This window comes from Reinekea marinisedimentorum (genome assembly GCF_004341165.1).
In the GTDB taxonomy this organism is placed as follows: Bacteria; Pseudomonadota; Gammaproteobacteria; order Pseudomonadales; family Natronospirillaceae; genus Reinekea; species Reinekea marinisedimentorum.
Map to the genome: position 1 here is coordinate 1 of NZ_SLZR01000013.1, position 57671 is coordinate 57671.

The 57671-nt window shown below is 51.6% G+C and carries 51 protein-coding genes (1 of these 51 running past the window's edge); 11 read left to right on the forward strand and 40 right to left on the reverse strand.

Annotated elements, in window-relative coordinates:
• Positions 1–160 precede the first annotated feature (160 nt).
• Positions 161–730, reverse strand: a complete 570-nt coding sequence (locus BCF53_RS13915; protein ID WP_132702394.1) for a phosphoribosyltransferase — start codon at positions 728–730, stop codon at positions 161–163.
• Between the two features lie 66 nt (positions 731–796).
• Here BCF53_RS13915 and BCF53_RS13920 point away from each other — a divergent pair, with 66 nt between their 5' ends.
• Entirely contained in the window at positions 797–1357 is a 561-nt protein-coding gene (locus BCF53_RS13920; RefSeq protein WP_132702396.1) for a phosphoribosyltransferase, read from the forward strand.
• A gap of 16 nt (positions 1358–1373) precedes the next feature.
• Here the strand turns inward: BCF53_RS13920 and uraH are convergent, their stop codons facing one another.
• The 11 genes from uraH to hpxO form a co-directional block, all read right to left on the reverse strand.
• The gene (gene uraH, locus BCF53_RS13925; protein WP_132702398.1) at positions 1374–1709 is read right to left on the reverse strand and encodes a hydroxyisourate hydrolase; all 336 of its coding nucleotides are present in this window, start codon (positions 1707–1709) and stop codon (positions 1374–1376) included.
• A gap of 10 nt (positions 1710–1719) precedes the next feature.
• Positions 1720–2223, reverse strand: a complete 504-nt coding sequence (gene uraD, locus BCF53_RS13930) for a 2-oxo-4-hydroxy-4-carboxy-5-ureidoimidazoline decarboxylase (RefSeq protein ID WP_132702400.1) — start codon at positions 2221–2223, stop codon at positions 1720–1722.
• Positions 2224–2393: 170 nt separating this feature from the next.
• Entirely contained in the window at positions 2394–3290 is an 897-nt protein-coding gene (gene xdhC / locus BCF53_RS13935) for a xanthine dehydrogenase accessory protein XdhC (RefSeq protein ID WP_132702402.1), read from the reverse strand.
• A complete protein-coding gene (gene xdhB / locus BCF53_RS13940; RefSeq protein ID WP_132702404.1) occupies positions 3280–5649 on the reverse strand; it encodes a xanthine dehydrogenase molybdopterin binding subunit in 2370 nt (789 codons plus the stop codon). The genes xdhC and xdhB overlap by 11 nt, the downstream gene beginning before the upstream one ends.
• The gene (gene xdhA, locus BCF53_RS13945; RefSeq protein WP_132702406.1) at positions 5636–7084 is read right to left on the reverse strand and encodes a xanthine dehydrogenase small subunit; all 1449 of its coding nucleotides are present in this window, start codon (positions 7082–7084) and stop codon (positions 5636–5638) included. The genes xdhB and xdhA overlap by 14 nt, the downstream gene beginning before the upstream one ends.
• Positions 7085–7241: 157 nt before the next feature.
• Complete coding sequence (locus tag BCF53_RS13950) at positions 7242–8489, reverse strand: allantoate amidohydrolase (protein ID WP_243645838.1); 1248 nt, start codon at positions 8487–8489, stop codon at positions 7242–7244.
• A gap of 4 nt (positions 8490–8493) precedes the next feature.
• Entirely contained in the window at positions 8494–9738 is a 1245-nt protein-coding gene (locus BCF53_RS13955; RefSeq protein WP_132702410.1) for a pyridoxal-phosphate-dependent aminotransferase family protein, read from the reverse strand.
• Between the two features lie 6 nt (positions 9739–9744).
• The gene (locus BCF53_RS13960) at positions 9745–10569 is read right to left on the reverse strand and encodes a sulfite exporter TauE/SafE family protein (protein ID WP_132702412.1); all 825 of its coding nucleotides are present in this window, start codon (positions 10567–10569) and stop codon (positions 9745–9747) included.
• Positions 10570–10759: 190 nt separating this feature from the next.
• Positions 10760–12337 carry a gamma-glutamyltransferase family protein gene (locus BCF53_RS13965; protein WP_132702414.1) on the reverse strand — a complete coding sequence of 526 codons (1578 nt, stop codon included), beginning with the start codon at positions 12335–12337 and terminating at the stop codon, positions 10760–10762.
• Positions 12318–13544 (reverse strand): amidase family protein, encoded by a 1227-nt coding sequence (locus tag BCF53_RS13970; protein ID WP_132702416.1) that lies wholly within the window; start codon positions 13542–13544, stop codon positions 12318–12320. The genes BCF53_RS13965 and BCF53_RS13970 overlap by 20 nt, the downstream gene beginning before the upstream one ends.
• A 77-nt stretch (positions 13545–13621) precedes the next feature.
• Positions 13622–14779 (reverse strand): FAD-dependent urate hydroxylase HpxO, encoded by a 1158-nt coding sequence (hpxO, locus tag BCF53_RS13975; protein ID WP_132702418.1) that lies wholly within the window; start codon positions 14777–14779, stop codon positions 13622–13624.
• A 387-nt stretch (positions 14780–15166) separates the two neighbouring features.
• Between hpxO and BCF53_RS13980 the strand changes: the two genes are divergently transcribed.
• Together BCF53_RS13980 and BCF53_RS13985 are read left to right on the forward strand one after the other, a co-directional pair.
• Positions 15167–15481, forward strand: coding sequence for a hypothetical protein (locus tag BCF53_RS13980; protein WP_132702420.1), 315 nt, complete (start codon positions 15167–15169; stop codon positions 15479–15481).
• A 33-nt stretch (positions 15482–15514) separates the two neighbouring features.
• Complete coding sequence (locus tag BCF53_RS13985; protein ID WP_132702422.1) at positions 15515–15697, forward strand: DUF1289 domain-containing protein; 183 nt, start codon at positions 15515–15517, stop codon at positions 15695–15697.
• A gap of 128 nt (positions 15698–15825) precedes the next feature.
• On the opposite strand, the gene BCF53_RS13990 is transcribed toward BCF53_RS13985, so the two are convergent.
• Complete coding sequence (locus BCF53_RS13990; protein ID WP_243645839.1) at positions 15826–17916, reverse strand: cellulase family glycosylhydrolase; 2091 nt, start codon at positions 17914–17916, stop codon at positions 15826–15828.
• Between the two features lie 822 nt (positions 17917–18738).
• Between BCF53_RS13990 and BCF53_RS13995 the strand changes: the two genes are divergently transcribed.
• Positions 18739–19830, forward strand: coding sequence for a hypothetical protein (locus BCF53_RS13995; protein ID WP_132702424.1), 1092 nt, complete (start codon positions 18739–18741; stop codon positions 19828–19830).
• Between the two features lie 16 nt (positions 19831–19846).
• Here BCF53_RS13995 and BCF53_RS14000 read toward each other — a convergent pair whose 3' ends face one another.
• The gene (locus BCF53_RS14000) at positions 19847–20740 is read right to left on the reverse strand and encodes a LysR family transcriptional regulator (protein ID WP_132702426.1); all 894 of its coding nucleotides are present in this window, start codon (positions 20738–20740) and stop codon (positions 19847–19849) included.
• Positions 20741–20853: 113 nt separating this feature from the next.
• On the opposite strand from BCF53_RS14000, the gene BCF53_RS14005 reads away from it, so the two are divergent.
• Entirely contained in the window at positions 20854–21792 is a 939-nt protein-coding gene (locus BCF53_RS14005) for an MBL fold metallo-hydrolase (protein ID WP_132702428.1), read from the forward strand.
• A gap of 17 nt (positions 21793–21809) precedes the next feature.
• Here BCF53_RS14005 and BCF53_RS14010 read toward each other — a convergent pair whose 3' ends face one another.
• Positions 21810–23729 carry a sensor domain-containing diguanylate cyclase gene (locus BCF53_RS14010; protein ID WP_132702430.1) on the reverse strand — a complete coding sequence of 640 codons (1920 nt, stop codon included), beginning with the start codon at positions 23727–23729 and terminating at the stop codon, positions 21810–21812.
• Between the two features lie 284 nt (positions 23730–24013).
• On the opposite strand from BCF53_RS14010, the gene BCF53_RS19580 reads away from it, so the two are divergent.
• The gene (locus BCF53_RS19580; protein ID WP_279389139.1) at positions 24014–24148 is read left to right on the forward strand and encodes a hypothetical protein; all 135 of its coding nucleotides are present in this window, start codon (positions 24014–24016) and stop codon (positions 24146–24148) included.
• A 108-nt stretch (positions 24149–24256) separates the two neighbouring features.
• On the opposite strand, the gene ssnA is transcribed toward BCF53_RS19580, so the two are convergent.
• The 9 genes from ssnA to BCF53_RS14055 all read right to left on the reverse strand — a co-directional run bounded on the left by ssnA (position 24257) and on the right by BCF53_RS14055 (position 37045).
• A complete protein-coding gene (gene ssnA, locus BCF53_RS14015) occupies positions 24257–25582 on the reverse strand; it encodes a putative aminohydrolase SsnA (RefSeq protein ID WP_132702432.1) in 1326 nt (441 codons plus the stop codon).
• Between the two features lie 268 nt (positions 25583–25850).
• On the reverse strand, positions 25851–28967 hold the full coding sequence (ygfK, locus tag BCF53_RS14020) for a putative selenate reductase subunit YgfK (protein WP_132702434.1): 3117 nt from the start codon (positions 28965–28967) through the stop codon (positions 25851–25853).
• A gap of 231 nt (positions 28968–29198) precedes the next feature.
• Positions 29199–29405 carry a bacterioferritin-associated ferredoxin gene (locus tag BCF53_RS14025; protein ID WP_132702436.1) on the reverse strand — a complete coding sequence of 69 codons (207 nt, stop codon included), beginning with the start codon at positions 29403–29405 and terminating at the stop codon, positions 29199–29201.
• A gap of 120 nt (positions 29406–29525) precedes the next feature.
• The gene (gene fecE, locus BCF53_RS14030; protein ID WP_132702438.1) at positions 29526–30293 is read right to left on the reverse strand and encodes a Fe(3+) dicitrate ABC transporter ATP-binding protein FecE; all 768 of its coding nucleotides are present in this window, start codon (positions 30291–30293) and stop codon (positions 29526–29528) included.
• A gap of 19 nt (positions 30294–30312) precedes the next feature.
• A complete protein-coding gene (locus BCF53_RS14035) occupies positions 30313–31272 on the reverse strand; it encodes an iron chelate uptake ABC transporter family permease subunit (RefSeq protein ID WP_132702440.1) in 960 nt (319 codons plus the stop codon).
• A complete protein-coding gene (locus BCF53_RS14040; protein WP_243645840.1) occupies positions 31272–32273 on the reverse strand; it encodes an iron chelate uptake ABC transporter family permease subunit in 1002 nt (333 codons plus the stop codon). Before BCF53_RS14040 ends, BCF53_RS14035 begins: the two co-directional genes overlap by 1 nt.
• Complete coding sequence (locus BCF53_RS14045) at positions 32260–33159, reverse strand: Fe(3+) dicitrate ABC transporter substrate-binding protein (RefSeq protein WP_132702442.1); 900 nt, start codon at positions 33157–33159, stop codon at positions 32260–32262. The genes BCF53_RS14040 and BCF53_RS14045 overlap by 14 nt, the downstream gene beginning before the upstream one ends.
• A 128-nt stretch (positions 33160–33287) precedes the next feature.
• Positions 33288–34307, reverse strand: a complete 1020-nt coding sequence (locus tag BCF53_RS14050) for a polysaccharide lyase family 7 protein (RefSeq protein ID WP_132702444.1) — start codon at positions 34305–34307, stop codon at positions 33288–33290.
• A 323-nt stretch (positions 34308–34630) separates the two neighbouring features.
• On the reverse strand, positions 34631–37045 hold the full coding sequence (locus tag BCF53_RS14055) for a hypothetical protein (RefSeq protein WP_132702446.1): 2415 nt from the start codon (positions 37043–37045) through the stop codon (positions 34631–34633).
• A gap of 761 nt (positions 37046–37806) precedes the next feature.
• On the opposite strand from BCF53_RS14055, the gene BCF53_RS14060 reads away from it, so the two are divergent.
• On the forward strand, positions 37807–40023 hold the full coding sequence (locus BCF53_RS14060; protein WP_132702448.1) for an RICIN domain-containing protein: 2217 nt from the start codon (positions 37807–37809) through the stop codon (positions 40021–40023).
• A gap of 219 nt (positions 40024–40242) precedes the next feature.
• Here the strand turns inward: BCF53_RS14060 and BCF53_RS14065 are convergent, their stop codons facing one another.
• Positions 40243–41232: a YeiH family protein gene (locus BCF53_RS14065; RefSeq protein WP_132702450.1), complete on the reverse strand. Its 990-nt coding sequence runs from the start codon at positions 41230–41232 to the stop codon at positions 40243–40245.
• A gap of 96 nt (positions 41233–41328) precedes the next feature.
• Between BCF53_RS14065 and BCF53_RS14070 the strand changes: the two genes are divergently transcribed.
• The gene (locus BCF53_RS14070; protein WP_132702452.1) at positions 41329–42204 is read left to right on the forward strand and encodes a LysR family transcriptional regulator; all 876 of its coding nucleotides are present in this window, start codon (positions 41329–41331) and stop codon (positions 42202–42204) included.
• Between the two features lie 5 nt (positions 42205–42209).
• Here the strand turns inward: BCF53_RS14070 and BCF53_RS14075 are convergent, their stop codons facing one another.
• Positions 42210–44372, reverse strand: a complete 2163-nt coding sequence (locus tag BCF53_RS14075) for an Ig domain-containing protein (protein ID WP_132702454.1) — start codon at positions 44370–44372, stop codon at positions 42210–42212.
• Between the two features lie 312 nt (positions 44373–44684).
• On the opposite strand from BCF53_RS14075, the gene BCF53_RS14080 reads away from it, so the two are divergent.
• Positions 44685–45338, forward strand: a complete 654-nt coding sequence (locus BCF53_RS14080; protein WP_132702456.1) for an HAD family hydrolase — start codon at positions 44685–44687, stop codon at positions 45336–45338.
• Positions 45339–45496: 158 nt separating this feature from the next.
• On the opposite strand, the gene BCF53_RS14085 is transcribed toward BCF53_RS14080, so the two are convergent.
• Positions 45497–45871: a MazG nucleotide pyrophosphohydrolase domain-containing protein gene (locus BCF53_RS14085; RefSeq protein ID WP_132702458.1), complete on the reverse strand. Its 375-nt coding sequence runs from the start codon at positions 45869–45871 to the stop codon at positions 45497–45499.
• A gap of 157 nt (positions 45872–46028) precedes the next feature.
• Positions 46029–46775, reverse strand: coding sequence for a sulfite exporter TauE/SafE family protein (locus BCF53_RS14090; RefSeq protein ID WP_132702460.1), 747 nt, complete (start codon positions 46773–46775; stop codon positions 46029–46031).
• A 211-nt stretch (positions 46776–46986) separates the two neighbouring features.
• On the opposite strand from BCF53_RS14090, the gene BCF53_RS14095 reads away from it, so the two are divergent.
• Together BCF53_RS14095 and BCF53_RS14100 are read left to right on the forward strand one after the other, a co-directional pair.
• The gene (locus BCF53_RS14095) at positions 46987–47373 is read left to right on the forward strand and encodes a MerR family transcriptional regulator (protein ID WP_132702462.1); all 387 of its coding nucleotides are present in this window, start codon (positions 46987–46989) and stop codon (positions 47371–47373) included.
• Between the two features lie 30 nt (positions 47374–47403).
• The gene (locus BCF53_RS14100) at positions 47404–48456 is read left to right on the forward strand and encodes an aldo/keto reductase (protein ID WP_207902741.1); all 1053 of its coding nucleotides are present in this window, start codon (positions 47404–47406) and stop codon (positions 48454–48456) included.
• 615 nt (positions 48457–49071) lie between these two features.
• On the opposite strand, the gene BCF53_RS14105 is transcribed toward BCF53_RS14100, so the two are convergent.
• The 12 genes in view from BCF53_RS14105 to urtB are tightly spaced (at most 13 nt apart) and all read right to left on the reverse strand, a layout consistent with a single transcriptional unit that may run on beyond the window.
• Positions 49072–49614 (reverse strand): HupE/UreJ family protein, encoded by a 543-nt coding sequence (locus BCF53_RS14105; protein WP_132702464.1) that lies wholly within the window; start codon positions 49612–49614, stop codon positions 49072–49074.
• On the reverse strand, positions 49611–50267 hold the full coding sequence (ureG, locus tag BCF53_RS14110) for an urease accessory protein UreG (RefSeq protein ID WP_132702466.1): 657 nt from the start codon (positions 50265–50267) through the stop codon (positions 49611–49613). Before ureG ends, BCF53_RS14105 begins: the two co-directional genes overlap by 4 nt.
• Positions 50268–50269: 2 nt before the next feature.
• Positions 50270–50932 carry an urease accessory protein UreF gene (locus BCF53_RS14115; RefSeq protein ID WP_132702468.1) on the reverse strand — a complete coding sequence of 221 codons (663 nt, stop codon included), beginning with the start codon at positions 50930–50932 and terminating at the stop codon, positions 50270–50272.
• Positions 50932–51420 carry an urease accessory protein UreE gene (gene ureE / locus BCF53_RS14120; RefSeq protein WP_132702470.1) on the reverse strand — a complete coding sequence of 163 codons (489 nt, stop codon included), beginning with the start codon at positions 51418–51420 and terminating at the stop codon, positions 50932–50934. Before ureE ends, BCF53_RS14115 begins: the two co-directional genes overlap by 1 nt.
• A 13-nt stretch (positions 51421–51433) precedes the next feature.
• Positions 51434–53140 carry an urease subunit alpha gene (ureC, locus tag BCF53_RS14125; protein WP_132702472.1) on the reverse strand — a complete coding sequence of 569 codons (1707 nt, stop codon included), beginning with the start codon at positions 53138–53140 and terminating at the stop codon, positions 51434–51436.
• 3 nt (positions 53141–53143) lie between these two features.
• Positions 53144–53464, reverse strand: coding sequence for an urease subunit beta (locus BCF53_RS14130; protein WP_132702474.1), 321 nt, complete (start codon positions 53462–53464; stop codon positions 53144–53146).
• Between the two features lie 9 nt (positions 53465–53473).
• A complete protein-coding gene (gene ureA / locus BCF53_RS14135) occupies positions 53474–53776 on the reverse strand; it encodes an urease subunit gamma (protein WP_132702476.1) in 303 nt (100 codons plus the stop codon).
• 11 nt (positions 53777–53787) lie between these two features.
• Complete coding sequence (locus tag BCF53_RS14140) at positions 53788–54651, reverse strand: urease accessory protein UreD (RefSeq protein WP_132702478.1); 864 nt, start codon at positions 54649–54651, stop codon at positions 53788–53790.
• A 4-nt stretch (positions 54652–54655) separates the two neighbouring features.
• A complete protein-coding gene (gene urtE, locus BCF53_RS14145) occupies positions 54656–55351 on the reverse strand; it encodes an urea ABC transporter ATP-binding subunit UrtE (RefSeq protein ID WP_132702480.1) in 696 nt (231 codons plus the stop codon).
• The gene (urtD, locus tag BCF53_RS14150) at positions 55348–56187 is read right to left on the reverse strand and encodes an urea ABC transporter ATP-binding protein UrtD (RefSeq protein WP_132702482.1); all 840 of its coding nucleotides are present in this window, start codon (positions 56185–56187) and stop codon (positions 55348–55350) included. The genes urtE and urtD overlap by 4 nt, the downstream gene beginning before the upstream one ends.
• Positions 56184–57308, reverse strand: coding sequence for an urea ABC transporter permease subunit UrtC (gene urtC / locus BCF53_RS14155; protein ID WP_132702565.1), 1125 nt, complete (start codon positions 57306–57308; stop codon positions 56184–56186). The genes urtD and urtC overlap by 4 nt, the downstream gene beginning before the upstream one ends.
• A 2-nt stretch (positions 57309–57310) precedes the next feature.
• On the reverse strand, positions 57311–57671 hold the end of the coding sequence (gene urtB, locus BCF53_RS14160) for an urea ABC transporter permease subunit UrtB (protein WP_243645841.1). It continues 1301 nt past the right edge of the window; the window shows 361 of its 1662 coding nt (coding positions 1302–1662); its start codon lies off the right edge, out of view; its stop codon occupies positions 57311–57313.

Below are 57671 nucleotides of genomic sequence, written 5' to 3' on the forward strand. Positions count from 1 at the left end.
GGAAGGCAGCGCTCAACCGGTTCATGATTGAATTTGAAGAGCGCTTGGAAGATTATTTATAAACCTTGCAGTTACACAGAATTAATTACAGGGTCAGTACCGGTTGGCAGCGCGTAGCAAAAAGTCTCGCATCTAGAATCTCGCATCTCGCATCTCGCATCTAACCCCCCTCCAACAACCCCGCCACATAGGGCTTATTCAGCTCAATCTCTTCAATACTCAAACCCTTTAACTCGTACGGAAACACCAGCCAGTCTTTGGTTGTGTGCAAAACATAGTCGGGTTTAATGTCGGTTTTCTGATAGCCTTCACGCGCGTACAGCGTGGCAACCTTGATGTTCTCGGGCATGTTTTTCTTCAGGTGTTTTTTCAGCCGCTTCAGGGTGGCATCAATAGAGTAGCCAGAGCTGAATACATCATCGACAATCAACAGCGAATCATCCGAATTCAGGTTTTCAATCAGGTATTGGGTGCCATGCACACGGATAGATTCCGGGTCATTAACCATAGATTCATAACTGGGTAAACCCCGGTAAGAGGTGCGCACAGAAATGTGATCAGTTTTTACGCCCAGGGTCTGAAAACACTCCTGCACATAAATTCCTACCGCACTGCCGCCACGCCAAATACCCACAATAAAGGTAGGCCGGAAACCCGATTTATAAATGTTTGTTGCCAGTCGGAATGAATCACTTATTAATTGATCTTCATCTAAAAAAATTTTCTTCATACTTCACTCTGAACAATCAATTGGTATTGGGTATAATGGCATTCTCTTTACAAGGTAGCCACGGTTATGGAAAAAACTTATTTAAGCGGCGAACAACTGTTAACAGATTCTTTTAAGCTTGCACAAAAAGTTTTACTCAGCGGTTTTAAACCCAGCTTTATTATCGCCATCTGGCGTGGCGGTGCGCCCATTGGTATTGCCGTTCAGGAATACCTGAGCTACCACGGCATTGAAACCGATAATATTGCCATTCGCACCTCTTCCTATGCTGCAGGAATAGATCAGCAATCGCGCGAGGTAAAGGTGCTCGACCTCAACTACCTGGTTAAAAACGTACAGGATAGCGACAGCCTGCTGATTGTTGATGATGTGTTCGATACCGGCCGCTCTATCGATGCAGTGCTTAAGCAGCTGAAAGAGAAAACCCGCAACAACATGCCAAAAGATATTCGCATTGCGGTGCCCTTTTACAAACCCACACGCCGCGAAGTGGATTTTGAGCCGGACTACTACGTCCATGAAACCAGCGCCTGGCTGAAATACCCTCATTCTTTAGAGGGCTTAACCGCCGAAGAGATGAAGCAGAACCGGCCCGAGCTGTTTGAAATTATTAAAGACTATCTGTGAATAACCTCTCAGCCGATCAACTGCCCCGATAAGTTGAATAACCAAACGGCGACAGCAGCACCGGCACATGATGGTGTTTGCTGTCCTGCTTTTTAAACTGAATATCTATTTCCGGAAAAAACGCATCTTCACCCTGATACCCGGCGACATTAAAATTCAGCTTATAAACGCCGTCACTAAGCAACTCATCACTGACCGACCACTTGGCAACCCGCCCGTCTGAGTCGGTTTCCTGCTCATCGAGTAACGACCAGGATGCCTCATCTTTTTTATAGAGTTTAATTCGAACATTTTTCGCCGGAACACCGTTCGCGACATCTAAAACATGAGTGGTTATAACACTTTTACTCATTTACCTGCCTTTACTCCAAAAGTTTTTTTAAGCGAATCTCGGTAATTTTCATTTGCTCGGCTGCAGCAATTGTAATTTCCTGTTCGTACTCGTTGTTAATTCGCTGCTCTATCAGCTCCAGCATTTCCCCGGCAGATTTACCTGTTGCACAAACAATAAATATAAATCCGAACTTCTCATTGTAGGCATCGTTTAACTCTTTCATTCGTTCAATGATGCAATCACTGGCCAGTGTCATTCCAGCCTGTTCTTTCCCGGCCGTTAACTGAGTTGATGCGTACTTTTTCTTCAGCGTTGTCACATCTCCGATGCGCGGGTGTGCCTCAAATGCTGAAAGATAGTCCAAGTCATTCAAAGCCTGCCAAATACGGTTTGCAGCACTAATCAGAATCTCTTCGCTCTTAAACGGTGCAACGCTGACCATACCGTTCACCCAGTTTTTTGCCGCACAACAGTCTTTCAGCACATTCGCCAGTTCATCTGCCGTCAGCGCATTTAGTTGTTCTATTGTCATTTAAGCCCCTGCTTGAGTATTTGTTTCTTTTTGCGCGGTATCCATTGAGTTTTTACAACAAACCCCGGCACTACCACTCATTCACCTTCAGGCTTACAAACGCAAAATCTAACTGTCTACTAGCAGTAATTGTGCCCTTAAGAGCTATAAAACTATGTTTCATTTGTTCATCAATTTTCTGTTTCGGAAGGCGCATGCTCAGCAACGTCTGGTAAGGCGATTTCGTTTTGCAATTGCTTCCACGAAAGCCCTGCCCGCTTCTGCTTTGTTGCGCCCTGCTGATAGATAGAGATCACCTGCCCGGCGATAGAAACCGCCACTTCCATCGGCAACTTACCCCCCACCTCAGCAAGCCCCACTGGCGAGGTCATCTGGTCTACCTGGGCTTGGCTGTAGCCTTTATGCTCCAGGCGCATACGGAATCGTTTCGCTTTGGTGTCTGAGCCGATCACACCCAGGTACGCTGCGTCACCCCGGGCGATAATCTTTTCTGTCAGCGTAAAATCAAGCTGATGATTATGTGTCAGCACGATAAACAGGCTGTTTTCGGGTGCATCTTTGACCGCATCTTCCGGGTACGGCTCGGCAATACAGTCAACATTAGAAGCAACCTGCTCTGGAAATAAATCGACGCGGCTGTCTACCCACTGAATTCTCAGCGGCAGCTGGCTGAGTATCTGCACCAAAGCATGGCCAACATGCCCGGCACCGTGCACCTGAATAGTCGGCTGCTGCACCACCATCATTTCAAACAGAACAGCAACAGAGCCACCACAGCACTGCCCCAGCTTTGCCGCCAACGGGAAGTTTTCTACCTGCTGCACGGCTTTGCTTTCGGTTAACAGCTGGCGAGCCTTTTCAATCACCTTAAATTCCAGATGACCACCACCAATGGTGTCGTAAATATCGCTGGCGGTAATCACCATCTTGGTGCCATTAGCGCGCGGTGTAGAGCCGGCGGTGCCTAAAATAGTCACCAGTACATAATTTTCTGATGCCTGAGTCAGCTGATGTACCGCTTCACTCCAGCTTTGCGGATGGAAGCCCGCCGTATCTTTATTCAGCATCGGTCGTCTCCATGGCTTGATCTGCTTTTGCCTTTTCATTGAGCCAGACACGCGTCGCGTTCACGGCATTAAGGATCGTTTCCGGGAGCGCAGGCGGGCTCATCGGTGGTGAGTAACGGTAATCACTGATACTGGCGACAGCATCGCGCAGGGCGCACCAAACGCTGTTGGCGAGCATAAAGGGTGGCTCACCCACGGCCTTGGAACGGAACACGCTGTATTCCGGGTTTTCAGAATCGTACAGCTTCACATCGAAGTGTTTCGGGGTATCGCCAATGGCGGGTATCTTGTAAGTGGCCGGGCCAACGCTCATCAGCTCACCGTTGTCACGCCAGTGCAATTGTTCGGTTGTCAGCCAGCCCATGCCCTGCACAAACGCGCCTTCTATCTGGCCGATATCCAGCGCCGGGTTTAATGACTTACCGACATCGTGCAGCACATCCACCGCAGTTACGCAGTTTTCACCGGTCAGTGTATCGACCTCGACCTCGGTCAGTGCAACCCCATGCGAGAAGTAAAAGAACGGCCGCCCCTTGCCTTCGTTGCGGTCAAAATAAATTTTCGGTGTGGAATAAAAACCGGTTGACGATAAACCAATACGTGCGAAATAGGCCTTTTTCGCCAGCTCCGCAAAGCCCAGAGAGCCACCGGCATACACCACTTCATCGTTTTCAAAATGGATGGAATCTTTGGCAACGGCATATTCTTCGGCAATAAAATCGATCAGCCGGTCTTTAATGGTGGTAGCTGCATTCAGCGCCGCCATCCCGTTCAGATCGGCACCGGAAGAGGCCGCCGTGGCCGAGGTATTCGGCACCTTGTCGGTACGGGTAGCCGAAACACCCACGCGATCGATATTCACACCAAACACCTGCGCGACAATCTGGCGCACCTTGGTATTCAGCCCCTGGCCCATTTCGGTACCACCGTGGTTCAGATGAATACTGCCATCGTAATAGACATGCACCAGCGCACCAGCCTGATTCAAATGCTGAGCGGTAAACGAAATACCAAACTTCACTGGTGTAACGGCCAAGCCCTTTTTCACCACCGGCGAGGTTTTATTAAATTCAATGATGGCCTGACGGCGCTTGTGGTATTCGGCTTCAGCACACAGTTGATCGATCATCGGGCCGACAACAAACTGCTCAACCTTTTGGTGATAAGGTGTTAAATCGCGCCCCGGCTGATACAGGTTAGCCTTGCGCACATCGAGCGGGTCTTTGCCTAAATAACGCGCCACATCATCCATGATCGCTTCAGCGGTAATCATGCCCTGTGGGCCACCAAAGCCGCGGAAGGCAGTATGGCTGACGGTATCTACCTTCACCCGTTGGCCGGTCACGCGAACGTTTTCATAGAAGTAGCAGTTATCGGAGTGGAACATGGCGCGGTCGACGATAGAGTCGGATAAATCCGGCGAGTAGCCGCAGTTACCGTTCACTTCAATATCGGCAGCCAGAATGCGGCCTTGATCATCAAAGCCTACCTCGTAGCGGTTAAAAAACGGGTGGCGCTTGCCGGTGAGTTTGAAATCTTCAGCCCGTGCCAGGCGCAGCTTAACCGCGCGCCCGGTTTTCCGGCAGGCCATTGCGGCCAGAATCGCCCACGGTGCGGCCTGGGTTTCTTTACCACCAAAAGCACCACCCATGCGGCGCATCTCAATGGTGACGGCATTCATTGGCAAGCCCAGTACTTCGGCAATCAGGTGCTGAACTTCACTGGGGTGCTGGGTCGAACACTTAACAAAGATGCCGCCTTCTTCAGCCGGCATGGCCATGGCGATTTGCCCTTCCAGATAAAAGTGCTCCTGCCCGCCCACGGAAAGCTCTCCCTGTAAACGGTGTGGTGCAGCCGCAAAGCCGGTATCAATATCGCCACGCTCAAAGCTGTACGGCGGACGCACCCAATCCTGATTTTTCAGGCCGGTCTTAACATCCACCTGCGCGGCGGTTTCTTCAACCTCGACCACCACAGCCCGAGCCGCAATGCGCGCCTGCTCGTAGCTTTCGGCTACCACCACCGCGACCGGCTGAGCGTGATAAGAAATTTCATTTTCAGCCAGTAACACATCTCCGGGGTGTACCGGGCCAATGTCTTTTTTACCGACAATATCGGCAGCAGTGAGCATGCACACATAACCACTGATCGCATCTAAGGCACTGGCATCAATAGACAGCAGCTTGCCTTTGGCGACCGGTGATAACACCGGGTAAGCGTGCAGAGCGCCTTGCGGCAGAACGGCATCGTCAACATACGGGGCTTTGCCCTGCACCTGTGCAATGGCGCTTTCATGTTTTACCGGTTGCCCAACTACGTTTTTAGCCGCCGGGTTAAGCTTTATTTCAAAGTGCCGCATGGGAAACCCTCGTTGCTATACCGGATGATTGTTCAAGCCAGAAACGCTGCATCAGGTTCTGACAAACCTGCAGGCGATAGTGCTGCGAAGCTCGGACATCGCTCATCGGTTTGAAATCGGCCGTTAAGGCAGCGGCAGCCTGCTGAATGTTGTGTTCGCTGAAGTCTTTGCCTTCCATCACCTGCGCCATAGATTCAGCAGCAACCGGTGTCGCAGCCATGCCGCCAAAACCGGATTTCACGTTGACCATACGGTTTTCCACCAGCTGGAACGAAAGCACCAGCAGCACCGATGAAATATCGTCTTCCATACGTTTGGAAATTTTATAACAGGCCAGTTTTTGATCCGCCTGACGCGCCGGAATAAACACCGCCGAAATCACCTCATCTTCATGCAGCTGAGTGCGGCGATAGCCCAGGAAAAACTCATTGATGGGGATAACCCGTGAGCCGCGCTCGCAAATAACCTCGACCACAGCGTCCAATGCCAACAGCAACGGCGCCGGGTCACCAATCGGTGAGGCATTGGCCAGGCTGCCACCGAGCGTACCGGCATTGCGGATCTGGCTGGAGCCAAGGCGGTTAAACAGCTCGGAAGCTTCCGGGTAATGTTTAAGCAGCGCTGGCATAAATTGCTCGTAGGTGGCCATTGCCCCAATTTTCAGACCGTGCTCATCTTCGGTAATTGTCTTTAATTCCTGCACATCGACCAGCGAAATCACCTCTTCTGCCAGCTTCAGTTGTTGGGTAAATTCCAGTGACAGGTCAGTACCACCGGCCACCAGCTTGGCTTGTGAGTAGCTGCTCTTCAGTTCAACCAGTTCCCTCAGGCTCTGTGGCAGGTAAAACACCCGGTCGCCATCGCTCAGGCCAGGGTTGCTACACAGCGTGCAGTTAAAGAATTTGTCGGCAGCCTGCATGAACGGCGCTGTCGTGCGCGGGTAACTGTACATGCGCTCACAAGCTTCAATAATGGGTTTATAGCCGGTGCAGCGACACAGGTTGCCACCCAATGCGTGGATGACTTTGTCTTTACCGGGAAAGGCTGGCTCGTTCATATACAACGAGAACATGCTCATGATAAAACCGGGGGTACAGAAGCCACACTGCGAACCGTGGCATTCCACCATAGCCCGTTGTACCGGGTGCAGCTCTTCAAGCTTGGCATTGGCCGCAGCGGTTAAGCCTTCAACGGTGACCAGATGTTTGCCGTGCAGGCTGCCTACCAGCATCAGGCAGGCGTTGAGGTGTTTATAGTGAACCTTACCGTTTTCTTTTTGGCCCACCACGACGGTGCAGGCACCGCAATCGCCAGAAGCACAACCCTCTTTGGTGCCTGTAAGCCCTGTTTTGGTGCGCAGCCAATCCAGAACACTGAGTGTTGGTGCCACATCGTCCAGCTCGACCGGCTGTTCGTTTAGTAAAAATTCTATCACTGTCTGCCTCTTAGCTACCGTGTTACCTGAGTTTGCGCCCCAGGCAGTTTAGCCCCGCGGGGCAAAACCGCACATCCACGGTTATTTGCTCTTATGTTTAGTGCAGGTATATTGCAGCGAGCATGCCAAAAGTTGACTGATCAGTCAGAAAGAGGAGTCAGACGCCCTGATAGCGACGGCTGAAGTCCATCAGCGACTGATGCAATACCGAAAAGGCCGCCGCGACATCCGTTGAATAGACGCATTCTTCCGGATTATGGCTGATGCCATTAGGGCTACGTACAAACAACATGCCAATGGGCGTTATGGCTGCCATCGCCATGGCATCGTGGCCCGCCCCGGAAGGTAAGTGCGGTGTTTGAATATCCAGCTGCTGAGCAGCGTCTTCGAAGATGCTCTGAAATTCACTGGAACAGGGCTCGGCGCTGGCCTTGTGATACCAGTCAAAACGGATGCTGACGCCACGGGCCTCGGCAATCTGCTGAGCGCTCTGTTCAATGGCACTGATCAGTTCATCACGATTGGCATCGGCTCCGGCTCGCACGTCGAGCAACATGTCGCATTGCCCGGCAATAACATTAGCCGCACCTTGCGGCACCTGAATACTGCCCACCGTAGCCACCTCACCGGCCTGCGTTTTTTGCGCCAGCGACTCTATCGCCAACGTCAGCTCTGCTGCCGCAACCGCAGCATCGTTACGCAAATGCATTGGCGTGGTTCCGGCATGCCCGGCCTTACCCTGCACACTGATGCGCGCTCTGCGGGCACCGGCAATGCTGGTCACAATGCCCACCGAGCAGTTCTGGCTGGCCAGTACCGGCCCCTGCTCAATGTGCACCTCCCAGTAACCAAGCAACGCATCCGGCTTTAACGCCGCCTTGCGGGCAAGGCCGGGGTTCAGCTCAAAATGCTGCATCGCTTCCAGCAGGGTTGTGCCCTCGGCGTCGGTCAGGTTCAGCCAATCTCGGTTAAAGTGACCGGCCACTGCCTGCGAACCAATTAAGGTTGTGCCAAAGCGGGTACCTTCTTCATCGGCAAAGCCAACGATATCGAGATGGAACGGCAGCTTCACCCCCTGCTTGCGCAGGGCTTTGGCAGCTTCGATCGCCATCAGCACACCGAGAATGCCATCGTACTTTCCGGCATTGGGTACGGTATCCAAATGCGAGCCCAGCACCAGATGCTCTGCATCCGGCTGCTCAGATATCAAGCGGCCCCAAATGTTGCCCACCTCATCGTGCCAGCACACCAGACCGGCTTCGCACATCCACTGCGCGACCAGCTTATTGGCGGCTTTGTGTTCCGGGGTTAAATATTGCCGCAGTACAGAATCCGGCCATTCACTGATTTTGGCCAGCTCTTCGCACTGCATCAGCAGTTTCTGCGCTATTTTGTGAGCGTTCATGCGTTCATCCATGGGCGTAAAACTCCAGTGCGGCCGCGGCGGCTTCACCTTTCGGGCCTTTGTAACCGTTAGCGGCCAAACAGGCATCCAAACAGGAAAGCGTTTGCAGCACCGCCGATTTACGGGCGTTATAGCCCATGGTGCCAATGCGCCAGATTTTACCGTGCAAGGGCCCAAAGGAGGTGCCGATTTCAATGCCGAAATCTTCCAACATCTGGCCGCGTACCTTATCGCCCTCCACCTCGTCGGGAATATAAACACCCAGCACGTTATTCATCTTGTATTCAAGATTACCGAACACCTTCAGACCAAGCGCTTGCACACCTTGCACCATCGCACTGCCGTGCAATGCATGACGGGCAATACTGGCATCGACACCTTCCTCAATAACGATGCGCGCACATTCGGATGCACCATAAAGCATGGTGGTGGCTTCGGTATGGTGGTTTAACCGCTCTTCACCCCAGTAATCGAGAATCATCGGAATATCAAAATAATTGGAGCGAATGAACGGCTCGCTGCCATCTTTATGACCCTCAGTGCGAATGCCGGCTTCCACCTTTTTGCGTTTGCGCACCCAGTTCACGTAGCGCTCGCTTAAGGTCACCGGCGCAGAGCCGGATGGCCCACCCAAACACTTCTGCAAGCCAACGGAGACGGCATCCAGTTGCCATTCATCGGTTTTGAATTCATTACCGACAATAGAAGCCGTGGCATCGGAATAAAACAGCACATCGTGGCGACGACAGATGTCACCCAAATGCTCCAGCGGCTGGCACATGGTGGTGGACGTATCGCCCTGCACAATGGCGAGCATTTTCGGCTGAACCTTTTTAATGGCCTCTTCAATTTGCTCCGGCGTAAAAACCTCGCCCCAAGGTGCTTCAATGGTATGCACCTCGGCCCCGGCACGCTGGGCAATTTCAGCCAACAAGTGGCCAAAGCGGCCAAAGATAGGCACCAGCACTGCATCACCCGGGCGAATGGCAGAAACCAGCACCGCCTCGATACCGGCACGGGAGGTGCCATCGATAAGAAAAGTCCACTGGTTATCGGTTTTAAACACCTTGCGGTAACGCGCCATGGTTTCGTTCATGTAACCGGTCATGGCCGGATCGTACTGGCCGATCAATTGCGCAGACATAGCGCGCAGCACTCTCGGGTCGGCGTTGATCGGCCCCGGGCCCATCAACAAACGTGGCGGTGGGTTCAGTGCCTGAGCCTGTGTTTGATTGTTTAACTGAGTCATTTGTGATTACCCCATGGCAACCTGAAGCAACATGCGCGAGCCGGTAATAAACAGCACGATGGCAAACACACGCTTCAGTTGTTTCTGTTCTAATTTACTGGCGATCTTGGCACCGAGCGGCGCGAACCAGACAGTTAACGGCACAATGCAGATGAAGGCCGGAATATTCACTAAGCGCCAGGTGCCGACCGGCGCATCAACCGGTGTCTGACCAACGGCCAGCAGCGTCAGCACGCCGGGTAAGGCAATCAGCAAGCCAAAGGCAGCGGCCGTACCCACGGCCTTATGAGCATTGAAATTAAAACTGAGCAGCAACGGCACACCGATGGTACCGCCGCCAATACCGACCATAACAGAAAGGCCACCCACGGAAGTCGCCATCAGTGTTTGCCCCGCCTTACCGGGCAATGCCGGAAACAGCGGCGGCGCTGATGAGCGGAACAAAATATTAAGGCTGACGATCAGGGCAATAATGCCGAACATCCAGGTGAGTATGTTGCCGGAAATGTTAGTGGCAATGACACTGCCGACAACGGCGCTGAGCAGAATAATACCGCTCCAGAACTTCAGCAATTCAACATCGACATTGCCTTTTTTATAGTGCGAGCGCACCGATGAAATCGCCGTCGGCACAATTGTCGCCAGGCTTGTTGCCGTGGCAATGGCCATGGCCGAGGCAGCACTGACACCAAAGCCCTGCAATAAAAAATACAGCACCGGCACAATCACAATACCGCCACCCACACCGAGCAAGCCCGCCAGCGTACCGGCAAACATTCCGGTAAAGATAAGTGCCAGGCCAATCGGCCATGCTTCAATCAGTTCAGACATACAGTTTCTCTTACTTCGTTTAAGGTTATAAATCTAAGGTCGACCACGATACTCAAGAAGGTATGAGGCCCATTTTTAAGGACATCTGAGGCATGGATGCCGAAGCTGAGCGCCCAGGGAAGGGTTAACAGCGCTCCTTAAAAATGGGCCTCATACCTTCGGGTCAGCCGCTATACAGCTATACACTAAATCACTCGACAGAAGAGGCCACAAACGCCCCACCATCCGACCTTGGGTCCGTTGCTGCGTCCAGCTCCCGCTGATCATCCCAAATGGCACCGGCATGGCCCATCATTTCGTTACACGCCGGCACAACCTGCCACTTGTGGCCGCGCCTTGTTAGCTCATCGCCAATCCGTTCGGCCAAATCCGCCTCTACTTTTAAATCGTTGCTGTTATCACCCCAGGTACGGCCTAACAACCAGCGCCCTTCGGCAACAGCCGCCTTCAGTGATTTGCGCTGCCAGACAAACCGGCTGAACACCGCCGCCTGGGTTTGCGGCTGGCCTTCGCCACCCATGGTGCCATAGCTGAGGCGATTGCCGTTATTAAACAGAGCCATCGCCGGGTTGAGCGTATGACGCGGCTTTTTACCCGGAGCCAGCGCGTTGATATCACCCTCTTCCAATGAGAAGCTGATGCCACGGTTATTCCAGGTAAAGCCTAAGCCATTCAGCACTTCCGCCGAACCAAACTCCCAGTAAACACTTTGAATAAAACTCACCAGCTGGCCGTTTTTATCACGCGCACCCATCCAAACGGTGTCGCCATGCTCACTGACAAACGGCCACGGCTTGGCCTGCTGTATATCAATTTGCTTAGCCTTTTCACTCAGAGACGGCTCACTCAGTGCCGCATGGTAACCGGCAGGCACACTGCTTGGGCAAGCCAGAATATGGCTGCGCTCCGCGAAGGCCTGCTTGGTAGCTTCTACAATCAGGTGCGCCCAATCGGCCTCGGTTTCTGCGTGCTGCTTCAGCTGCTCTACCTGTGCCAGGATCTGCAACGAATGTACACCCTGCGTGGGTGCGGGCAAATTAAAACAGCGCAATCCGTTCAGTTTTACGCTCAGCGGCTCAACCACGTTTGCCTCTGTGGCGTTATGGTCAGCAGCCGTTATCGGGCTGTTAACCTGGGTCAGCGCTGCGGCGATTTTTTCCCCGATAACGCCCTGATAGAAATCATCCAGCCCCTTTTCAGCCAACGTTTTCAGGGTATTGGCCAGTTGCGGGTTTTTAAAAACCTCACCGGCCACAATCGGCTTGCCTTGCGGTGCATAAAGCGCCTTAAAGCTTTCCGGTACAACGGGCTCTGCCAGCACCTTGGCAACGGCAGCCTGTAAGCTTGCGGTCACTTCAATGCCATCTTCTGCAAAGGCGATGGCCGCAGCCAGCAGCCGGGATAGCGGTAATTGAGCATGACTGTCGTTAGCCAGGGCTTTCGCCCAACCGGCCACGGTGGCCGCACCGGTCAGGCACGCCTTACCCCCACGAGTGGGAAACTCCGCCAGGCCAGCGTATGCCGAGGTATCGTTCGGCGCACTGCCACAGGCATCAATCGCCAGGGGTTGTTCATCGCCTACATTATGAATAAGCCAGAAGCCATCGCCACCGATGGAATTCATATGGGGGTACACGACCGAGATCACAGCCGCCGCCGTGACCATGGCTTCGGTGGCCGTGCCACCCTGCTTTAGGATATCCATACCGGCTTCAGCGGCAGCGGCATGGGGTGCAGTAAAGGCAATTTTATTGGTTATTGTTTGCATGAGCCTTGTTCCATTGTTCGGTGACAGATTCAACTAACTGTAACAAGCCTGAATCATTACCGGGTAGTTGCAGTAAAGAAAAGCCGTAAGGCCGGGAAATACGATCGTCTCCCATAAAGGGCGTGAGCGGTAAATGCACCTGCGCCGAACCACTGAGCCCGGCTATCGAGGTCAGCTTCAATAAATGCGGCCGCAGTGCGGTGGTATCTTCTTTCAGCTTGGGGGCTGTTGTCGGTGATGTTGGTAAAAACAGGGTTTTATTGCCCGCCAATTGCGCTCGCAAGTTGGCATTGAACCGTTCACGAACAGCCTCGGCCTGTGCAACTTCACTATCGGTGATGGCAAAGGCCATATCCATGCGCGCCTGCACCTGTGCAGAAAACTTTGGTTTAACCTGTTCTATCCAGTCGCGGTGATACTCAACAATCGCCCTGCCCTGCAGCACACGAAAAACATCATGCAGTTCGGCAAAATCGGTTTGCAGTTGCAGATCGACCTGCTCAATCTTTTTAAAGCTCTTACCCGCACTTTGCAGTGCCGCTTGCAGCAGACTCTGCAACTCCGGTTGTACCAGTGAAAACAGGAACGGGTCGTACACCAGCGTATCGGATTCCGCCCGGCCCGACTGTTTTAACAGGACTTCGCCCGTTTGCCTCAGCTGATGCACGTTCGGTGTCAGCCAACCCACGGTATCAAAACGCGGCGCCAGGCCAATTAGGCCTTCGGTAGAAACAACCCCATGCGACGGGCGCAGGCCAAACAGCCCACAATAACAGCCCGGCACGCGAATGGAGCCACCGGTATCGGTGCCCAAACCAATGTCAGCAAGCCCTGCTGCTACAGCGGCTGCCGAGCCCATGCTGGAACCACCGCAACTGTGGCCGGGCAGCTTCGGGTTTTCGCAACTGCCGAAGTGCTCGTTATTACCTTCCAGTGAATAGGCCAGCTCATCGGTCAGCGTAAAACCGACAAACTCCGCGCCGGCATTTAACAGAGCTTCCAGGCTTTCGGCTGTAGCAACAGAAGGCTGATGGGTGCGCAGCCAATCGGGGTTTCCGGCGCTGTTGGTAAAGCCCTTGAGCGCAAATAAATCTTTTACCGCCAGCCGCATTCCAGCCAGCGAACCAGCAAGCGGCGCAGGCCACTTAATGCCACCGTGGGTACAAAAGCCCGCAGCGCTGCGCATAGATTTGGTCACTGTATTCATTCATTACTGCCTGTGTGATTCAGGTCGAGCCTGCCAGTAGCGGCACGGCCTTTGATGGCGCACCGCTCACCTACAAATTAATCCAGCGGGTGGCCTTCAATATTGGAAAGTATGCCCTTCATGATTTTGCTGCCGTCTTCGTTGCGCAGTTCTTTGTACCAATCGAGCGTCACCTGTTCGTCTTTCATGTGGGTAACATCGCAGCGGCTGCGCGCGCGCAACACCAGCTCGTTCGCCCGTGGCGCACGTTTGTTCTGGTAACGCACCAGCGCATCTTCCACACCCAGCGTGTTGGTTTGCAAAGCAATCGCCAGATAGACCGCGTCTTCCATGGCCATGCAACCACCCTGACCGATATCCGGCGTGGTGCCATGACCGGCGTCACCCAACAGCGCGACCCGGCCGCGCGTCCAATTATAGAATGGCTCAACATCGCAGATTTCCACACGATTGGTGCGTTCCGGCTCGATCAGATCAATCAAATCCTGAACCGGTTGCGCCCAGCCAGAGAAATACTCTTTCAGGTTCGCTTTGTATTCATCACGGTTATTTGGCAGGCCCTGTGGCAGAGGCACATCGAAGAAAAAGTAAAAACGGTTATCGCCCACCGGCATCATTGAAACACGCTTGCCTTCGCCAACGAATGTGGTCCATTGCGTTGCCGGAGCGATGCTTTCATCCACCTCGACCAACCCATTCCAGTTCACATAACCGGCGTAGCGGCGCTCAACCTGATCACCCAGCACATAAGGCCGTACAACAGAATGCGAACCATCAGCCGCGATCAGCAGATCACCGGTTTCAACGGAGCCATCAGCAAAGGTGGCCGTCACCACGCCCTCGGCTTCAGATACAGAGGCTAGTTCAGCACCGAGGGTTACATCCTCTTTGCCGAACTCTTCCATCAGCATGGCCTGTAATTCGGTACGCGAAACCGGGTAGGCACGCTGCCCGGCTTTCTCGTACAGCGGTGCCAGGCTGAATTGCGTCATCGAATCGCAGGTAAAGCCATCCAGGTAAGCCAGGCTATCCATCTGCCCGCCCAGCTTAGCCACCTGCTCGGTGAGGCCCAGATAGTTCAGACATTTCACCCCGTTGGACCAAATAGAAAGTGCCGCGCCAACCGGCTTTATTTCTCGCACCTTCTCAAACACCTTCACCTCGTAGCCAATACGCTTTAACGCGATACCGGCACAAAGGCCACCCATTCCTGCTCCAATAACGATAACTTTCATAGCAATCCTATTTAGCAGCTATGCTGCTCAAATCTTTTTAATTCAGGTTACCAAAGCACACTGCATATAAGAGGCCAAATAACAGAGGCGGCCACGGCTTAAGGCCTTAGAAGGGATAAACCCACATTACCTGACCAGCCGGACAACTAATAAAATCAAGGGTTTTACGGCCTGCTCCTAAATAAGTCGTAAAAGAACGCTATAGCGCCAATCGGTGGCACGTCTGCGTCGTAATGGGGCCTGACTGCACCATAAAGTTATCCAACTTTGGTATCAGACTCACTAGATTGGGGCATTCCTTGCGCGCCTAGCAGCCAAACCGCATTGACGGATGACTCGTTGGTGATCACCATGGCAACTTTAACGGATGAGCGGTAAGGAATACTCTTGGCTGAACTAAACACCCTGCAAGAAAGAATCAATCAAACTCGAAAGCAACGTGGCTTTGTGACCGATCCATTGAAAATTCAAATACTGCTCACCGAAGAGGTGGGTGAAATTTCTGCCGAGCTAAAGCGTCTCTGGTCAAAAAACTACGAGGCATTCTCCAAAGAAAGAATCGCCAATGAGATCGCCGATACCTTTGTACTGCTGACGGCCTTAGCCAACGAATTTGAAATAGACCTTGAAAGCGCTGTCGAGGCTAAATTCTTTCAGGCAGACAGTAAAAGAAAATGGGCAACGGCAAAAGCCGACAGCTAAGCTCTGGCCACCAAAAACAGTCATTGGATAAGCATGTTTATAAACAATTCAACCGCCATTTCCCCCTGTATCAGCCAGTGCAAGCTGGATGAACAAAACATCTGCAAGGGCTGCTTCAGAACCCGGGATGAAATCTCTTCCTGGATGCAAAAAACGGAAGACGAAAAAATAGCCATTACCCTTCGCTGTAAAAAGAAGATGGCGCAGCAGAGCTAAATAGAGCTGATTTATACATAACAACATCGCTAAAAACTAAAAAGCCCCGGTCTGAAACCGGGGCGTTAAGTGCGCGGTTCTGGCTTCAACAACCAGAACCGGCTTAGGTACTCAGCAACAAGGCTGAATTAGTTCCAAAGTTGTTTCAACAGGTCGAGCTTGGTGTCGTTGAAATCTTCCCAGGTACCCCAGCCACCTTCGTTGGTGTCGCGTTCCCAGGCATGATTGTACAAACCACCGGTATCTGCTGATTCAGGGTTCAGCGACCAGTAACAACCTTCAATATCCTGATCAACCATGTAGTCAACCAGGGCGTTCTGCCACTGCTCGTCTACGTTGTCGTCAGTCAGGTGGCTCCACAGATCCTGATAGTAAGTTTCAGCGCTTGCTGGCCAATCCAGCAGACCACCAAACTCACCAATCAGAACTGCATAGCCCTGGTCACGCAGGTAACCGAAGTGCTCTTCCCATGCTGCTTCCAGAGTTTCGGAATCGATCACAATGTTACAATCGGCTGCACCGGCGTCATCACCTTCCAGGCCTTCACAATCTGCATTAGCCTGATCCAGGAATATGTTTTTAACATATACAGATGGGCCGTAAGTGTGTGGTGAAAGGATCAGACGATCCTGTGGAATATCCAGCGGGTCGCTGGCAAAGCCGTACAGGTTTTCACCCCAGTTTGGCGCAGAGCTTTCTTCACCGTGTTCTACCACTGTGCTGTCTTTCAGCGCAGAGCCAACACCTTCAACAATGATCAGCATGTCATCGTTAACCGCGCTGATGGTATCGTAGGCTTTCTCAGCCAGGTCTTTCCACTCAGTCCAGGTGTAGTTCCATGGCTCATTGAAGATGTCGATACCCATAATGTTATCAACGCCCAACTCTTCAGACAGACCCGCAACTTCAGCCAGAGTTTCCAGCCACAGCTCTTCGTTGTACTCATGAACGGTTACACCATCGCCCGCATCAACGCCACAAGCGTAATCTTCACGGGTGTAATCGTAATCTACACGATCAGCATCCACGTACGGAGGTGTTGCTTCCAGGTCACCTGCACGCCAGCCAATGTAGTTAGAACACGAGTGAATATCGATGATCACTTTCAGGCCGTAAGCGTCTGCTGTAGTGATGAAATCTTCCAGCGCCTGACGGGCGTTATCCTGCACAACATTCGGGTGGTTTTTCAGCACAACTTCATCAGCGCTGTAGTCTGAAGAATAATCATCAGAGAATTCACTGAACGCCAGCTCACCAATAGAACCTGTACCTTGCGGATCGGTTGCATCCAGTGTTTGCGGCGCAATCGGCAGACGAATCAGGTTAACACCTTCAGCCATCGCCTCTTCAATGGTTTGCTCGATGGTACGGCCGGTACCATTGGCAGGCCATTCACTGCCTTCCTGTACCCACCACATGTTACCGACATACAGCTCCATCGGTGCACCGCTGGCGTTGTACTCAGCATCACTTGGTTCGTGCTGACCTTCCAGACCAAACCAGCTTACGCAGTTTGGTTCAAAGGTAGAGCCGTTTTCTGTGATGTAGCCGTTTTCGTCAATACGGTAAATACCAGTGACTGAATCGGTTGGGTCAGTTGGTTCGGTAGGATCGGTCGGTTCCGTTGTATCTTCAACTTCTTCGAAAGTCGCAGTTAATTCAGTATCTGCATCGAGGGTAATGGTGATCGTCGTTGACGTAGAAGTTGAGTCGCCGGACCAGCCAGTAAACTCATATCCTTCGTCGGCGATGGCTTCAATTTCTATCTCTTCACCTTCGTCGTACTCGTAAATACCAGCAGAAGGGGACGTTGTACCCGAACCTACAACAGAAATAGATAACTCATAGGTATCTACTTCAATAGGTACTTCAATGGTGGTATCGCTGTCTTCACCGTCAACTTCTACGTGCGACCAGTCATAACTACCCTTGTAGTAAATGTAATAGCCGCCATCCACAGTCGCTGGCATAGAGTTAGACCATATGTTGGTATAGTCTTCACTATTCACAGTCACTGTATCTGTTACCCAAGAGTTAATGTACGAGATCGTACCGTTAACGAGGTAGCACGCTTCGGCAACACCATTTAACGAAAAAGGTAAGCTAACACTGGTTGCTGATGCGCAAGCCGTATCTTCATCAGCATGTACTGTCCCTGCACAGGCAAGCGCAAACGCTACACCCGTACCTAACAGCCATGGTTGGTATTTTAATTTCACTTTGTGAATCTCCATTACACTTTTTAATTTAAAAAATGAATAGCAGCACATAACAACTGACTGACAACATCATAAAGATTTCGCTACAACTCGGAGTCTCTATAACCTTTCAACAAGAATCCAAAGCTAATCATTGAACAGAGAATTGATAATATGAGCACCGTTCACAAACGATACTAGGCACTTAATATTTCACAAAAAACAAATAAATACACGGATTGTGCTTCACGTCTAAACACGAGCTAAATTTCACTAAAAGCCTAGATTTAAGCCATAAAAACGACACTAACACCTTACTAAACACTCATTTTATATGCTACTTATCACCAGTAATATATTCCATGTTGAAATAATCAAACAAAACATGAACGCACAAGAAAACCAGAGTAGTTGGACAAGTTCACATTTACGAATCGGTTCAAACCAATGCATCACCGAAACAAAAAATTGAGCCTTAAACTCTAAAAAACAAACCTCCATCTAAATAAACTGTAACTATTTTTTTGTTTTCATAAGCACATCACATTTCAATAGAAAACTCGGTAACCATAAACAAAGTTTCATTTAACTTTGCGACAAAGGGGGTGGTGGAAATATGTTAACCACACCTAGTCAAAGATGTTAACCAAGGCAAGCTCCGAGTGTTAACCATGCAGTGCCCTCAATTTAGGCGGAGGCATTAAAAACAGATCACCAGTTAAAAAATGAACTTGATTCCGGCAGCGCCGGGTTGCAGAAGTAAAATTTTAACAACACCGGGCAGTCAATTAGCGACGTATTCACCGCCCGTTCGTATATCAATCTATTAGTAAAGGAAAACTTATGAATTTAAAATTAACCGTTATTATCGCTAGCTGCCTGTTGACGGTATCCCAAACAGAGGCTGGCGATGTGTTTGATGAGTCCGTTTTCTCAGAGCTCGATTACGGTCTGTATTGGGCCGGCAAGGATAATGAGTTCGAAAAAGCAGGTGTCGACACACAAGACGGCTCAGAATTTTACGACCCAGCCAAGCCAACCTTAATTTATATTCATGGCTGGCAGTCGGATACCGTTGTCGATCAATATCGCGAAAGCTTTTACAGCGACGTGAATGGGCGGCCAAATATCGATTTCGCAGATCTATGGGTCGATAATGGCTACAACATCGGCATCATGTATTGGAACCAATTCGCCGATGAAAGCGAAGTTAAGGATGCGGAAGCAAAAATATGGTCAACCAAAGGTGACAAAGCCATGCGCTGGTTAGACAGTAATGGAAGTTATCACTACGGGGATGTTAGCGAACCGGTACCGGAGCTGTTATTGGAAGACTATATCTGGTCGATGACAGGCTACAGTGGTTCTGACATCCGCATCGCAGGCCACAGCCTGGGTAGCCAGGTTGCCATCCGGTTGACCAGATTACTGCAGGAAAGCGCAGCGGCGGAAGAGATCGCAGATAACCTGGTTCCTGAGCGCCTGACTCTACTGGATGCATTTTTCTCTAATTGGCCTAAAAGCTATTTAGGCTGGCAATGGACCGGTGAAGAATCACGCGAGCTCGTTCAGGAAATGATTGAGCAAGAAGATACAGCGATTGATTCATACCGAACATCACTGGTGACTTCCAGTATTTTTGTGGGCGATGAAAATGAAGATCTACACAATCAGGTCGCATTTAGCGAGCAAACGACCGGGTATTTTGATATTACCGAGCAGACTGAAAAGCACATTGCCGCCGTCTGGCTTTACCTCTGGTCCATTGATTACGATTCACCGGACGTCACCAATAATGCGCTGAGCGGCATATCGGCTAAAGCAGATAACGAGCTGGTACGTCAGTGGATGAGCTCCGATTACCAGATATCGCAAAGCGCCGGTGGCAGCACCAAAGACCCTGTAGACGATGCTTACAGGGCCTATTACCGATAAATGTGCGATAAATGCGCTAGCCCTCTGGCCATAGCCCGGCCAAAAAGGCCTGCAATTCATCACTGACTTTTTTCACTCGTGGCAAGTACTGCAGGCGTTTGTGCACCAGCAGATACATTGCCACTTCTGTGCTCACATCCAACGCAACATTCACAGGCCGCAAACCGCTTAATAATTCAAATTGCTCAAAGCCTGATGGCAGCACCAGAGCACCCACACCGTTGCAACAAGCGCTTATCTGCACATTGAAATCATCCGAGGTAAATACGGGCTTAAAATTTTTGATGTGCTTTTTTAGCGACCTGTTCAATTGCATGTAATCGAAGCGGTCAGGCCAGCATATCCAATTAAGATCGGCGGCAGTCAGATGTTCAGGCAGAATCTTCGCCACATCTTCAGCGACATAGGCGCGGTAGTCACCAATAAGGGTTTTCAGAACCACCAGATTTTCATCTGAGGGCGGCTGAGCACGCAGTGCCAGGTCGGCCTCTCCGCGTGCCAGGTTCAGCGTATCAACGGTGCTCAGCACCTCCAGCTGAATCTCCGGCAACTCAGTCTGCAAATGCCTTGCAAAGGAAGTGAGCACCACCAACGCCACGCCCGGAGGTGCGGTAATGCGCACCCGGCCACTGACCTCACTGCTCGGCAGCAACTGGCTCAGCGCATCGCTGGACCAAAGTGCCATCTGCTCGGCGGCTGGCAACAACCGCAAGCCCAACGGGGTTAGCTCGCAGCCCTGACTTTTGCGTGAAAATAGCGGCCCCCCTATATCAGATTCAAATTCCGCAATTCGGCGACTCAGTGTTGGCTGCCCTAACGCCAGCTCACGCGCTGCTGCACTGAAGCTGCCGTGCTCAGCAACAGCCAGGAACAGCCGTATGTTTTCCCAGTTCAACTGATCGCTATTCATTATCAAATACCTCGATACAAATTTAACGGATTTACTTACATAAACGCATAGCCAAACTATGCCACAGCGGCGGTATGGAAAAACACGACTAGTTCGGGCAATGAGAGGTAAGTATGAAGAAAGCACTAATAATTTCGGCAACGGTTTTGATCCTGCTGAGTGCAGCAGCGGCGTCAGTGTTTATCTGGGCAAGCCTGGCAACACCGACAAAGCACGCTTACAACGCAGCTAAACAGGGGCGAGCAGGCACCTGGGAAGAAATGACAAGCAGCATGAACACCGCCAACAGAATAGCCTTTACCACCATTGAGAGTGCAGATTGGTCAATTGACCTGAGCGGTCTTTTAAACCTGAAGCACCCGAAAGCGGTTGCCGCCGGGCTGGAAAATACACTCGAGCCGATAAAAGTTTATATGTACCACGTTGCTCACCCCAATTATGGCAACTTCCTTTTCGATACCGGCGTAGCGGAGGCCTTCACAACGCTACCGGCAATTCAGTCATTACCGGGCTTTTTACAAAAAGCGATGGGCTTTGAGCGCTTGCAGATTACACAAAGCACAGACGCTTTTCTGGCGCAGCTCAACCAACCGATCAACGGAGTTTTTCTGACGCACCTGCACATGGACCACATCAGTGGCCTGCCTGCCATTGAGCGCGGGGTGCCAATCTATATCGGCAAGGGAGAAGCAAACCAGAAATTTCCACTATTTGCTGTTACCCAGGGCATTATTGATGCCATTCTGCAGGGGCGACCACCCCTGGCCGAGTGGCAAGCAGCGGTGGTGGATGTATTCAGTGACGGCAGTGTTTGGGCCATTCATGCACCCGGCCATACTGCCGGCTCAACAGCCTATCTTATTAACAGTACGGCTGGGACGGTGTTATTGACCGGTGATGTCAGTCACACCGCATGGGGTTGGCAGCATGGAGTTGAACCCGGGCAGTTCACCATTGATCGCGGGCAAAATAAGGCAAGCCTGAGCAAACTGATGCAATTGAGCAATGATTATCCGGAGATTGACGTTCGGGTGGGCCATCAGCCACTTTAACGGCTAGTGGGCGCCCACTAATCTCCGTTTCCATCGTGAAAGACCTCGATGCGATTTCTGCCAAGGTCTTTCGCACGGTATAGGGCTTTATCGGCCTTCTTCAGCACGGTGTGAGAATCTTCGTCGACCGAGGTGATCGCTGCTATACCAATACTTACCGACATGGTGATGGAATAACCTTCAACAATCAGTGGTGTCATCGCTAGCTTCTGGCGCATCCGCTCAAGATAGTTAATAGCGGTTACTTCATCGGTGCTGACCAATATCAGCGCAAATTCATCACCACCAAAGCGGGCAACCAAATCTACCCGGCGGATTTCATCCTGAATCACATTGGTTAAATGTTTCAGGGCAATATCGCCCACTGCATGGCCGTAGGAATCATTAATTTCTTTAAAGTGATCGACATCCATCATCACCGCAGTGGCCAGGTAGGTGTCGTTACGGCGGCAACGCTCCAGCTCTTCTGAAAGCCGCTCATCAAATACTCGCCGGGTCGGTAGCTGTGTCAGAAAGTCTGTATTGGCCAGCTTTTCAAGCTCCTGCTCCATTTGCTTACGCTCACTGATATCCCGGGAAGAGGCATACAACAGCCTTTCACCATCGATAACAATCCACTTTTCAGTGACCTCGACATCTATCGGGCTACCATCTTTACGCTTGTGCCGGGTTTCATATTTGCTGGCACTGCCGGTAACAGCGGACATCTTTTCTTTCATCTGTTCCGGGCTCAGCTTCACCTGCCAGTCTCTTATATTCAGGGCCGAGAGCTCTTCTTCTTTATACCCCAGCATATGTGCAAACGAATGGCTAAAGGCGACCAGGTCGCCATCTTTGTTCATTACGTGAATGCCATCGCTGGCCATTTCCATATAGGCCTTGTTTTTCTCCAACAGGCTGTTGATCTGATGGTTCAGCTTCACCAATGAGTGAATGCTTTTTTCCCGTACGTCGTATTCGTTGAAAAACCGCCGGAACAACGCAACCAGAACAAGGCCAACCAGGGCAGTTATCACCAGCGTGGTAACACTGCTGTAAACCGAAGTTCTCAGGAATTGGGACTTCTGCAGGGCGAGGTAGTCATCGTTTAATGCCAGAACCAATATAAGATTGTTATTGGTGGGTAAATCCAGATGACGTGAGAAGAAGGTATTGCCGCGGTAGGTGTCGTTTTCCAGAACATGGCGGAACTCAGGGATTTCCACCTCCAACCCCGCGTCACCTTTGTAGTGACTCCAGCTGCGGTCTTCGTTGTGGTGTACCAGTATATTGCCCTGACCATCCGTCAGGATCATCTTATACAAGGGCGCGGCAAACAGCTCGTCTATCATGCGCTCCATGTGGTAATTAATGACCAGAACACCTTTAAACTCGCCAAGGTACAGAACCGGCCGGAGGACTCTTAAGGTTTCCTTAAAGGGGACCTCCACCTCCTGAAACTCCATATTCAGATCCAGATTAGAAAACCATACCGTTTCAATGGGTATATTCAGGGCGTGCTGAATGTAATAGCGATGAAACTTATTCTGCAGGGAGGATTCCGGCGTAATCATGGGTTCGCTGGTCAAATCATCACGAAATACACGGACAACCTCACGACCGGAAGGCTCCAGGAAACGGATACCCATAATATCTCGATTGCCACTGGCAATATTTAATGCCAATTCGGCAAATGGTGCTTTATTAGCTGGGTCTTCAAGAAATGCCCTAAAAGATGCGCTGTTCCTTAATGCAGTGATGGACCGCTCTGCACTTTTTAAAAAGCTTTTTAGAAACGCCTCTCGCTCACTGGATTTTTCGACAGCGTTATTCAATGCAACATCTTCAATTTTTGAAGAGAACACCGAAAGCTGCATAATGAAACTGGTAGTCACAGCGATGGATGCGACCAGCATTACAATGAAAATGAGTCGGTTGTGCTTTTGCAGATTCAACATCAAGCCAGTCTATCCAATCAATCTGAATAGGTTAAGCATAGACAAATTACCAGCCGAATTCCGGCTAACAGCTCATTAAATCAGCGAACACAGTCTAAAAATTAATCAACACTAATGCTATAAAAAATTCAACAGCAACTAAGCACTGTTAGAAAATAACCTATCATGATTAATCACTGAAAATACACGCCTTAAAAATTACAAAGCTCCAGCATTCCCCTTTCATTGTTTTACGGGTTTTGCTATACCCGCCTGAAAACCTGCCTGTTGGCTAACGACAGTCGATGGTTCAGGCTATCGATCTGGTTCTGGCGTTACTGGCTACCCTAACCGTGACGCTAACGATGATTGCCGAAAAAGATGTTTACTGGCTGGAGCGCAACCCGGAACGCCTGCTCGATGGCAACTTTAAAGGTTGAAGATGAATTTGTTGAGATAGCAAGGGCGCACCAGGATGCCAGCCAACAGAATCACTAGCTGACGGCCCGTTCGGAACGCGGGCGTCTCGCCCGCACTTATTCATTCACTCACAAAGCATCCATCGCCTGCCAAAGTTTTTTCGAAACCTTTCGGGCTTCCGCATAAATTGGCGCAACATCAAAACCAAAGGCGCGATCTTCATAAACAAACCGCCCTTCCACCATCACACTGTTTACGGCACCAGAGTTCAGGCCAAAAGCAAAATGCCCGGCCAGGTTTTCGGCCTGCAGCGGCGTTGGGCTGGTGTAATCCAGAACCGTTAGATCGGCCTTATAACCGGCCTCCAGCTTGCCAAACTGCGCATCAAAGTTACGCGCCAGCAGCTGGTTACCATTACCAAGGAAGTTCAGGAAGCTATCCGGCCACATAGGACCACCGGCATCCTTATGCTTGAAGTAAGCAAACTTCAGCTCTTCAAACATATCGGCACCAATACCATCGGTACCCAGAGCCACATTATTGAACTGCGCCAGCTTACCGTTATAGCCGACACCGTTATTCATATTGGAGCGGGCGTTGTGCACCAGAAAGGCATCGTGCTTATTCAGAATGTCACGATCCAAATCTGACAGGTACAAACCGTGCGCTACCAGCGTTTTACTATCGATCAAACCGAAAGCATCAAGCCGTTCGATTAAATCCTGCCCGTAGTGATGGTGACTGTGTGACACATCGTACAAATCTTCCGCAACATGAATGTGCAAACCACGGCCGGTTTGTTGCTTGGCCATTGCCAGCATTCTCAGGCCTTCATTCGATACCGTAAAGGGTGCATGCGCGCCAATGTGCGCCTCTACCAGATAAGGCTCTTCGCCCTTCTGCTTTGCTTCATCAATGGCTTTGGCGAAACGGATATTTTCATCCACACCACGCGCCAGCTCTTCGGTGCCGCCATTACGGTCGGTGGTTTCAAAACAGGTCATCGCGCGCAGGCCTGCCTTCATAAAGCCCTGTTTTAAGGTATCGAGTGAGCCTTCAATATAATTCGGTGAGGCATGGTGATCGATTACCGAGGTACAGCCACTCTTAATGGCCTCCAGTGAGCAGATTAAGCCACTGTAGTACAGGCTTTCTTCATCCAACGCCCTATCCAGCCGCCACCACAGGTTTTTCAGTACCGAGATAAAATCCGGCGTCGGTGCAATATCCGCCATAATGCCGCGCGCCAAACCGGAATAAAAATGGTTGTGCGAACACACAATACCCGGCATCACCAGCTTACCGTTCATATTTTTTGTTTCAGCCGAGGGGTACTTTTCAGCCAGGCCATTACCTACCTCGACAATCACACCGTTTTCAACGGCGATGTCGATACCCTCTTTCACCAGCGCCGGTTGAAACTGAACCGCCATCGCATTAAGTAAAATTTTCATTCAATAATCCTATTTAATAAAAGTAACCCGAAAGCTCAGCCGAGTAGCGATCGGTGACGGTCAGCCCTGATAGAAACGTCGGCGACATGGACGTCGCCGTCGAGCATACATGGAAGTATTCACTGTGCTTTCTATCAGGGCTGACCGTTATCGGTTGCGTAGCGAACCATTGGGTTGTCGATAAACCCCGCCGACAAAAAAGTATCGAAGACTGCGGCAACTTTGTCATAAGTCTGGGCTCGCTATGCGAGCCACTCAGAGCAAACTGTTACAGCTCAACTTCACCCAGCAAATAGCCATGACTGCCGACAATCTCATTGATCAACGCCGCCTCTTTCGCCAAGGCCACCGGCACATCTTTTAATTGACTGCCACTCAACTGCAGCTGTAACACATCACCCTGCGCGCGCAGCAGAACATCATCACCCTCAACAAAGAAACCATTGTTGGTGCTGTTATTAAAATCATCCCGCAAACTGAACAGGGTAAATTTATCTTTATAAGGCTTGCTATCCCAAGGGCAGAACTGCGCACAGTTACCGCACTCGTTACAGTAGGCATCCAGGTGAATCACCTGCACTTCATTGTTAAAGCCCGGCACCTTCAACGACACATTGGCCCGGTTCGGGCACACATCCACACACTTGCTGCAAATGTACGAACACTGCAAGCAACGCTGCGCCTCTTGCTCGGCAAACTTCGCCTGATTGGCCGCCGTCACCTGCGCAGGTTCAATCAACGTTGCCGCAATTAAACCCTTACGCTCAAACACCTCAGCCTGGGTAACCTTCTGCTTTTCAACCAGCGGCGCAAAGCTTTGCTGTTCGCGTTCCAGAATGGCATCGGTCGCCTTACGCGCACCGGCAATGGCCGAAACGATGCTCGCAGGGCCGGTGTTGGCATCACCCAACAAGAAGACATTTTCCACTGCAGTTTCACAGCTGCCTTCTGCGACAACCGGCCAGCCATTTTCAGCCAAAGGCAAGCCCATGCGACTCAACGCAGAAACATTCGCCTGCTCACCTACCGCCGTAATTAAGGCATCGGCCGTAAGCTCAATCGTTGCTTTTGTGGCAACCGGGCGACGACGACCTTTTTCATCCGGCTCAGCCAATTCCATGACCCGCGCCGTTACAATGCCGCTGGCAGAAAACTGTTCCGGGTTAGCCAGGAACATAAATTCAACGCCATCGGCCACGGCCAGTTTGTATTCATCTTTATGCGCTGGCATTTCCGCTTCGGTACGACGGTACAGCACCGTTACCTTTTCAACACCCGGCACCCGCAGGGCTGCGCGGGCGCTGTCCATCGCGGTATTGCCGCCACCAACAACCACCACTTCTTTACCGATGCGCAGGCTGCTGTCTTCATTAAAGGCACGCAGGAATTCCAGCGATTTAAAACGGTTCGGGTTATCGCCCTCAATGGTAATCGGGTTGCCTTTATCCGCACCGACTCCCAGGCAGATATACTTGTAGCCACTGGCTTTCAGCTCATCAATGCGGGTATTCGGGTTAGCGCCGTACTCAATCTGTACGCCGTGCTGTTGCACAAAATTGATATCGTGCTCAATGGTCTCCCGCGGAATACGGAACTGCGGAATAATGTTCTGCACCACGCCACCGGCGCTGTGTTCTTTTTCGAAGATCGTCACCGGGTGACCGGCACGCGCCAGAAAGTAACCGGCAGAAAGCCCGGCAGGCCCGGCACCAATTACCGCCACCGGCTGTTTGCTTTCATCCAATGCCGGCTTATTCCACTTGGCCTTGTAGCCTTCCCAGCCCTGTTGCAGGGTGATCTTTTTCATTTCCCGAATATTGACCGCACCTTCGTAATCGCGCCGGGTACAGTTGAACTGACACTCGTGATCGCAGATATGGCCGGTAATGGAAGGCAGTGCGTTTTTTGCGTAGATAACATCCAGCGCCTCAACGTATTTACCCTCGCCTGCCAGGCGAATGTACTCGGGAATGTCCTGGCTGATCGGGCACGCTACCTTGCATGGCGCTACCGAACAATCGGTCAGCGGCACCGGCTTATTCACGCTGATATCCTCCGGCCCACGCCATTCTTTTTGCGTGTAGCTGGCGCTTAATGCCTTGGTGGCCAGCGCTTCCAGTTTGGCCAGATCAATCTTGCTCATCTGCCACTCGCTGCTGGCATCCAACTCTGCGGCGCAGTCTTTCAGGCGCAGGTAACCGCCCGGCTTAAGCAGCTCGGTGGCCATGGTGATCGGCCGAATACCGGTTTCAAAAATCTCGCGAATGTTCAGCTTGCTGGCACCGCCAGAATACGAAATAGGCAGCTCGCCGTTAAATTCCTGAGAAAGTTCCAGCGCCAGGTTAATCGACAGCGGGAACAACGCCCGGCCCGACATATACATTTCTTTTTCCGGCAGGCGGCCTTTTTTGTTCAGCGTGCCCAGCGTGTTGGTCAGCTTCACACCAAAGCCAATACCCTTCTCTTTACCCAGTGCCACCAGGCGCTTGAGCATGGTCTTGGCATCGGTCATTTGCAGATCGTGGCTGAAGGCTTCTTCGCTCAGGCAGACATGATCAAAACCGGCGCCATCCAGAATGGCGCGCACACGCGGGTAACCCAGTAGCGTTGGGTTTAGCTTCACAAAGGTATTAATGCCGCGCTCATCGATCATGTAACGGCAGATGGCTTCGATCTCCTGCGGTGGGCAACCGTGCAGTGTCGAAATGGTAATGCCCTGAGTCAGCACCGGGCTGATGGCATCAACACGCTCAATCAAATCGTCGCGGCTAAGCGCCTGACCCACCACTTCGGCCAGCGGTGTGCTTTCAATAAAGCTTTTCAGTTCGGTTTTGTACTGGCTGAACTTGGGGTGCTCGCTGGAATCGAGCATATTGGCGATGTATTCCTGCATGGGCGCGGTTTTAATGCCATCCAGGTCGTAACCGACACTCATGTTAAAGACAAAGCTGCGGCGGCCGGCCGGCACCTGCGGGTTAAAGATGCCTTCCAGCAGGTGCAGAATCATCCAACCTTTTAAATATTCGTCGTACGCCTTGGGCAGCGTGTACTCGGTTGACCATTCGCAGTTGTAGGCTTCATCTTCGGCATCGATGCACGGTTTAGCGATTTCCAGACGGTCGAGCTTTTGAACCGTCTTCAGCTCCATAAAACGGCCACCGGCCAGATAGGAAGAAACAATATTCTGAGCCAACTGAGTGTGTGGCCCCGCGGCCGGGCCCACCGGCGTCTGGCAGCTTTCACCCCATACCGAGAACGCCTCGTTTTTAGACGCGCGGTAAAACTGTGCAATGGGCAACCCAAAGATGGATGCGTTGGTTTTTAATTCACTAAAGACTCGGGTTAACAGCTCGGCAAACGGTACCGGGCGCATGATGTCGCTCATAATACTCTTCCTGATAATCAATTCTTTGCGCAACGCGCTTATAGCAGGGTTAGAGCAATCGACAGGCCAATTACCGAAAACACACGCAAACTGTCGTCAACGCCAGTAACGGTGCGGTATTGCAGGCAGAAAGGAAATAACAGAAGAAAGCAGTGACAGCCGCTGAGCTATCAGACTAATAGCCACCTATTAGATTGATAGCCCGACAGCAGCAGAGGTGCAAAGTGATAGTCAGGCGGCGTTATAGGCCAGAGAAGAACGGGCAGATTGCATGGCATCCAGGTGCTGATTCACGATATCACGCGTGGTCAGGCCACACTTACCACACTGGCGGGCGGTACCCAGAAGATCATTCACTTCACGAACAGACTGAGCCCCTTCTTCAACGGCTTGCTTAATTTGCGAGTCGGTCACACCGCGGCATAAACATACGTACATCGGTCATTCCTGATAAATGGTTGATTAACGCGACTCTATCTCAAACACAAATGATTCTCAACACCAAATAATACTCTGACTGTTGCAGATCAAAAAATAACCATTCGACGTTATTCTGCGTTAATCATCGACAACGCACATGGGCGTATTCGCCACCGGGTCCGGGAAGATTTGCGCATTCACCGCAAACACCTCTTTCAACAGTTTTTGGTTGATAACCTCGGCAGGAGTACCCTGCGCAACCAGCTCGCCGTTGTGCATAACCAGCAAGTAGTCGCAATAACGCGCCGCCTGGTTGATATCGTGCAGCACGGTGACAATGGTTTTACCTTCATGGTTAAGCCGGCGCAGATTGCCGAGCAGCTCAACCTGATGGTTCAGATCCATATAGGTGGTGGGTTCATCCAGCAAAATATAAGGGGTTTCCTGCGCTAGCGTCATGGCCAGCCAAACCCGTTGGCGTTGACCACCGGAAAGCTCACTGACCCGTTTATCGGCAAGCTCAGTCACACCCGATGCTGCCATGACCTGATCAATCACCGCCCGGTCCTTCTGGCTGAGCCGCCCCCAAAAGCCATTGTGCGGGCTGCGCCCGTAGGCGATCAGATCAAACGTGGTCAGCCCTTCAGGAATCGGCTGCACCTGAGGCAACATGGCCAGCAGACGGGCGTATTCTTTATGGGCGATGTTCTGCACATCTTTCTGTTGCCAGTACACATGGCCACTGACGGGCTTGATCGTGCGTGACAGTGCCTTCAACAACGTCGATTTGCCGCACCCGTTTGGGCCCAGCAATGCGGTAATTTTGCCGTGCGGCACGGTAAAGGAAACATCCTTAACAATAACCTGCCCGTGATAGCCAATGGAGAGGTTTTCTGTACTGAGCATTGATGCCTTTCACTCCTGATTATTTAATTCTGAACAACAGCCATAAAAAATAAGGTGCGCCCAGAATAGCGGTTACGATGCCGGCCGGAATTTCAATGGGTGGGTCGATCACCCGACCCACCAAATCAGCAAACAGCAACAGAATGGCTCCCACCAGAAAACTGCCCGGCAGCAACAGCTGATGTCGCGAGCCCAGCAACCGGCGGGTCACATGCGGTGCAATTAGGCCAAGAAAACCCACCGGGCCACAAACGGCAACACCGGCTCCGGATAAACACACCGCCAATGCCAGCGCAGCAAAGCGCACCAGCGGCACATTCACCCCCATTGAGCGGGCGTTCTGCTCATCCAGCGCCAGCAGATTCAGCGGCTTTACCAGCAGCAAGGCCACCGGCACCAGCAGCAGCCAGGGCAACAACAACTGCACCTGCACCCAGTTACGGCCCCACAAACTGCCGGTCAGCCAGAGCAAGGCCGTGTTGATTTCCTGCGGGTTAAGCAGCATGACAAAATCGATACAGGCGGCAAAAAACGCTGCCAGCGCAACACCGGTTAACGCCAGCCGGGTTTCAGACGGGTAACGCCCCACCAGCAGCCATAACAACAGCGCCGCCATGGCACTGCCCAGTAAAGCCACCAGCGGTATTGCACCGGCAGAACTCTGCGGAAACAGGGTAATAAAACAAACGGCCAGCAAGCCGGCACCGTTACTGATGCCCAGAACATCGGGCGATGCCAGCGGGTTGCGGATAACGCCCTGCACCAGCGCGCCGGCAAGGGCCATCATGCCGCCAACCAACACGGCAAGCACCGCCCGTGGTAAACGGTACTGATACAGCGTAAAGCTGTGTGCAAAATCGGCCTGGCCGATCTTTAGAATTTCCGCCAGGGGAATAGGCACAGCGCCGAGCATAAAGCTGGCAACGATCAGCAGCGCCACCAACAACAGCAGAACGGGTAAGCCCAGAGTAGCGCGCATCAGATTCGGCTCCGCACCAAGTAAATAAACACCGGCGTGCCAAACAGAGCCAAAATGGCTCCGGCGGGCACTTCCGTTGGGAAGGCGATGGCACGGCTGACGATATCGGCCAGCAACACCAGGCAGGCGCCCATCAGCATGGCCACCGGCATATTGCGGCGATAGTCGTAGCCGGTGAGCTTGCGGGCAACATGTGGCACGATTAAACCCACAAAACCGATGGCTCCCACCAAGCTGATTGTCCAGCCGACCAGCACCAGCACCAGAGCACTGCCAAGCAGACGCACCGCCCAGATCACCACCCCCAGATGCGAGGCGTTTTCATCCCCCAAACTGAGCAAATTAAGCGTGGGTGCAAAGGCCAGGGTAAACAGCAGTGCCGGCACAGCAACCGGCCAGAGCTTGCCAAACAGAGGCCAGCGCGCTTCAACAAACCCCCCGGCCAGCCAGCTGAGCACGGCCACGGCCTGATTTTCGTGCAGAATCACCAGCGCCTTGGTCAGCGCCATGCACAACGCAGAAACCGCAATGCCCGCCAGCACCAAACGGCTGCTCTGACCACCCGCTTTCCAGCTACCTAAAGACATAACAATCAACCAGGCCAGTGCAGCGCCGATAACCGCCGCAACCGACGTACTGAACGCCCCCTGCCAAAGGCCCAGCGTGGTGACCAGGGCCATGCCCAACGCAGCACCGGCATTAATGCCAAGCACGGAAGGTGACGCCAACGGGTTCAGGGTAAGCCCCTGCATAACGGCACCGGCGGCGGCCATGGCGCACCCGACAACAATGGCGACCAGTGCGCGCGGCAGCCTTAATTCGCGCACAATGGTCTGGGCGATATTGCCGGCTTCATGATTGAATACCGCGTCGAGAGCATCGCGCGCTGAGATATTCATGGCTGACCAGCTGAACAGGCTCCACCAGAACAGCAAAGCCAATAACAGGGTCAGTCCGGCCAGCAGCGCCGGGTACGACGACAGCGACTTAGTGTTCTGCAAAAATTCTGACCAGATCCTGCGCCATGGTTTCGGCGGCCATCATGCCGCGCGCACGCGACCAGGTGTTGGCGTTGACTTCATAAACATGGTCGTCCTGCACAGCTTTGAGCAGCGACCAAAGGGGTTCCGCGTGCCATTTATGAACAATGCTGGGGTTGCTGTAGTAGCCAAAAATCAGGTAATCGGCATTGATCGCCAACAGCTGCTCTAAACCGGTGCTGACATAGGCGGCACCCTCTTCGGAGACCTTCGGGTTCTCGAACCCCAGTGTTTTCAGCACGCCACCGGCGTAGGCGTTTTCTGAGTGCAATGACAGCAGATCATCGCGCGCAACACCAAACTGCACACGGGCATGCCCCGGCAGTTGCGCTGCGTACTCGTTCATCTTTTGCCGGTGCTGAGCCAAACGCGCCTCAAGTTCCTCTTGCTTACCGATGGCCGTACCGACCACGACTGCGGCCTGCAGGTTTTCTTCATAGGTTTCGCGGCGCGATGGCAAAATTAAGGTGGGTGCGATCTTCTGCAGATCTTCATAGACCGCTTCGTGGCGGCTGATATCGGCAATAATCAAATCCGGATTCAGTGAAGCGATCACTTCAAGGCTGGGTTGCGAGCGTGTACCGACAGAGGTCCAATCACCGATGATGTCACGCACCTGCGGCAGGATGCGGTCTTTATCTTTATCATCGGCGATACCGACCGGACTGATCCCCACCGCTGCAAGCGCATCGACAAACGAGAACTCCAGCACCACAATGCGTTGTGGCTCGTAGTCAATCGTGAATTCACCTTTGCTGTCTTGCACGGTCGCTGCCGCCGAATAGGAAGCTATGACGGCCAGTACAACAATCGTGAGGATTTTACGAAAATTTAGGAATAAAAACATGGAAGCGCCCTGAATGCCTTAAAGATGGCAAACGATAACGCTTCTCATTTTCACATTCAAGTATTGGCGAATAGAGCCGAATAAAAGGATCTGCCTGAACAGATCCGCTCAAAACTCAATACAAGTGCTTACTGGTTTAACTCCAGCTTATAAAAACTTGCCTGAGCATAATCACCCGCTTCCAGTCCTCGGTTCTGGCACTCAGATGAGCCCTGATTACACTGGTTGTAAACGCCTGCTTTAAAGTACATCCAATCCTGAGCGTAGCCGAGATCCAGCTTTTCATGACCCGGATACGGCTTGCTCAAATCAACCGCAAAGGTAACGACCTTTTCGTCTTTTTCACCGATGTTGCGTTTGAAGGTAAGGTTCATCACGTTTTCAACAACATTCACGTCGTATTCAAACAACTCGCCCAGTTTCACTCCGTCTTTAGGGTCGGCATCGGCTTTGGTTAAATTATGCTGACCAAACACATTGTTCGGAATATCGGTGCGGTCCTTTTTATCTGCCGGGTTCGTTTCATACGTCCAGAAAACACTGCCGAACTCATGGTTTGGCATCTTACGGTAGAAAATTTTCAGGGGCTCATTTTTAGAGCCATGAATCTGGCCGATCACAACAGCATGGGCGCCGCGCTTTTCATCATTCCCGCTGGTGCTGACCGCATCAACCGTTAACGCTGCGGATAACTGCCCGCCAACAGCCCCAAAATCGGCTGCATTGTCATTCGCTGCCACGGCAAAGTTGTTTATTGAACCGCTGTAATTGGAGGCATCGTTTACATCCAGCATGGCGCGCAATTCACTGCGCGTATTTTTACTATTGGGTGTCGTAGGCCCAGTGTTTGGTGCTGCAAATACCGCAGCACCCGTTTCAGCATTGGTATAGAACCATTCTGGGTGCACATAAGGGTAGTTAACGTAATTCAGCCGATCAGCAGTAATTTCCATCTCTTTGCCTTGGCGGGCTTCGGTTTTATCGCCAATAGGAAGGTTGATCTTCCATTTTTTCATATCAAAGTTTTCAGCCGGCGCATTGGCAGGGTCTAACTTACTGGCCAACTCCACCTGATAGACTGTCATTTCGGCAGCACTAACCTGTAATGCAACGGCTGAGGTTAATGCGAATAACGCTAATTTTTTCATTTAAACTCCACTTGTTTTTATGTATCTGATGCAAAAAGCGCGAAAACCCTAACGGCATTAGAAAGGTGATATCGTGACGCCGGTCATGCCGTGAATTCTTGATGGTTTATTGCGAAGGCTGGCACCTTAAAATTTAGAGCCAGTTATCAGTAACAAAATCAAAGAAGTTTTAGATGAGCGTAAAACTTAGCGGTTAAATGGACGATTGAAGATGCAAACACAGCAACAGCCAAACCAGCCGGATAATACGGATCATGATAAAGCCATGATCGATGTTATCCGGCGGCCGGGCCGACCTGGGCCTCTAACTTTGTTGGCTTAATCTAATTATTGTCGCCCGTCGAGAATACACGGACTGTCATCGCCTTTGATAAGGTGCCAGACGGCCGAATGATATTGAACACATAATCCATGGTGCCATCGCCATTGTAATAACCCTGGTAGAGCGCGTTAGTATTGATGTTACTACTATTCTCTGCAGCCCACTGCCAGCTATCACTGTCTTCCATCTTATATTGAGCCCGTAACGCCAAGCCTGCGCTGGCATTCTGAATAACCACCGGGATATGGCCAACACCGCTATCGGCCGGAATCGTAAACTTCGCTAACACAGTGGCATCAGCAGCATTAATCACCACGGGGTAACTTTGCTGTAGAGTCCCTTTACTGACACTAATACTCATATTGTTGTAGATATGCTCATCCTGTATGGCATCCCAGCTGTTCTCGTATGCCGCCAAGCGATCAGCAAAGTCGTCATCGTCACCCCAGTATTCACTGCTCGATTCTGCCGGCATAATGAATTCCAGCTTACCCTCGATGACATCCCCGGCCTTATAGCTCTCGCTGGTAGACTCACCACTAAGATCAAACAAGGTTTTGTCGCTGCCCCATGTTCTTCCATAGGTATGCAGATAAGGCACTTTAGTCGTGTCGTTAAGAGTTGACGCTAAAGAAATAATCCCTCGATTCGCACTGTCATCGCCACTGCTTGTCTCGGTATCGTCGATGGCCAGCCAGCGCTTATGAAAATAATAAGAATCGCCGGTGTAATCGTTACCACCGTGATCGGCCTGAACGCTGTTGTATAAATAGCTGCCATTCCCCCGATAGAAATAGTCGAAATCCGGGCCGGTGTAATAGTCTGCAGCCATCTGATGATACACAAAACGGGTAGGCTCGATATCTTCCAGAATTTCATATTTATAGCTGTGGAACCGGCGGTGGTAATCGTTACTGCGAACCTGCTGGGTGGTATAGGTAAAGCGCAGTTTATCGTCATCTGAATAACCGCTGTAAAGCACTTCGGTCATGTTCGGCCCGGTCCAGCGGTAGGCCGTTTTAATCTTTTTACCCCAGCGATAATCGCCATTTTCATCGAAATATTTCAGGAAGTCGCCACCGCCATAGTTACCCGTCCAGCCATGATCGGTATAGCTGCTGCTTGTCGGAGTGGTCCAGGTGGGCCGCACATCGGCAATAAATGCCGCAGCTATTGCCTGATTAGGGTCGTAAGTCATGCTTTCACCCCAAGCACCGACTGCGGATTCATCCCACTTCCAATGAGTGTTGCCATAGCCAATTAAAGAAAGCTGTGCATGCGAAACGGCACCAACCTGATCCCAATAGCCATAAATCACCCTCAGCTTAAACTTTTTACTGCTGTTAGCTTCCAGGGTGACCATGCTGGAACCGCGAAGCCAGGAGCCTTCGTGTTTATGCACATAGTCATCGGATTTATGCCAGTTTTTGGAAATCTGAACCGGTAAACCTGTAGGGCGGCCATCGTCATAATCAGCCAGTAGCATAACGGTACCGGTGATGGTCGGAATCGTCGCTTGCGCGAATACAAGCGGAATATTGGCCTCAGTGTCTGTCGGATTCGTCACTTCAATGACGTATTCATCATAACGATCAACAGCGGTATCGTCCGTGCTGTATGAAATTTTGTCCGGATCTAATTCAATGTAGAAGGCGTAGAGATCAGAATCGAATGTTACATCCAGCTCATCTGAGGTATCCGCTTCGTACGCCTCGGTAATGTAACGACTGGCAGTCAGTGTGGAGAGTTTTTCGTCATCCTGAGGTTTAATGGCCAGATTAATTTTATTCAGATAAGAGTCTTTCAGGTGAGCGGTACCCTCCGGTGATTTCACCTGAATGGTGGTACGCTCCACGTCTGCATCATCGGAAAAATCGAGCGTAAAAACGACTCTATCGGGCCAGGCAGTCACCTCGAAATAACCTGAAGAACCCAGCTCATTGCCATCACTGTCGGTAAACACCAAACCGGTGTGATCAAACCGCTGCAGGAATTGACCGTTTTCTATCAGGTGAACTTCCAAATCGGAGTCATCGTTTTCAACAACACCGGTACGAGCCGTGTAAGCAACGCCGTCTTTATAGGCCTTTAGCAAAATAGAGCCATCGCTAAACTCAGTAACATCTTCAGTGAGTGCGCTCATGTAATCACTGCCTTCGGCCGCATCAAAACCGGACAGATCAACATCGTCTGCATCAAAACGCAAATTGTAATAGCCGGTTTGAATAATTAGGTTCGGATCGGCCGCCATATCCGGATTCGCCCAGCTATCGGGCCTGCGAGCCAGATCGGTTATAGGCAACCCATTTTCCCAGTATATATAGCCGTAAAGCTTTTCATTAAATACAACATCTGTAAAACCAGTAAGCGGCACAGTACTAAATGCAAGTAAACTGGCTATAAATTTCTTATTCATGAGTACGGTATCCAAAGAAATATTGTTATTAATGCAACTACTATTTTTTTATGCTGAAGTGGATTTAACTTCTTAATTCGAATACCGCATTCAGGCTTAAGCGTTTAGGGCTGATTCACACAACCCCACAAAAACCTAAAATTTCGAGCGTAAACAGTACACAACCCTGCCCCCGGTCAGTGTCGACCGGTTCGAACTTTCAATGATTCAATGTGCAAGTATTTTGAATTGAGAGTTAGCTCAAACTTTTTGATGTGTGATTTTTACTGAAATACAAAGAGATGCGTAGTTTTTACTGGAATACAAAGCATAGAAGCTATGCTAATTCTACGCATACACCCCTGAAACCTGCTGACAGGACTTAATGAATCAAAGCTACCGATCGGCAAAGGTTAGATTCTGACATCCAGCCAGTTTTTTTTATTCGTGCTGCTCAATTAACTTCATTACTTATAAAAAATCCGAAAGTAACAGCAGGCAAATGAAGAAGGTCACAAACTAAACAATTAGAAAAATGATTATTTGACGCTGTAAACATTACTGAGATTCCACTAATGATTTTTCTATCGATAGAAAATAAGGTCTTTCGATACCAATGCAATGTTCTCAGATAAATGGGATGTCGTAGCTGCATTCAATTACACCCCATAAGCTATCTTATTTAAATCGGATAACGACATGGAAGAATTCGAAATTTAACCAAGGGTTAAGGCTGCAAATGATTAATCGTCGGCTCAACCCTCAATAAGAGCAATAGCAATATGATTATAAAATTCATGGAACAGAAAAGAGTAATTATCGCTACCCTGATATCTTTAAGTATAGGTTCTGCCGCTTATTCTGACGTTTCCATCCAGGTAGGCTCAACGCCCAATCAAACGATGCGATATGGAATGGACTACGAGCGCCTGTGGTATTGGACCAACACACTCAGTGCTGACGAAAAAGATTTAGTCGCTCAATGGTCGGTAGCAGATAATGATATTGACTTTATACGGGTTGCTATCAATAGTGGCTACGAGCTCACAGAAGGGGAATATAACCTTTCAGCCTACACAAACAAGATCATCCCCATGATGCAGGACATGCAGGATGCAAACCCTGACATTAAGTTTTTTGCATCACCCCGGCCATTGGACGAAGCTATGGACGACGTCGCTTGGCAACCTTATCCACAATGGATAACGGGAAGCACAGGGAGCGACAGCGATTTTTCTTTTGATTGGGAAAAATGTGCAGAATATTTGGTACGTTATATTGAGCTTATGGATTCGTATGGTTTCGAAATAAGCTACCTGGACTTAACCAATGAATGGAACTACGTAACACCTACTCATGTCAGAGATATTGCCGAATATCTTGAAGCCGATCTCGCCGCTAAATCTTTAACAATGCCTCAAATAATAGCACCGTCTACCTGGAGTTACGCCCAGGGTTCTTCCTGGTTAGATGACGTTAATACAACCCGCCGTAGAGATGCGATTGATATTGCCGCTTCACACAATACAAATTCCAGCGGAAGTGCACAGGGCTTTGTAGAGACTGCCCAGGAGATTCTGGGCACCACAAAAGAAATCTGGAATACTGAACTCCACGATTGGAAAAGCACCTCAGGCTATGATGAAGTGCTTACGTTTTCATATGTCATGGAGGCGGTCAATGCTGGCATTTCCGGCATATCAGGATGGCTTGCGATTGGCACTACAAATCAGGGGCACAGCTACATTCTAAACCCCTCCGGCACCCCATCGAGAAACGTAAAATATTTTATTTTTAATAAACTCACCAACACCTCACATCGTGGACAAGCACTTGATATTGATACACCTGATGAACTTTCACATACGATGGCTTTCATTAAAGACAATTTAATCACGGTTTGGGCGATCAATCCGAATGATGAACCTGTCGATGTCTTAATTAATCTGACGGACTATACAGCGACAAACCAACCCGTCACCATGACGTACTGGAATACCGAAAGCGATATTGAAGGTGTCGTTAGCGACTATGTGACAACAAGCGCTACAAGCATCAGTGGAACGGTTCCTGCCGGGTCACTCAGTCTTTTTGAAATTACCATTGACGATGAAGATGTTGTTAATGACGAGAGTGCTCAATCGTTCACTCCCGACCCAGAAAAAACCTACTATCTTGATGTCCCCGAGCATAATTTACGCTTGGCGGCTACCGGTGAAAGCGAAGATCCTTATACAACCTCTACGGATGTTACGGGAGACGACGTTGAATGGCAGTTTATTGATAAAGGTAATGGCTACTGGCATATCCAAAGAGCGGCGGGTGGCACAGCTCCCAGGTTAAGAACTGACGGCACCCTGTATGCTGATATGCAGCCAACCTCTAACTCAGGCACCTATACCTATTATGAATTCACGGAAGGGGCATCGGATGATACTCACTTTCTGACGCTACCGGATGGACCTGAAGATTATCAGCGCCTACAAATCACCAATGCAGGTGAAGTTCGCTTTTTAACCACGGCTGCGGTGGGCTCATGGGAGTCGTGGGAAATTAGTGAAGTAAATGAAGACACGGTTGTTCAATTGATTAAACGAAACGCAGACAGTTACGCAATCGACGGTAATTATGGTGGCGCTAATGAGCAGGACGTTTATTTATGGACTGAGAATGAAAACAACGCTAATCAGCAATGGCTAGAGCTTGATCGTGGTGATAACTACTATTCTTATCAAAAAGCAGATACAGACTATTGCCTGGATGGCGGCAATGGCGGTAGCGATCGACAAAACGTATACCTATGGGAATGCGACGAAGATAACCAAAACCAGCATTGGCTAAAAGTAGATCAAGGTAACGGCTACTACAGTTTAGTTAAACGTAATGCGAGTGGTTATGCGATTGATGGCAACAACAGCGGTGAGGATGGCCAGAGTATTTATTTATGGTCTGTAGACGAAGATAATATGAATCAGCACTGGTTGTTTAACGAACTTTAAACACTCATTGATCTTTCGGATCTGACATGCTCGGCGGGCTACTATACACATAAGGATAGGTATTTAGCCCGCCACCTAAACTAATCGGATCGCGTGCATTTCAGCAGCCCATGCTCGGAGTGCAATCGTGCTAGCTAAAGCGAAGCGAACAAGATTGATGTCTACATCAGACGAACCACAAGCAAAAATCAATCAACATGATGCTTAAAATGAGCCCTATCAAGCCTTTGCAATCAACAAGTGGTTCAGCCCAAAACCGCCTACCATCAATAAAACAAATAACAACCCCGCCAACATCAACGGCTTAGCCCCGGCAGCGCGAATAGTCGACCAGCGGGTATTCAAACCCAGCGCTGCCATCGCCATCGCCAAACTCAGTTGGCTGCCGAAATGAAAAGTACTGCTCAGTAGCTCTGGTAAAGGCAGCCAGGTATTAATACCAGCTGACGCCACAAAACCTGCAACAAACCAAGGAATCACCAACCGGTGACCATTATCCTTCGCGCTTTGTTTCTTACTGACCACATAGCTCAGCAGCACAATAAAGGGCGCCAACAGCATCACTCGCATCAGTTTAACAATGACTGCATTCTGCAACGCCTGCTCGCCGATGGCCTGCCCTGCCGCCACCGCCTGCGCAACCTCATGTACGGTGCTGCCAATAAAGATGCCGTACGCCAGCTCACTCATGCCGCTGAAAGCGTAAAGCAGCGGGTAGCTGAACATGGCCAGTGTGCCGAACAACACCACTGTGGCGACAGCAACTGTAACATCGCGTTGCTTAGGTTTGAGCACCGCCTCGGTCGCCATAACCGCAGCGGCCCCACAGATGGCACTGCCGACAGAAGTCAGCATAGCGACATTCGGCTCCAGCTTAAAAAGCTTAATGCCCAGCCAGGTACCAAGCAAAAAGGTGGTGCTAATTACGATGCCATCCAGCAGCAATGCCTGCCAGCCAACAGCGGCAATCTGCTGAAAATTCAGACTAAAACCAAACAGAATAATGCCGGCACGCAGCAGCTTTTGCTGGCTAAACCGACTGAACCACTGCTCGCCGGTTGAATGGCAAACCGGCACAAGGTGGCCGGCCACCATGCCCAGTAAAATAGCCAATGGCAGAGCACTTAAACCGATAGCAGACAATGCGGGCAAACTTGCCAGTGCCAGTGCAGCAATGGCGATAGCGGGTAAGAGAATATACAGGCTCATAGCAACCGGGCTCCTTCTGTTCAGCAACATCTTCCCTAAGCCACTTAATTAAGTAAAATGGATAAAACTTATTTAATAGATTAGAGATACCGAACGATGAACCTTAGCCTGCGCCAACTCCGGTTGTTTGAAGCCATTGCCCGCTTAGGCCAGCTCACCCGCGCTGCCGATGAACAGGCGATCAGCCAATCGGCAGCCAGCCAGGCACTGCGCGAGCTGGAAAGCAATATCGGCTATGCCCTGTTTCACCGTGTTGGCCGCGAGCTGGTTATCACCGATAGCGGCCGCGATGCACTGCTAAAAATCCACCAGATACTTGCCCTGGCCGAAGCCTTGCGCCACCCCGATGGTGAAGACATGAGCGGGCCGCTGCGCATTGCCGCCAGCGTCACCATTGCCTGCTACCTGTTGCCGGCGCTGCTGGCTAAGTTCACCGCCCAACACCCAAAGGTTGAGCCGGATATTCGCATTACCAATACCGCAGAAGTGATTCAGATGCTGGAGACAGGCCAGGTCCAGCTGGGCTTAATTGAGGGCCCCGCCACGCACAAACAGCTGAGCATCAGCCCCTGGCAGCAGGACGAGCTGGCAGTGTTCTGCAGCCCTGGGCATGCACTGGCGAGCACTAAAAAAGCCGGCCTGCGCAACCTGAAAAGCCAGCCGTGGGTATTGCGGGAAAAGGGTTCCGGCACACGCAAGGTGTTCGATACCGCCGTACAACAGGCCGGTATACAGGTAAAAATTGCACTGGAACTGAACCGCCAGGAGGCCATTAAACAGGCCGTAAAAGCCGGTTTAGGTGTGGGTTGTTTATCGGCACTATCCGTTGCTAACGAGGTAGCGCGCGGTGAACTGCACCGCCTGGAAACACCGTTGGCGCTGAAGCGCGAGCTGTCGGTGGTGAGTTGGCCGGAGCGGGAGCGCCACCCGCTGGCAGATGCCTTTCAGCAGTTTTTGCATTCAACAACTTAAACTCATCACTCAACTAACAATTCGACTGAACGGCTGGTTGCGCCAGAGGCATCTGCAATTTCCAAGCTAAATTCATAAGCTGCCGCTTCGCTTTCAGTTGGCACACCACTTAACGTCCAAACGCCGGTATCGGTTTTTTCAACGCTTAGCCACGCCGGTGCGCTGTCTGTATCGACTATACGCAGCTGAATAATCTCATCGCCTTCCGGGTCCCAGAAGTCGTCGCCTTCCGTCAATTCATGACTGTAAGATTCGCCCAGGTAGGCGGTGGGTAACGGCGTTGAACCTCTGGCCCAGTTAGGTGCACCCGGTGATTCATAAGCCATCAGGTATTCATCGGTGCCTTCAAGTAAAACGTAAACCCAATCATAAACAGTGGTAATCGTTCGGTTATATGAGCCATCCCAGGTCATAGAACCACCGGCCTGCATCGCCTCTAAAGACCACTGATTAAAGTCGTCCTGCTCCCAGGCCTGGTTTGGCCCATACTTCCAGGCTGTTGTAGAAAGCTTAGAATGGAAGTTACCGACAATAAGATCATCCCACGCCCAGTTACCATCTGCATGAACATAGCCGTTTGTATCTGTCATACGGGTGATATGTTGATAATTCAAATTAAACTGATTGCCATCGACCTTTTCAGCATGGTTATTGTTGCCGCCAAAGGCGTGGCCAAAGGTAAAATCATCAAACTGCACAGCATGAGCAAATGGGTAAGAATTATAATTAACGGTACTTCTGCCATTATTAAAGGCTACGGGAATATCCGGGTTACCGGCCCTTGCTGCATCGGCAAATGCCTGGTAAATACGCTGCTCTTCAATCAACCCACTGGTGGCGCTATCGCCCATGTCTTCCATGGTTGCACCATCATCAAATATCCAGGAATCAACATAAGGGCCATAGCGCAGCGAGTATTCTTTTAACATGTATTCCGCATAAGCAAACATGTATTTACGCAACGGGTAGGTATCCGTTGCATCCTCATAGTCACCGGTGGCGCTGTTCCAAATACCCGTGTGATACGGCTGACTGTTGATAAACGCCTGAACGTCCGGGTCGGTATCACAATAGGCCATCCAGCTTTCAACAAACTCGACAAACTGATCCTGATTCGTCCCCACAAAGTTTTCAGAGTTGGTGTACATTTTAACCTTAAAGCCAGCATCCTTAATGATATTGATGTAATCCATCACATCATCGGTTTCAGGGTCATCCAGGCTCAGATCGCCCCAGGTGGGCACCACCTCATCACCCCCATCAAGGCTTTCAATTAATTTGCTTGGCCCATAATGCTGGGCAGATAATGACGCGCCATCGGTCAGGCCCACACCAAAACCATCAAGCGTTTTAAGGCTCTTTAATCGATCGTCTATTAAGGTAGGGTGAATACCGGAATACCAGGTACCTCTCAGCCCTGCGGCACGTTCACCGGCAGCGGGCGCTTTTTCTAAACTAATCGATTGAATCGACTTGCCGCCACCGTGGTCATCCTGACCATAAACAACAACATGGTAATTTTTAGATGAATCAAAGCCGTCCACCAACACACCGGAGGCTTCAAACTCGTCGTTAATGCGGTAGTTGTAAGACCCACCAATGCCAATTTCTAGGGTCACCGTGGTCGGCTCACCTGTTGCAAACTGCACTCGGGTGCCTGATTCGTCTAACGATACAACCTCGGTAGCATTGGCAAAATTAAGACCCCGAAAATCAGTACCGTCTGCAGCAGTCAGGTTCACACCCAAGCTATAAACGGAGGTTTCAGCACTGAAAGGGTTAAAACCTGAATAGTTTGCCAGGTCTGTTTCATCGCTGACTAAACCAAATGAAAAGTTATGAGCGGCGCTATCTGCAATGGTACCTGTCGTATATTCAACGGTTAATCTAAAGCCACTATCCGATTGAAACGATTCGGCAGAATAAAGGATGGCTCTTTTGGTATAGGTTGTGCCGTTATTATCGTAAACATAATCACCTGAATCATCCTGTACCCAGGTTGCACCACCACTCACGGATACAACTTCGTGGTCTGTTGAGCCTAAAAACTGCAGCGGTTCAGTTAACTCGGTCGTTGCAGTTACAGTACTCTTCTGATCCCCGGTTAATGAATCACCGCTACATCCGATCATCGCTAAGGTTAAGGCCAGTGCAGAGTAACGCATCATGATAGTTCCGTTTAAAGTCAGAAGGTATTAAAGCGAATGGATAGTATCAATGGCGAGCCGGCTAAAGCAGCGCTGGAATTCACAGTTTCTTTACTTTAGGGAAAAGCAGCCTAAAAAGGTTTTGATTTTGCCAACTTGGACAAAAAAATAGTAAAACGGGCCGAGCGTTACCAGCTGGAAACACCGCTGGCAGATGCTTTCACTGCTCTATTTGGATTGACCTGGCAAGAATGCGAATACCAAACCCGTTGCCAGATATTCATGTATTATGACCAACATAATTCAAACTAAAAGTTAATCTAAGGAGCTTAAATGCGCTACAAAGCCCTCGTGTTTGATATGGACGGCACCCTGCTGAACACCCTTGAAGACCTTGCCGATTCAACCAATTTCGCCCTGATAAAACACGGCTTCGCAGCACAACCAACCGAATCCTACCGTTACTTTGTTGGCAGTGGCGCACGCAAGTTAGTAGAACGGGCACTACCGGAACAAGCCCGCAACCCCGAGACCATCGACGCCTGCTTAGCGACCTACAAAGAGCATTACAATGAAAACTGGGCTAACAAAACCCGGCTGTACGATGGGCTGGCCGATGTGCTGAACCAGCTTTCCGCTAGCACACTGAAATTTGGCATTTTAACCAACAAGCCCAAAAGCTTTGCAGACGAGTGCGTGAAACACTTTTTATCAAACTGGCAGTGGCACGTTGTACAGGGGCAGGAAGAGGGCCTGGCATTAAAACCGAGTACAGATGTCTCTCGCTTAGTCACTAACGCTTTATCCGTAGAGCCAGGCGAGGTTCTGTATTTAGGCGACAGCGATGTTGATATGTTTACAGCAAAGAATGCGGGCTATACATCTGTTGGCGTTACCTGGGGCTTCCGCACAGAGCAAGAACTGGTAGGTGCTGGCGCTGAACATATTGTTCATAAACCAGCTGAGATTATTAAGTTACTCGGCTGATAACGCACCTCTGTGGGTTTGAGTTCCAAACCGGCCGTGAGGCTAAAACACGGCTGTTTCACCCGCAGCAAACGCCACCAATTATTCTGTCAATACTCACGCCCCCGTGTCTTTCAGACCCAATCGGTGTCAGCAGTGTCGGGTTCGTGCATCTTAAGCTAGCCGCCATCATGCAGACGCTGCTCATTCTCTAAAGCAATCTTTTGTTTTTCTTTCACGTCTTTCCAGAGCTTTCCGGATTCGATACCCGAGACACGCTCTTCATATTTGTTACAGGCCCGGTTAAGAACCGACTGAACGTTAACTCCGGCTTCCTTTTCCAGGGCACAGAGAATGTTCAGGTAATCCCACAAAATATCACCCAGTTCATCCTCAAGGTAACACAGTCGTTTTTTGGGTAACTCTTCTACAACCTCGTTTACCTCATTGACGATCTCGGCCAGATAAGTAGAAGATCCATCGGACCAACGACTGCCCTGGTCAAACTTCGACTTTCGTTTTGCGATACTCAATAGTTGTTCGAACTTTTCCATTTATGTCTCTTGGAAGGTTAATTGCAGTTTAAACAGAGCTTAGGTTACCCTATTCACAACTTAATACATAAAAATGCATGTAAGGTTAAGAAGTTTAACCAAGCCTGCTGAATCCAGGTAGCTTTTGCTTCGGTGAACCCAGCTTTCAGGCAAAGCCTTATAACGTAAACACCAGCCGAGCGCCAAGCAGTAGAATCATCCCACCCAGAAATTTTTTAACCGTTGCCGGATGCATTTTCTGGTGCATCACAATAGTACCCAAATAGCCGCCCAACCAGGCGGACACGCCTGCAAATATTAAAAGATTCCAGGGTACAGAGCCCATGAGCGCGTATGTAGCAAAGGCAGTAAGCGATGAAAACGGTACCGAAAAAGCGGTAATCGTTGCTACCTTTTTCGGGTTAAAGCCCTGCATCATCATTAAGGGAGAAATCACACCACCACCGCCAACACCTAATAGCCCTGAAATAAAACCAGCGATGACCCCGGTGAGCAGAGGGCCCATAAAGGGGCGGTCTTCCCGGTACTGATTGGCATATTTGGCGCTTTTAAAAAACAACATCATCATCCCGGAGAAGAACAGGAAGGTTATAAATACCATGAGCAGATATCTGGTTGGAATCAGGTGCCCAAACCAAGCCCCCAGAGGAGCAAATACAATGGATGCAGCAATAATTGGCAGCCCTAACTTAAAATCCAGCCGTTTATTCTTTATGTTTGAATAGGTCGCTCCGATCATGCTGACGCCATTTACAAACAAACCCACGGACCTTGCCTGAGCAAAGGGTAAGCCAATCCACGTTAGGGCCGGCACAATAACTAATGCAGAGCCGACGCCTCCTAATGCAAAAATAAAACTAAGAATGAATGAAAGAATAACAACCAGGAGAACTGTCATACCCATTTTGCTTACCTCTTTTGTACCACTACACTTTTGACGCCCCGAATGACCGGCGATGACGCATCAGAATCCAGGCCTACCCTTCTAAGACGAACAACCAGGCAAAAAGATTCATACTATTTATCAGTATTAAATTGGACACCTTCCTGAAAAGGTCATTTTAAACTACATTTCCCCTTGACCTGGAGTGCGCTCCAGCTATTAGAGTGTGCTCATGACGATAAAAACTAAAGCAAAAGAAACCTGGCTCACACCTGCTCAAATGTCTGAGCGATCCGGAGTATCGATAGATACCCTGCGCTACTACGAAAAGGAAGGCCTGCTGCAGAATGTTTCGCGCGCAGCCAGTGGCCACCGCCGCTACAGCAGTGAAGACATTCTATGGGTAGAGGTTTTACGCTGCCTGCGTAATACCGGTATGAGCATTGACCAGCTGCGTCATTACTGCGCATTGGGGGCTCAGGGTACAGGTACCGAGCCAGAGCGGCTGGCACTGCTGAATGCACACCGGCAAAAGGTATTGCAAGATATAGAAAAGATGCAAAAGGCTTTGGAACTTATCGATCATAAAATCAGTTTTTACGGCAGTAAGACTGAATAATTTTGCTTGATAAATGAAGGAGAGATGGCGATGAGTTTTGGTAAAAATTCAACAGAGCCTTATGTACAGGTCGGCAACAGCGGGTTATTTGTGTACAGGGTTGGGCTGGGCACCATGCAGTTCGGCTGGTCGGCAGACGAAGCGGCGGCCAATGCGGTAATGAATACCTACGTTGAGCACGGCGGTAACTTCATTGATACCGCAGATTGCTACAGCTCCTGGTCGAACGCGCTGGGCGGCCCGGAAAACCCAGGCGGTGTTTCTGAAGAAATGATCGGCCGCTGGCTGGCAACTCAAAACCGCTACGACATCGTGTTGGCAACCAAGGTGCGCGCCGCCATGGGCATGCAATTCTGTGACAGCCGGGCTACTTTTAAGCAGCGCGAGGGGCTTTCCCGCCGATGGATTATAAAATCCTGCGAGGATAGCCTGCGTCGGTTAAACACCGACTACATCGATTTATATCAGGCGCACTTTATTGACCCGCTGATTCCGATTGAAGAAACACTTTCCGCATTCACAGACTTGGTTCGTCAGGGCAAGGTACGCTACATGGGCTGCTCAAATTTCAGCGCCTGGCGCCTGATGCAGGCACTTTGGACATCCGATAAAAACAACCTGGAATCCTTCATCAGCCTGCAACCGGAATACAACTTACTGTCGCCTACCCGTGGCGATTTTGAAACCGAGCTGGCTCAGGTTTGCGAGAACTATGGCCTGGGTGTTATCCCCTACAGCCCACTGGCTGGCGGTGTGCTCACCGGCAAATACCGGCGCGGAAAAGAGCTGCCGCAAAGCGTCCGCGCAGAAGAAAACGCAGAGCGCCGCTTTAGTGAACAGAACTGGAACATCATAGAAACGTTAGTGAGCGTTGCAGAAAGAAACGCCATGACACCGGCGCAGGCGGCCATTAACTGGTTGCGCGCAAAACCGGTGGTCACCGCGCCAATCATTGGTGCTAACTCACCCGAACAGCTCATCAGCGTGCTGAATGGGTTGGATAAAAAATTAAGCGCCGCCGATGTGGATGAGCTCGATCAAGCGAGTGATTTTCATAGGCCCAGAACCTCACTGGAAACCTGATTTCGGGGCTCACACCAAACCCTTACCTTGATGCTATCTGGAACGCGGGCGTCTCGCCCGCATTATTTTTTTACTGCGGTTCACACGCTAAACATTAGAGGCTGGCTAGTGCGGGCGGGGACGCCCGCGATCCATCTGGGGCTAACCGGAACGCGGGCGTCTCGCCCGCATTGTTTTTTGCTTTGGCTCACGTGCTAAAGATTGGTGGCTGGCTAGTGCGGGCGGGGACGCCCGCGGTCCATTTGGGGCTAACCGGAACGCGGGCGTCTCGCCCGCATTGTTTTTTCTGTGGCTTACGAGCTAAAGATTAGAGGCTGGTTGATGCGGGCGGGGACGCCCGCGGTCCATCTGAGGCTAACCGGAACGCGGGCGTCTCGCCCGCATTGTTTTTTCTGTGGCTTACGAGCTAAAGGTTAGAGGATGGTTGATGCGGGCGGGGACGCCCGCGGTCCATCTGGGGCTAACCGGAACGCGGGCGTCTCGCCCACATTGTTTTTTTCTGTGGCTTACGAGCTAAAGATTAGAGTCTGGTTGATGTGGGCGGGGACGCCCACGGTCCATCTGGGGCTAACTGGACCGCGGGCGTCTCGCCCGCAAAACCGTTTGCCGGGAGTATTACTGTGCTACTGCGGCAACACGCCGCTTAACACCAACAACGGCTTTCACTATCAACGCAACCGATGCCATCACCGCCACGCTGGAAAGCAACGTACCGCCAGCATACTGCACCAGCGCCCCGTAGGCTTCTGCACCCTGCACCACGCCGTGACAGGCGCTGAAAATACCCAGTGCCATCAGCGCCAGTGCCTTCAGTGCACCGGTTTTTAAATACAAAAGCAGGCAAACCGGTAACGCAAACAGCGATGCCAGTACCAGCCCTTCAACGCTGTGTGCCTGCGACCAATACACCCCTGCGGTAAAACCAGCAACGAGCATAAAGCTAACAAACGCTATTAAACCGAACGCAGCTTTTTTAGCGCTAACGGCAACGAAAACACCTACCAGCAACAAGGCTGCCAGATGGTCCCAGCCGGTCAGCGGGTGCAGTAAACCGGTCATAAAACTGCTGTGCTGTTCATGCCCGGCGTGTGCCAGTGCGCCAGTGCTCAGCCCTGCGCCTACCAACAAAACAATTGAAGAATGAATCAGTTTTTTCATACAGAGGCCTCCATTGGCTCGGTAACAGAAACAGTGACATCGCGTTTTACAAGCATGCCCTGATTAACAATAAAGTTAATGATTTCGGCAACGCCATCGCCGCGTACCAAATTAGTAAACACAAAGGGCTTTTCACCGCGCATCTTTTTAGCATCGCGGTCCATCACTTCCAGCGAGGCATTCACCATGGGTGCTAAGTCGGTTTTGTTGATGATGAGCAAGTCCGATTTGGTAATACCCGGCCCGCCCTTGCGCGGAATTTTATCGCCAGCGCAAACATCAATAACGTACAGGGTTAAATCGGAAAGCTCGGGGCTGAAGGTGGCGCTTAAGTTATCGCCGCCGCTTTCAACCAGCACCAGTTCTAAATCCGGGTGGCGCTCCTGCAGCTCATCAATAGCCGCCAGGTTCATAGAGGCATCTTCACGAATGGCGGTGTGTGGGCAGCCGCCGGTTTCCACGCCCATAATGCGGTCGGCTTCCAGCGCTTCGTGGCGCAGCAGAAACTCGGCATCTTCACGGGTGTAAATATCGTTGGTCACCACGGCCAGATTATAGTGTTCGCGCATGGCTGAACACAGCTGGCGCAACAGTGCCGTTTTACCGGAGCCAACCGGCCCACCCACGCCTACGCGTAAACATTGTGTACTCATATTTAACTCCTGAATAATCGTGAATATTGGGTTTCATGCCAGGCGCTGGCCATGGCAAAGGCAGGCAATGTCATGCCGATGTTTTCGTCATGCACGGCCAGCCCGTGTTCAATGGCCTGCTCTATTTCCGGCATCATGGCGAGCAAAACCTTTTGTGCCGAAGTTTGCCCCAGCGGCACGGTTTTGCAGGCGGCGGCGACCTGGTTTTCCAGCCATGCCCATAACCAGGCCGAGCAACAGCCGTGAATATCGATGCCGTAATGCACGCAAGCTTTTGCGAACAACACCAGGTAGCTGAACTCGCGCGCCTGCACCGGCAGGCCAATGCCAAGGCTGCCCAGTAAGCGATAGAAAGTAAGCCCTAACTTTTGCTCTTCCTGCAGCAGTTCACGGGTTTCGCGATTGGCCAGCAGCACCTGCTGCCAATACTGCACCTGTGCTAAATCGTCTGCTTGCCAGGCCGTGTACAGGCGCTTTAACAGAGGGATATCCAAATTCGCCTGCGCGTGGCTGAGAATGGGCGAAAGCCATTCATGCAGGCTTTCTTCGCTGTTCACCCAACCCATTTCCACCGCCGATTCCAAACCCTGACTGTAGGCAAACGCGCCTATCGGCAGGCTGGGGCTGGTTAAGTGCAGCAGCGACAACAATGCCTGGGTGTTCATCAGTGGGCGTGCTCCCCATGGCTGTGATTGTGTTCATCGTGACTGTGTCCGTGATGATGACCGCCGCCGTGATAAGCGCCGTTTTCCGGGTTAAACGGGGCGTTGTGGTGGGTAACCGTTAAGCCAAACATTTGCACCATGTCTTCCAGTACATGGTCCGGCTGAAAGCGCAGCCACAGCTCACCAATGGCCATCGGCACATGGCGGTTACCCAGGTGATAACAGGCTTTCGAGAAGGTCAGCCAATCGGTCGCCACAGCGGTGACCACCGGTTCGGCTTCCGCCTCAACTGCGAATATCTGGCCGCATTCGCTGAACAGAAAGTCGCCTTCGCGCAGCACTTCACCGCGCACCAGAAAAATGCCAACCTCCTGCCCGGCTTTGCTTTCGGCTTTAAAGCGGCCCTTCTGCCGCAGCTGGTAAGGCAGTACAACGGCATCGGTTACCGTGCCGTGATGATGGTCCGCCCGTCGGGTAATTTTCAGCATAACAATCTCCTTATCAGAACAGCGTATAGCGCTGTGCCAGTGGCAGTTCGGTGGCCGGCTCGCAAGTAAGCAACTGGCCATCGGCACGTACCTCGTAGGTTTGCGGGTCAACGGTGATGTTGGGCATGTAGCTGTTGTGCACCATGTCGTTCTTGGTCACCGTGCGGCAGCCTTTGCACGGCACCAGCGCCCGTTGCAGGCCCAGACGTTCGGCCAGGCCGTTATCGATCGCGGCCTTGCTGGTGAACGTCACCGAAGTCGCCGCTGGCGCACTGCCGAAGCCGCCAAACATATAGCGGTAATGCACCGGTTGCGGTGTCGGGATCGAAGCATTGGCATCGCCCATTGGCGCGGCGGCAATAAAGCCACCCTTAATAATCAGTGACGGCTTAATGCCGAAAAAGGCAGGCTTCCAGACCACGATATCCGCCAGCTTGCCCACTTCCAGCGAGCCGACTAAATGATCGATGCCGTGCGCCAGCGCCGGGTTAATGGTGTATTTGGCAATGTAGCGTTTGGCACGGAAGTTATCGGCGCCAATGTCGGCATCTTCCGGCAGCAAGCCACGCTGCACCTTCATCTTGTGCGCGGTTTGCCAGGTGCGGCAGATCACTTCGCCCACACGGCCCATGGCTTGCGAGTCGGAAGCGATCATCGAGAACGCGCCCAAATCGTGCAAAATGTCTTCGGCGGCAATGGTTTCTTTGCGAATACGGGAATCGGCAAAGGCGACATCTTCCGGAATGTTTGGGTCCAGATGGTGACACACCATCAGCATGTCCAGATGCTCATCCACGGTGTTGACGGTATAGGGCCGCGTGGGGTTGGTTGAAGAAGGCAGCACGTTCGGCTCTTTACAGGCGACGATGATATCCGGTGCATGCCCACCTCCGGCACCTTCGGTGTGGTAGGTGTGAATGGTGCGGCCCTTAAAGGCGGCCAGAGTATCTTCCACAAAACCGGATTCGTTCAGCGTGTCGGTATGAATAGCAATCTGCACGTCGTACTTTTCAGCCACGCTCAGGCAGTTGTCGATGCTGGCCGGTGTGGTGCCCCAGTCTTCGTGCAGCTTTAAACCACAGGCACCGGCTTCCAGTTGTTCTTCCAGTGCTTCCGGCAAGCTGGCGTTGCCCTTACCTAAGAAGCCAAAGTTCATCGGCAGGGTATCGGTGCTTTCCAGCATTTTGGCCAGGTTCCACGCGCCCGGCGTACAGGTGGTGGCGTTGGTGCCAGTCGCCGGGCCGGTGCCGCCACCGAGCATGGTGGTGGTGCCAGACATCAGCGCTTCTTCTATCTGCTGCGGGCAAATAAAGTGAATATGCGCATCAACCGCACCGGCGGTGACGATATTGCCCTCGCCGGCAATCACCTCGGTACTGGCGCCAATGTTGATGGTGACATCGGGCTGAATATCCGGGTTGCCGGCCTTGCCAATGGCATGAATCAGGCCATCTTTAATGCCGATATCGGCCTTCACGATGCCCCAGTGATCCAGAATCAGCGCATTAGTGATGACGCAATCGACCACCTCAGCGCGGCACTTCTGGCCCTGGCCCATGCCATCGCGAATCACCTTACCGCCGCCGAACTTCACTTCGTCGCCATAGGTGGTGAAGTCTTTTTCAACCTGAATAAACAGCTCGGTATCGGCCAGGCGAAGCTTATCGCCCACGGTGGGGCCGTACATTTCGGCATAGGCCTGACGGGAAATTTTAGCCATACGTTACTCCTTAGCCTCGCTCAGCTTGCCCATAATTTCGCCACGGAAGCCGTACACCTCTTCGCTGCCGGCCAGAGCCACCAGCTCTACCTTGCGGCTTTGGCCCGGCTCGAAGCGCACTGCCGTACCGGCCGCAATGTTCAGGCGCATGCCTCTGGCCTGGCTGCGCTCAAAATCCAGCGCCGGGTTGGTCTCAAAAAAATGGTAGTGGCTGCCCACCTGAATGGGCCGGTCGCCATGGTTAATCACCGAAAGCTCAACCGTTTTGCGGCCCGCGTTCAGTTCAATCGGTTGCTCTGCGAGTACATATTCACCGGATGTCATGAGCGGCTCCTATTGAATGGGGTTATGAACGGTCACCAGCTTGGTACCATCCGGGAAGGTCGCTTCTACCTGTACTTCCGGCAGCAGCTCGGCAATGCCCTCCATCACCTGATTTCGGGTGAGCAGCGCCCTGCCCTCACTCATCAGTTGCGCCACGGTTTTGCCATCGCGCGCGCCTTCCATAATGGCGGCAGAAATATAGGCTGCCGCCTCCGGGTAATTCAGTTTCACACCCCGCGCCAGGCGACGCTCGGCCACCAGTGCCGCGGTGTACAGCAACAGCTTATCCTTATCTCTGGGTGATAATTCCATGGGTGACTCCTTTAGGTGTTCCAGATACGCGGCACGCAGGCTGGCGTACCGTTCATCAGCGGGCGCAGCTGTTGCCAGCAGGCGCGAAGTTGGGTTTGTGCCTGCTCACTGCAGGCACCTAAGTAGCGCACCACCAGCACGTTTAAGCGGCAGGTGACGCTGAGCGTGGTCATGGCCTGTTGCTGTAACAGCGAGTGCAGCTGTTCCACGGCCTGTTCCGGATCTGCCAGGCCAAAGGCAACCAGCGTGCCGGACACCAGATTGCCGTTAAAGCCGCTGATGGCGCTGATTAATGGATCGTCCGCGGCCAGAAACTGGCGCTCCAGCAGCAGCGGAACATCGTCGTGATACAGCGCCAGCCGCTGCTCTACACTGCCCGATGCAAACGGCAGGTTGCTTTTGGGGCGGCCCAAACAGAACACATCCAGGCCGAAGAACTGCGCCTGGCCATACAGGTTAATGTGCGTGCTCAGGCGGCCATGCGCGCCATCGAACACGATGGTTTCCATGGGCAGCCATTCGCACTGACTGTCGGTCACCTCGATATCCACCCGCTGCTTCTGGGCGATGCCGTTGCTGTCGGCGCGGTAAATTTTGCCGGCCGAAGGCGTAGTGACCAGCACCTTACTGCCTGGCTCGCAGGTGAGCTGAATGTTCAGATCATCGCCACTGACCAAGCCGCCCGGTGGATGCAGCAGGTACACATGGCACACCTCGCCCTCCGGGTAGAACGGCCGCTGCACGCGCAACGGGCCAAGAAACTGCATTCGGTGCATGCGCGTTTTGGCCTCGCCCTTGTCAAAGCCGAGCGATAAAAACGCTGGCCAGTGACGCTGGCTTTCGGCCTTGTTGAGCTGATCGGTCAGTTCTGTCATGCCATTACACCGTTAAGTATTCTTTCACCAGCTGATCGTTCAGCTCGGTCATTTCGCCGAATGCGACCTGGCGGCCACGGTCGAGAATGCAAAAGTTATCGGCCACCTTGCGGGCGAACGGCAGCTTTTGCTCCACCAGTAACACGGTGAGGCCAATCTCTTCGTTCAACCGGCGAATGATGTCGCCAATTTCGGCAACCACGTTGGGCTGAATACCTTCGGTCGGCTCATCCAGAATTAAAAAGCCGGGGTCGGTGACCAGTGCGCGGCCAATGGCCAACTGCTGTTGCTGACCGCCGGATAAATCACCCCCGCGTCGATGCAGCATTTCCTTTAACACCGGAAACAGCTCGAAGATGTAATCGGGCACCTGACGCAGGCCATCGCGGCGCGCCGGCAGACCAATGCGCAGGTTTTCTTCCACGCTCAGCAGTGGGAATATCTGCCGCCCCTGCGGTACATAGCCAATGCCCATGGGCGCGCGTTTTTCTGCCGCCATGCCAGCAATATTCTGGCCTTTGTAGCTGATACTGCCGCTCTTCACCGGCAGCAGCCCCATAATGCTCTGCACCAGCGTGGTTTTACCCACGCCGTTGCGGCCCATTAAACAGGTGCATTTGCCTTCCGGCACGGTCATGGATAAATCCCACAGGGTGTGGCTTTGGCCATAAAACTGGTTGAGAGAATCGATCTGAATCATGCTTCGGCCCCCAAATAAACTTCAACGACCTTCGGGTTGCTCTGCACCTGCTGCATGGTGCCCTCGGCCAGCACCGAACCCTGATGCAGCACCGTGACTTCGCTGGCAATGGAGCGCACAAAATCCATATCGTGCTCCACCAGAATAATGGTGTGCTCGCCGGCCAGGTTGGTGAGCAGCTCGCCGGTGCGGTCCATTTCCTGATGTGTCATACCAGCGACCGGTTCATCCACCAGCAGCAGTTTTGGGCTTTGCATCAGCAGCATGCCAATCTCCAGCCACTGCTTTTGCCCGTGCGAAAGCGCACCGGCGGGCAGATTGCGTTGGCCTACAAGGCCAATCAGCTGCAGCACATGATCGATGCGGTCAACCTGACTCGGCGTTAAGCGCGCCAACAGCGTTGGCATCACGCCCTTATCGCCCGCCATGGCCAGCTCTAAATTGCAGAACACGCTTTGCAGCTCAAATACAGTGGGCTTCTGGAATTTTCGGCCAATACCCGCCTGGGCGATTTCCGGCTCGTCCATTTCCAGCAGGTTAATCTTCTGGCCAAACCAGGCCTGGCCGGTATCGGGCCGGGTTTTGCCGGTGATGATGTCCATCATGGTGGTTTTACCGGCACCGTTGGGGCCGATAATGCAGCGCAGCTCACCCTCTTTGATATAGAGGTTTAAATCGTTAATGGCCTTGAAGCCATCGAAGCTGACACTGATGCCTTCCAAATAGAGCAGAAAGCCCTGGCCGACTTCGAGCATCGGGTTTTGCTGCGGCATCATGAAATCGTAGACATGGTCGCGGTCGACCGTCTGGCGAATAAAATCGACAACATTGGTCATGCGTTCACCTCTTTCGGCTTGCTGAAGCCAGTCAATTTCTTAAACAGACCCACCAGACCATTCGGCAGGAACAGCGTCACCAGTACAAACAGCGCACCGAGCGAGAACAACCAAACCTCGGGCAATGCTGCCGTTAAATAGGTTTTGGCGTAGTTCACCGCCAGCGCACCAATCACTGCACCGTACAGTGTGGCGCGACCACCCAGGGCGACCCACACCACCAGCTCGATGGAGATCAGCGGCGCAAATTCAGACGGGTTAATAATGCCCACCTGCGGCACATACAGCGCCCCGGCGATACCGGCGAGCACGGCAGAAAAACAGAAGATCCACAGCTTGAAGTTTTCCACCTTATAGCCGGTGAAGCGGGTGCGGGCTTCGGCATCGCGAATCGCCAGTGCGACGCGACCCAAACGGCTGGTCACAATATAACGGCAGGCCAGGTAACCCAGCGCCAGCGCCAGCCCGGAGCAGAAAAACAGCGTTAAGCGGGTGGCGTCGGACTGTAAATCAAAACCCAGAATGTCTTTAAAATCGGTCAGACCGTTGTTGCCGCCAAAGCCCATTTCATTGCGGAAGAAGGCCAGCATCAGCGCATAGGTGAGCGCCTGCGTGATGATGGAAAGGTACACACCGGTCACCCGCGAACGGAACGCCAGCCAGCCGAACACAAAGGCTAACAGGCCCGGCACCAGCATGATCATCAGGGCAGCAAACCAGAAGTTATCGAAGCCATACCAAAACCAGGGCAGCTCCTGCCAGTTCAGGAACACCATGAAATCCGGCAGGATCGGGTCGCCATAAACGCCGCGATCACCAATCTGGCGCATCAGGTACATGCCCATGGCATAGCCGCCCAGCGCAAAGAACGCGCCGTGACCCAGGCTTAAAATACCCAGATACCCCCAAACCAGATCAACCGCGACAGCCAGCAGAGCGTAGGTTAAATACTTGCCCATCAGGGTGACGGTGTAGGTTGAAACGTGCAGCGCCGAGCCCTGCGGGAACAGCGCATTGGCGCCGATAACCACCGCCATCACAATGCCCAGTACCGCTAAAAAGCTAACCGTGGAGCGGTCGAATAGCCGCTGGTTTGAATCTAAGGATGCTTGCGGATTCATCATTAACCCTCCGCCGAACGGCCCTTTTGCGGGAATAGTCCGCGGGGCTTCTTCTGAATGAATAGGATGATGAACACCAGCACGAGGATTTTCGCCAGTACGGCGCCGGCCCACGGTTCCATCAGTTTATTGGCAATACCCAGCGACATACCCGCCACCAGCGTGCCCCACAGGTTGCCGACACCGCCGAACACTACCACCATGAACGAATCGATAATGTAGGCCTGGCCCAGGTTAGGACCCACGTTAGTCAGTTGGCTCAGCGCCACGCCAGCCATACCGGCAATGCCCGAGCCCAGGCCGAAGGTCATGGCATCGACCCATTCTGAGCGCACACCCATGGCGCGGGCCATGGCACGGTTT

Coding starts and splice junctions, on each gene's coding strand:
- BCF53_RS13985 (WP_132702422.1), top strand. CDS start 15,515: ATGTTTATAAACAATTCAACCGCCATTTCCCCCTGTATCAGCCAGTGC.
- ureG (WP_132702466.1), bottom strand. CDS start 50,267: ATGAGTACACAATGTTTACGCGTAGGCGTGGGTGGGCCGGTTGGCTCC.
- ssnA (WP_132702432.1), bottom strand. CDS start 25,582: ATGAAAATTTTACTTAATGCGATGGCGGTTCAGTTTCAACCGGCGCTG.
- BCF53_RS14085 (WP_132702458.1), bottom strand. CDS start 45,871: ATGGAAAAGTTCGAACAACTATTGAGTATCGCAAAACGAAAGTCGAAG.
- ureC (WP_132702472.1), bottom strand. CDS start 53,140: ATGGCTAAAATTTCCCGTCAGGCCTATGCCGAAATGTACGGCCCCACC.
- BCF53_RS14050 (WP_132702444.1), bottom strand. CDS start 34,307: ATGAAAAAATTAGCGTTATTCGCATTAACCTCAGCCGTTGCATTACAG.
- BCF53_RS14140 (WP_132702478.1), bottom strand. CDS start 54,651: ATGACAGAACTGACCGATCAGCTCAACAAGGCCGAAAGCCAGCGTCAC.
- BCF53_RS14090 (WP_132702460.1), bottom strand. CDS start 46,775: ATGGGTATGACAGTTCTCCTGGTTGTTATTCTTTCATTCATTCTTAGT.
- BCF53_RS13960 (WP_132702412.1), bottom strand. CDS start 10,569: ATGTCTGAACTGATTGAAGCATGGCCGATTGGCCTGGCACTTATCTTT.
- BCF53_RS14060 (WP_132702448.1), top strand. CDS start 37,807: ATGATTATAAAATTCATGGAACAGAAAAGAGTAATTATCGCTACCCTG.
- hpxO (WP_132702418.1), bottom strand. CDS start 14,779: ATGAAAGTTATCGTTATTGGAGCAGGAATGGGTGGCCTTTGTGCCGGT.
- BCF53_RS14075 (WP_132702454.1), bottom strand. CDS start 44,372: ATGATGCGTTACTCTGCACTGGCCTTAACCTTAGCGATGATCGGATGT.
- BCF53_RS13950 (WP_243645838.1), bottom strand. CDS start 8,489: ATGAACGCTCACAAAATAGCGCAGAAACTGCTGATGCAGTGCGAAGAG.
- BCF53_RS14055 (WP_132702446.1), bottom strand. CDS start 37,045: ATGAATAAGAAATTTATAGCCAGTTTACTTGCATTTAGTACTGTGCCG.
- BCF53_RS14045 (WP_132702442.1), bottom strand. CDS start 33,159: ATGTTTTTATTCCTAAATTTTCGTAAAATCCTCACGATTGTTGTACTG.
- ureA (WP_132702476.1), bottom strand. CDS start 53,776: ATGGAATTATCACCCAGAGATAAGGATAAGCTGTTGCTGTACACCGCG.
- BCF53_RS19580 (WP_279389139.1), top strand. CDS start 24,014: ATGGTTCAGGCTATCGATCTGGTTCTGGCGTTACTGGCTACCCTAACC.
- urtD (WP_132702482.1), bottom strand. CDS start 56,187: ATGACCAATGTTGTCGATTTTATTCGCCAGACGGTCGACCGCGACCAT.
- BCF53_RS13995 (WP_132702424.1), top strand. CDS start 18,739: ATGAATTTAAAATTAACCGTTATTATCGCTAGCTGCCTGTTGACGGTA.
- BCF53_RS14000 (WP_132702426.1), bottom strand. CDS start 20,740: ATGAATAGCGATCAGTTGAACTGGGAAAACATACGGCTGTTCCTGGCT.
- BCF53_RS14010 (WP_132702430.1), bottom strand. CDS start 23,729: ATGTTGAATCTGCAAAAGCACAACCGACTCATTTTCATTGTAATGCTG.
- BCF53_RS14035 (WP_132702440.1), bottom strand. CDS start 31,272: ATGCGCGCTACTCTGGGCTTACCCGTTCTGCTGTTGTTGGTGGCGCTG.
- xdhB (WP_132702404.1), bottom strand. CDS start 5,649: ATGCGGCACTTTGAAATAAAGCTTAACCCGGCGGCTAAAAACGTAGTT.
- BCF53_RS14115 (WP_132702468.1), bottom strand. CDS start 50,932: ATGAACACCCAGGCATTGTTGTCGCTGCTGCACTTAACCAGCCCCAGC.
- BCF53_RS14100 (WP_207902741.1), top strand. CDS start 47,404: ATGAGTTTTGGTAAAAATTCAACAGAGCCTTATGTACAGGTCGGCAAC.
- ureE (WP_132702470.1), bottom strand. CDS start 51,420: ATGCTGAAAATTACCCGACGGGCGGACCATCATCACGGCACGGTAACC.
- BCF53_RS13955 (WP_132702410.1), bottom strand. CDS start 9,738: ATGACTCAGTTAAACAATCAAACACAGGCTCAGGCACTGAACCCACCG.
- BCF53_RS14130 (WP_132702474.1), bottom strand. CDS start 53,464: ATGACATCCGGTGAATATGTACTCGCAGAGCAACCGATTGAACTGAAC.
- BCF53_RS13965 (WP_132702414.1), bottom strand. CDS start 12,337: ATGCAAACAATAACCAATAAAATTGCCTTTACTGCACCCCATGCCGCT.
- BCF53_RS14105 (WP_132702464.1), bottom strand. CDS start 49,614: ATGAAAAAACTGATTCATTCTTCAATTGTTTTGTTGGTAGGCGCAGGG.
- ygfK (WP_132702434.1), bottom strand. CDS start 28,967: ATGAGCGACATCATGCGCCCGGTACCGTTTGCCGAGCTGTTAACCCGA.
- uraH (WP_132702398.1), bottom strand. CDS start 1,709: ATGAGTAAAAGTGTTATAACCACTCATGTTTTAGATGTCGCGAACGGT.
- BCF53_RS14080 (WP_132702456.1), top strand. CDS start 44,685: ATGCGCTACAAAGCCCTCGTGTTTGATATGGACGGCACCCTGCTGAAC.
- BCF53_RS14095 (WP_132702462.1), top strand. CDS start 46,987: ATGACGATAAAAACTAAAGCAAAAGAAACCTGGCTCACACCTGCTCAA.
- BCF53_RS13970 (WP_132702416.1), bottom strand. CDS start 13,544: ATGAATACAGTGACCAAATCTATGCGCAGCGCTGCGGGCTTTTGTACC.
- fecE (WP_132702438.1), bottom strand. CDS start 30,293: ATGCTCAGTACAGAAAACCTCTCCATTGGCTATCACGGGCAGGTTATT.
- BCF53_RS14005 (WP_132702428.1), top strand. CDS start 20,854: ATGAAGAAAGCACTAATAATTTCGGCAACGGTTTTGATCCTGCTGAGT.
- BCF53_RS14065 (WP_132702450.1), bottom strand. CDS start 41,232: ATGAGCCTGTATATTCTCTTACCCGCTATCGCCATTGCTGCACTGGCA.
- BCF53_RS13920 (WP_132702396.1), top strand. CDS start 797: ATGGAAAAAACTTATTTAAGCGGCGAACAACTGTTAACAGATTCTTTT.
- urtE (WP_132702480.1), bottom strand. CDS start 55,351: ATGATTCAGATCGATTCTCTCAACCAGTTTTATGGCCAAAGCCACACC.
- BCF53_RS14025 (WP_132702436.1), bottom strand. CDS start 29,405: ATGTACGTATGTTTATGCCGCGGTGTGACCGACTCGCAAATTAAGCAA.
- urtC (WP_132702565.1), bottom strand. CDS start 57,308: ATGAATCCGCAAGCATCCTTAGATTCAAACCAGCGGCTATTCGACCGC.
- BCF53_RS14070 (WP_132702452.1), top strand. CDS start 41,329: ATGAACCTTAGCCTGCGCCAACTCCGGTTGTTTGAAGCCATTGCCCGC.
- BCF53_RS13915 (WP_132702394.1), bottom strand. CDS start 730: ATGAAGAAAATTTTTTTAGATGAAGATCAATTAATAAGTGATTCATTC.
- xdhC (WP_132702402.1), bottom strand. CDS start 3,290: ATGCTGAATAAAGATACGGCGGGCTTCCATCCGCAAAGCTGGAGTGAA.
- uraD (WP_132702400.1), bottom strand. CDS start 2,223: ATGACAATAGAACAACTAAATGCGCTGACGGCAGATGAACTGGCGAAT.